Below are 41,593 nucleotides of genomic sequence, written 5' to 3'. Positions count from 1 at the left end.
GCGGCTGACCGCCCGCCGCCGGGATCAGCCGAACACGGTTTTCAGGTTCATGAATTCGTGGAGGCCGTAGGGACCGAGCTCCCGCCCGTGACCCGACCGTTTCACCCCGCCGAACGGCGCCTCCGGCGAAGAAGCGAGCATCCGGTTCACCGCCGTCATCCCCGCTTCGATATCGCGGACGAAGCGTGCCTGTTCGTCGGTGTCGTTGGTCCATACCGACGATCCCAGCCCGAACGGCACGTCGTTGGCCAGCGCGATCGCGGCGTCGATGTCGTCGGCGCGGAACACCATGGCGATCGGGCCGAACACCTCTTCCTGCGCGACCGGGTGGTCGACGGGGACGTCGACGACGACCCCGGCGGACATGAACGCGCCGCGCCCCGGCAGCGCCTCGCCGCCCAGCAGCAGGCGCCCGCCTGCGGCCTTCAGCTGCTCGATCTGGTCCAGCACGGTGTCGCGCTGCTCGATGCTGGACAGCGGCCCCATGTCGGTGGCGGGGTCCATCGGGTCGCCGGTGGTGACCGCGCGCATTGCCGCGCAGAAGCGGTCGAGGAAGGCGTCGTACACGTCGGCGTGGACGATCATCCGCTTGGCGCAGATGCACGACTGGCCCGTGTTCTGCACCCGCGCCTTTGCCGCAACCTGTGCGGCCTGGTCGAGGTCGGCGGACGGCATGACGATGAACGGGTCCGAGCCGCCCAGTTCCAGCACCACCTTCTTGAGCGCACGGCCAGCCGATTCGGCGACCTTCATCCCCGCCCCCTCGCTGCCGGTCAGCGTCACCGCGACGATGCGCGGGTCGGCGATCAGCGCATCGACCTTGTCGGCGCGGATCGGCAGGTTCTGGAACACGCCCGCGGGCGCGCCGGCGGCGATGATCGCCTCCTCGATCGCGGCGGCGCACCCTTGCGTCAGCGAGGCATGCTTGAGCAGCCCGACATTGCCCGCCAGCAATGTGGGTGCGACGAAGCGCACCACCTGCCAGTACGGGAAATTCCACGGCATCACCGCCAGCACCGGCCCCTGCGGCAGGTAATGGGTGGTGGCCGGGCCGGCGGCGGTCTGGATCGTCACCGGCTCCAGCATCGCCGGGCCATTCTGCGCATAATGGCGGAAGCCCGCGGCGCATTTCTCGACCTCGGCGATCGCGGAGGCGAGCGTCTTGCCCATTTCGCGCGTGGCGATTTCCGCCAGGCGGCGCTTGTCCGCCTCGAACCGTTCGGCGATCCGTTCGAGCAGCGCGGCGCGCTCGGTCAGGGGGACGCGCCGCCACTGGCGATAGGCATCGTGCGCGCGGGCGATGCGCGCCTCCAGCTCGTCGGTGGTCAGTTCGGCGAAGGTGGCGCCGGGCGTGCCGGTCGCGGGGTCGATGCTCTGGAACATGGTGGCGGTCAACGTATCACGCCGTGCGAGGTTCAGCGAGACGGCAACAGTTTCGCGCCGCCGTTCTTGACCCCCGGGGCGGCCCCGTCGCATAGCGGGGCGATGGAGCAGGACATCGAGACGCTGTCGTTCGAAGCGGGCTTGCGCGAACTCGAGGAGATCGTGGGGCGGCTGGAATCCGGCGATACTCCGCTGGAAGAGGCGATCCGCCTGTACGAGCGCGGCAGCGCGCTGCGCCAGCGGTGCGCCGACCGGCTGGACGCGGCGCAGGCGCGGATCGAGGCGATCCGCCTGGGCGCCGACGGCAAGCCCGCCGGCACGCAGCCGTTCGCCGCCGGATGACCGTCGTTACCACCGCCAACCCGGCGCTGCACGCCGCGCTGAAGGAAGTCGCGGCCGAAATGGATCGCCGCTTCGACGCGTTGCTGAAGGTGCCCGACGATCCGCGCGCGCCGCTGTACCGCGCGATGCGCCATGCGACGATCGGCGGGGGCAAGCGGTTGCGCCCGTTGCTGGTGTTCGCCACGGCGCGGCTGTTCGAGGTGTCGCGCGATGCCGCGGGCCGCGTGGCGACCGCGCTGGAGGCGATCCACGTCTATTCTCTGATCCATGACGACCTGCCTGCGATGGACGACGACGACCTGCGTCACGGCAAGCCGACGGTGCACAAGGTGTTCGACGAGGCGACCGCGATCCTGGCGGGCGATTGCCTCCACGCGCTGGCGTTCGAGGTGCTGGCCGATCCGGCGACCCATGCCGATCCGTTCGTCCGTGCCGAACTGATCGCCGATCTGGCGCGCGCCTCCGGCCCGTCGGGCATGGCCGGGGGGCAGGCGATGGACCTGGCCGCCGACGGCGCGCACTTCGACCTGGGCACCGTCACCCGGCTGCAGCAGATGAAGACCGGCGCGCTGATCGGCGCGGCGGTGGAGGCGGGCGCGATCCTGGGTCGCGTGGTGCCCGAGGGGCGCGTCCACCTGCGCGGCTATGCCCACGACCTGGGGTTGGCGTTCCAGATCGTCGACGACCTGATGGACGTCGAGGGCGACGAGAAGCTGGCGGGCAAGAAACTGCGTAAGGACGGCGAACAGGGCAAGGAGACGTTCGTCTCGTTGCTGGGGATCGAGCGCGCGCGCCAGCAGTCGCGGCTGCTGGTCGACCAGGCGATCGACCATCTGCGCTCCTATGGCACCGAAGCCGACCTCCTGCGCGCGATCGCCCGCTACGTCGTGGAGCGCGACCGGTGACCGACGCGGCCGTCGCACGTGCGGCACGCCGACCCATCCCCTCCTGCTGGTGACGAGCATCATGACCGCATCCCCCCGCATCGGCGTCTACCCCGGCACCTTCGACCCGATCACTTTGGGTCACATGGACATCATCCGGCGCGGCGCGAAGCTGGTCGACCGGCTGGTGATCGGGGTGACCACCAACCCCAGCAAGTCGCCGATGTTCTCGCTCGACGAACGCATGGCGATGGTCCGCCGCGAGGTGGAGGCGATCGGCGGGGAAATCCATGTCGTCAGTTTCGACGCGCTGCTGATGAACTTCGCCGAGCGCGAGGGGGCGAGCATGATCGTGCGAGGGCTGCGCGCGGTCGCCGACTTCGAATACGAATATCAGATGGCGGGTATGAACCAGCAGCTGAACGACCGGATCGAGACGGTCTTCCTGATGGCCGACGTGGGGTTGCAGCCGATCGCGTCGAAGCTGGTGAAGGAGATCGCGATGTTCGGCGGCGATATCGCCAAGTTCGTCAGCCCCGACGTGTGCCGCGATGTCGTAGCGCGCGTCGATAAGATCGGCCGACGCGGCAGCTGACCGCCGCCCCCTTAGACCGAGCGCGGGCGCCATCCATTCAGTTTGGCGCAAGCCGGCTTTTGCTTTAGGACCGCGCGGGTTCCCGCTTCTCGAACGAAAGTCACGATGCGTCCGTTCGCTATCCTCGCCGCCCTTGTGGCCGCGTTCGTCACTCTTCCCGCCATTGCGCAGACCACCGCCGCCGTGGCGCCGGTAGCCCCGCCCGCGATCACCGACAAGAGCAACATCTGGGTGCTGGACCTGTCCACCGGCGGGCGGGTGGAGATACTCCTGCGCCCCGACGTCGCACCCAAGATGGTCGAGCGGGTGAAGACGCTGACCCGCCAGCATTTCTATGACGGGCTGGTGTTCCATCGCGTCATCGACGGTTTCATGGCGCAGGGCGGCGATCCGCGCGGCGACGGCACCGGCGGCAGCCAGCTGCCCGACCTGCCGGCCGAGTTCAACTCGCTCCCGCATGTGCGCGGCGCGGTCGCCGCGGCGCGGTCGGAGAAGGAGGACAGCGCGAACAGCCAGTTCTACATCGTCTTCCAGCCGCGCTTCCAGCTCGACCGGAAATATACGGTGTTCGGCCGCGTGCTGACCGGCATGCCCTATGTCGACGCGATCGAACGGGGCGAGCCGCCGGCGAATCCGTCGCGGGTGCTCCACGCCTATATCGCCAGTGACAATCCCCCCGCCTACGCCCCGCCGCCGCCCGCGATCACCGCACCCGCGACGCTGCCGACGCTGCCGGGCACGACGCCGAAGAAGGCCAAGCCGCCGGTCCGGGCCAGCACCCGCCCGCGCTGAGGCGCGCGACGACGATGCTGGTCGACCTGTTCGATTTCGCGCTGCCGCCCGAGCGGATCGCGCTGCGCCCCGCCGCGCCGCGCGATGCCGCGCGGATGCTGGTGCTGACGCCCGACGCGCTGGCTGACCGCATCGTGCGCGACCTGCCCGCGCAGCTGCGGCGCGGCGATCTGCTGGTGTTCAACGACACGCGCGTGATCCCGGCGCAGCTGGAGGGGACGCGCGGCGAGGCGCGGATCGGTGCGACGCTGCACAAGCGTGAAGGCCCGCGGCGCTGGCGCGCGTTCGTGCGCAACGCGCGGCGGCTGCGTGACGGCGACGTGATCGATTTCGGCGCCGGGGTCGCGGCGGCGGCGCGCGACCGGGCGGACGATGGCAGCTGGGCGCTGGAGTTCGCGGGCGACGAGCCGGTCGAGCTGCTGCTGGAGCGTGCCGGTCGGATGCCGCTGCCCCCCTATATTGCGGGCAAGCGCGCCACCGACGCGCGTGACGCCGACGATTACCAGACGATGTTCGCGAGCGAACCCGGCGCGGTGGCCGCGCCCACCGCGGCGCTGCATTTCACGCCGGAGCTGATGGCGGCGCTGGCGGCGGCGGGGATCGAGCATGCGACGCTGACGCTGCACGTCGGCGCGGGGACGTTCCTGCCGGTCAAGGCGGACGATACCGCCGACCACCGGATGCATGCCGAATGGGGGCGGATCGACCCCGCCACCGCCGACCGCCTCAACGCGGTGCGTGCCGCCGGCGGGCGCGTGATCGCAGTGGGCACCACCTCGCTACGGTTGATCGAGAGCGCCGCGGGCGAGGACAGCGTGATCCGCCCGTTCGAGGGCGACACCGCGATCTTCATCACGCCCGGTTACCGCTTCCGCGGCATCGACGGGCTGATGACCAATTTCCATTTGCCGCGCTCGACGCTGTTCATGCTGGTCTCGGCATTGATGGGTTTGGAGACGATGCAGGCAGCCTATGCGCATGCGATCGCGCAGGGATATCGCTTCTACAGCTACGGCGACGCATCGCTGCTGCTGCCCTGATCGCGCCCGGTCAGGCGGCGCAGCATTTCTTGTGTTTGCGGCCCGACCCGCACGGGCAGGGATCGTTGCGGCCCGGCTTTGCAGTGGTGCGGCGCGCATCGCTTTCGTCGCGCCATTGCGCGATCGCGTCAGCCCAAACGGGGATCATCGCGGGAACTTCCGCGTCCAGAGCCTGATAATCGCCGTCGGTCAGCTCGCCCGGATCGGCGGCATGACCGATCAGTCGGCTGAACCCGGCGAAGGCCGCGACCGCGGCCGGGTCGGTGGCCCGGCGCAGGCGGTTCCAGCCGTCGGGCGCCAATGTCATGGCGAGATCGAAACCGGCGATCCACGTCTCCCACAATGTCTCCCCGGTCCGCTCGTCATGATCGAGGATCGGGGAGACGGCGCCGGGTTCCTGCACCGCCAGCCACACGTCCTGGTAGTGGCGCGTCACCAGCGCGACGGCGCGGGCACGCTGCGCGGGGTCATCCATCGGCGGCTCGCCGCTCCACACGCGCGGCATCCAGCGCGCGGTGGGGACGGGATCGGGGCTGAGCGCGATGCCGGTGAGGAAGCCGTCCAGCTCCGGCAACAGCATGACGCCGTCGTCGTCGAGCCGGAGCAGCAGTTCCTCCAGTGCGGCGCGATCGTTCGCGCCGCCCGCGCCGACAGGGCCGGCGATCAGCGTGCGATCCCACCGGCCGCGAGCACCGCCAGCGTCACCAGTTCGCTGGCGGTCGCGGTCATCGCAGCGATCTGCACCGGCTTTTCCATGCCGACCAGCATCGGGCCGATCATCTGGTCCCCGCCCAGCTCGCGCAGCAGCTTGGCGGAGATATTGGCCGATTGCAGGCCCGGCATCACCAGCACATTGGCCGGTCCCGACAGGCGCGCGAACGGGTAGTTCGCCAGCTGGCGCGGGTTGAGCGCGACGTCGGGCGCCATTTCGCCCTCATATTCGAAGCCGACCTGCCGCTTGTCGAGCGCGGTCACCGCCTCGCGGATGTTGTCCAGCCACTGGCCCGACGGATTGCCGAAGGTGGAGTAGCTGAGGAAGGCGACGCGCGGTTCGTGGCCCATGCGGCGCGCGACCGCGGCGGTCTGTTCCGCGATGTCGGCCAGTTCCTCCGCCGTCGGGCGTTCGTTGACGGTGGTGTCGGCGATGAACACAGTGTGCGACTGGCCGACCATCACATGGATGCCGAAGGCGGTGCGGCCGGGCACCGGATCGATCACGCGCCGCACCTCGCGCATCGACTGCGCCCAGGGGCGGGTGACGCCGGTGATCATCGCATCGGCCTCGCCCAGCTGGAGCAGGACGGAGCCGAAGATGTTACGGTCCTGGTTGATCATCCGCTCGACCTCGCGGCGCAGGAATCCGCGGCGCTGGAGGCGGGCGTAGAGGAAATCGACCATCCGCGGCACCAGTGGCGACACGCGGCTATTGTGCAGTTCGTATTCTTCCGGATTGGCGATTCCGAGTTCGCGCAGCCGGTCGTACACGTCGTCGCGCCCGACCAGCACCGGCGTGCCATAGCCGCCTTCCTTGAAGGCGATCGCGGCGCGCAGCACCACTTCTTCCTCGCCCTCCGCGAACAGCACACGCTTGGGGTGCGCCTTGGCGCCTTCATAGGCGAGGCTGAGGACCGCGGTGGTCGGATTGAGCCGCGCGCGCAGCGCATCGCGATAGGCGGCCATGTCGAGGATCGGCTTGGTCGCGACACCCGAATCCATCGCCGCCTTCGCCACCGCGATCGACACCAGTTCCATCAGCCGCGGATCGAAGGGCGCGGGGATGATATATTCGGGGCCGAACGAATGCCGGACGCCATAGGCGGCGGCGACCTCTTCAGGCACGCGCTCACGCGCCAGTTCGGCGATCGCATTGGCGGCGGCGATCTTCATCGCATCGTTGATCCCCGTGGCGCGCACGTCCAGCGCACCGCGGAAGATGAACGGGAAGCCCAGCACGTTATTGACCTGGTTTGGATAGTCCGAGCGGCCGGTGGCGACGATCGCGTCGGGGCGCGCGGCCTTCGCCAGTTCGGGGCGGATTTCCGGTTCCGGGTTGGCCATCGCGAAAATGATCGGCGCGGGCGCCATGTCCTTGACCATTTCCGGCTTGAGCGCGCCGGCGGCGGACAGGCCCAGGAACACGTCGGCGCCGTTCAGCGCCTCGGTCAGGGTGCGGCGGTCGGTGCCGGCGGCATGCGCGGACTGCCACTGGTTCACGCCGTCGCGGCCCTGGTAGATCACGCCGGTGCGATCGCAGATCAGGACGTTGTCGTGACGCACGCCCATCGCCTTGATGAGTTCGGTGCAGGCGATCGCCGCCGCGCCGGCACCGTTCACGACGACCTTCACGTCCTCCAGCTTGCGCCCCGTCAGCAAACAGGCATTGATGAGCCCGGCGGCGCAGATGATCGCGGTGCCGTGCTGGTCGTCGTGGAAGACCGGGATGTTCATCCGCTCGCGCAGCGTCTGCTCGATGATGAAACATTCGGGCGCCTTGATATCCTCAAGGTTGATACCCCCGAAGCTCGGTTCCAGCAGCGCGACCGCGTTGACGAAGGCGTCGACATCCTCGGTCGCGACCTCCAGGTCGATCGAATCGACGTCGGCAAACCGCTTGAACAGGACCGCCTTGCCCTCCATCACCGGCTTGGAGGCGAGCGCGCCCAGATTGCCCATGCCTAGGATCGCGGTGCCGTTAGAGATGACCGCGACGAGATTGCCCTTGGCCGTATAGTCATAGGCGGTCGCCGGATCGTCGGCGATCGCGCGTACCGGCACGGCGACGCCGGGCGAGTAGGCGAGCGCCAGATCGCGCTGCGTCGCCATCGGTTTGGACGCGACGATCTCGATCTTGCCCGGGCGCCCTTCCGAATGGAACAGCAGCGCCTCGCGCTCGGAAAACTGGATGTTGCGGTCCTCGGTGGCGGTGCGCTCGTCGGTCATGTCCTGCCCTTAGGGAAAGCGGCGGGAAATGGGAACGGTCGGGATGCAAGCCGATACGATCAGGCAACAAATTCTCGCGGTCCGGCGACCCTCCGCCGTCAGGCGTCGGCCAGTTCGTCCATCGCGACCATTTCGGCGATCGCCGGCGCCATCGGCGCCTGCCCCAGCCGGCGGATGTCGAGCGCGGTGACGCCGACCAACGCCACATCGCCGAAACGCCGGTCGCCGGTTTCGACGACGATCCCGTCATAGGTCTGGCGCAGCATCGGCCACGCGACCTCCCGCCCCGACACCCGTCGCCCGCGGGTGTGCACCAGCGCGATCCGCGCGTCCGACAGCAGCACCAGTGCGGCGCGTCCATCGGCGGAGATTACCGCATCGACCGCCTGCGTCCCCGGCAGCGCGTCCAGCGCGGCGTCCAGCGCCTCGTCGATCGTGCGCATCATGCGATCGGGTCGACCGATCCCCAGCAACGCCGCAAGCCCCATCGTCGCGCCCTCAGCCCTGCCGCTGCGCCACTGCGTCCATCAGCGGGCGCAGGCCGGAAATGTCATAGCCCGCGCCGGCCGCCTTGGCGGTCAGCGTGTCGGGATCCTCGCCCAGCCCGGCGCCGGCCAGCGCCCACAGGTTGCACGAGCGCGTCCCCGAGCGACAGTAGGCGAGCACCGGCCCCCCCGCATCCTCCAGCGCGGCGATCATCGCCTGTACCTGCGGAAAGGAGAAGCCCGCGTGCGTCACGGGGATCGCGGTGTACGACAGCCCGGCGGCCTCGGCCGCGGCGCGGATCGCGTCGCCGTCCGGCTGGCCCGCTTCCTCCCCGTCGGGGCGGTTGTTGACGATCGCGACATAACCCGCCGCAGCGATGGCGGGGAGGTCGTCAGGACGGATTTGCGGCGCGACCGCGATCATGGGGTCGATGGTTCGGAGCATGCGGCGACCGTAAACCAGCCGAATCGACATTACGAGTGGTCGGCGATCACTTTCAGGAAGGCATCGCCGTAGGCGTCCAGCTTACGCTGTCCCACGCCGGTAATCCGGCCCAGCGCAGCGGGCGTGGCGGGGCGCATCGCCGCCATGTCGCGCAGCACCGAATCATGGAAGATGACATAGGGCGGCACGCCCTGTTCCTTCGCCAGATCGCGGCGGCAGGCGCGCAACGCCTCGAACAGCGGATCGTCGACCGGATTGGCATCCGCACCGCCGCCCGCGCCGCGCCGCCGCCGCTCGCGCTTGGGCGGCTCGACCAGCGGCAGCGTCGCCTCGCCCTTCAGCAGCGCCCGCGCGGCAGGGCCGAATTCCAGACCACCGTGCGGATTGGTGCGCAGCGCGTCCTTCAGCAGCAGCGCGCGCGCCACCGGCTTGAGCAGCCGCAGCTCCTCCGCGGTGACGATGTTCCATACCGACAGCGCCTCATGCCCGTTCATCAGGCTGCGCTCGGTCGACTGGCCGGTCAGCACCTGCTCGATATAGCCCGCCCCGAACATCTGCCCGGTGCGGAACACCGCCGACAGATATTTCTGCGCCACCTGCGTCGCGTCGATCGCGGCGGGCGGGTTCAGGCAATTGTCGCAATTGCCGCAGGTTTCGGACGGATGCTCGCCGAAATGGCGCAGCAGGATCGCGCGGCGGCACCCCGCGGTCTCGACCAGCGCGCCCAGCGACGTCAGCCGCGCTCGCTCTCCCGGCTGGCGCGCGGGTTCCACCTCGGCGATCCGCTGGCGCGCGCGCGCAAAATCCTCCGCGCCCCAGAACAGATGCGCGACCGCCGGGTCGCCGTCGCGCCCCGCGCGGCCGGTTTCCTGGTAATAGGCCTCGATCGACTTGGGCAGGCCGGCGTGCGCGACGAAGCGGACGTCGGGCTTGTCGATCCCCATGCCGAACGCGATCGTGGCGCAGATCACCATATCCTCGGATTCGACGAAGGCGGCCTGGTTGGCGGCGCGCACCGATGCGTCGAGTCCGGCGTGATAGACGCGCACCGGGCGGCCGGTACGCGCGAGCGATTCGGCCATCTTCTCGGTTCCGGCGCGCGACTGGACATAGACGATGCCGGGGCCGGGGGTGCGTGCGATCAGGTCCGCGATCTGGCGCGGCGTATTGTCGCGCGCGGTGATCGTATAGCGGATGTTCGGCCGGTCGAATCCGGCGACGATCATCCCGTCATGCGGGATGCCGAGCTGTTCGAGGACGTCGGCACGGGTATGTTCGTCGGCGGTGGCGGTCAGTGCCAGCCGGGGGACGTCCGGGAACTGGTCCAGCAGCGGGCGGAGCAGGCGATAATCGGGGCGGAAATCATGCCCCCATTCGCTGACGCAATGCGCCTCGTCGATCGCGAACAGCGCGATGCGCCCGCGGTCCAGCAACTCGCGGAAGTCGCCGGTAGAGGCGCGTTCGGGCGCGACGTAGAGCAGATCCAGATCGCCGTCGAGGAAGCGCCCGCGCGTCTCGGCGCGATTCTCGTCCACGCTGGTCAGCGTCGCGGCGCGCAACCCCACCGCCTGCGCCGCGCGTAACTGGTCGTGCATCAGCGCGATCAGCGGGCTGACGACGACGCACGTGCCCTCCAACATCGCGGAGGGCAGCTGGTAGCATAGCGACTTGCCCGCGCCTGTCGGCATCACCGCCAGCGTCCGCTGCCCGGCGAGCACGCGCGCGACCACCTGCTCCTGCACGCCGCGAAACGCGGGGAAGCCGAAGATGCGGTGAAGCGCGGCGACGGGATCGCTGATGGCGGCCATCGCGGCGTCATCTAGGGCGGGGAGCGCCGGGGGACAACCGCCGTCGCCGATGACGTCGCCGATGACGTCGCCGATGACGTCGCCGATGAGATGGCGGGGAGGGGGGGTGGAACGCACGGGCGCGCGGCGCGTAGGGCGCTTCATATTCCCGTCAGGAGCAACGCATGTCCCCGCGTCCCAATCTGGCCCTGTTCACCTTCGGCGCTGCGGCCGCCCTGTCGGCGTGCGAACGCCGGGTGGAGGGCGATGGCGCGAACGCGGTCGCGCCGATGGTCGCCGCCCCCGCGGCCAAGGGGGTGGACGCGCCGGTGCCGGCCGAGGCAGGACCGAACTGATGACCCAGGTGCACGACAACCGTTCCGAACAGGAATTCGAGATCACCGTTGACGGCCACCGCGCCGTCGCCGCCTATCAGCTGGAGGGCGATACGATCGTCTTCACCCACACCTTGGTGCCCGCCGCGATCGAGGGGCGGGGCGTGGCATCGAAGCTGATCCGCAGCGCGCTGGACAGCGCCCGCGACCGCGGGCTGAAGGTGGTGCCGCAATGCCGCTTCGTGCGTGCCTATATCGACAAGCATCCCGAGGTTCAGGATCTGCTGGCGTAGGTTTGGTTTGCGTTCCGGCGAACGCCGGAACCCAGCGCGCCGCGCGACGACCGATGGCGGCGCGCGCAACACCGGGCTCCTGCGTTCGCACGAGCACAGAAGCGCCGGTTACGGGTTGATGCGATTCCCGTTGGCATCGAGGCCGAGCCCATTGAGCAGCGGCGCGACTTCCGGATCCTTGCCATAGAAGGCGCGGAACATCGTCGCATAATCCTCGGTATGGCCCTTCGACAGGATCATGTCGCGGAACCGCTGACCATTGGTGCGGGTAAGACCGCCGTTCTTCTCGAACCAGGAATAGGCGTTCTCGTCCAGCATCTTGGTCCATTGATAGGCGTAATAGCCGGCCGAATAGCCGTTGCCCCAGATGTGCAGGAAATAGCTGGAGCGGTAGCGCGGCGGTACGTCGTTGGTGTCGAGGCCGGACGCCGCCAGCGCCTTGGCCTCGAACGCATCGGCATCCTGCCGCGGGGCGTCGGCGGGCAGCGAATGCCAGCTCATGTCGAGTTGCGACGCGGCGAGCGCCTCGCCGAAGCTATAGCCCGAATTGAACGTGCCGGCGCGCTTGATCTTGTCGACCAGCGCCGCCGGGATCGGCTTGCCGGTGCGATAGTCGACCGCGTAGTGCGCCAGCACCTTCGGATCGAGCGCCCAATGCTCGTTGAACTGCGATGGGAATTCGACGAAATCCCGCGCGGTGTTGGTGCCCGATACGCTGGGATAGACCTGGTTCGCGAACAGGCCGTGCAGCGCGTGGCCGAATTCGTGGAACATCGTCGTCACGTCATCGAAGGTGATGAGCGCGGGCTGCCCCGCCGCCGGCTTGGTGAAATTGCCGACATTGTAGATGACGGGCTTCGTGCCCAGCAGCTTCGACTGGTTGACGAAGTTCGACATCCACGCGCCGCCGTTCTTGTTGTCGCGCTTCCAATAGTCGAAATACATCAGGCCGAGCGGTCGGCCGTCCTCCTCGAACACCTCGTACACCGATACGTCGGGGTGCCAGACGGGCAGGTCGGTGCGCTTCTTGAAGGTGAGGCCGTACAGCTGGTTGGCGGCATAGAAGACGCCGTCGTTCAGCACCTTGTCGATCTCGAAATAGGGCTTCAGTTCGTCCTGGTTGAGGTCGTACTTCGCCTTGCGCAGCTTCTCGGAATAGAAATCCCAGTCCCACGGCTTCAGCTCGAAATTGCCGCCCTCGGCCCTGATCTGCGCCTGCAGCTCTCCGGCTTCGCGCTTCTGCTCGACCGCCACCGGCGCGGCGATCTGGCGGATGAACGACAGCGCGGTCGCCGGATTCTTCGCCATCTGGTCGGCCAGCTTGTAGTCGGCCCAGCTGGCGAAGCCGAGCAGCTTGGCCTTTTGCGCGCGCAGTTGCGCGATCTGTGCGATCGTCTGGCGCGTGTCATTGGCGTCGCCCTTTTCGGCGCGGGTCCAGCTGGCGTTGAACAGCGCCTCGCGTGTCGCCCGGTCGGTCAGCGTCGCCAGCAGCGGCTGCTGCGTGGTGTTCTGCAGCGACAGAACGTATTTGCCCGGCAGCCCGCGCGCGGTCGCGTCGGTGGCCGCGGCGGCGATCTCCGCATCGGACAGGCCGGCCAGCTTCGCCTTGTCGTCCACCACCAGCGCGCCCGCCTTTGCCGCAGCGAGCAGCCGCTGCTTGAAGCTGGTTTCCAGCGTGGACAGCTGGCCGTTGATCGTGCGCAGCGTCTGCTGGTCGGGAGCCGACAGCTGCGCGCCCGCGCGGACCATGTCCTGATAGGTTTCGCTGAGCACCATCGCCTGTTCCGGCGTCAATCCCAGCGTGGCGCGCCGGTCGTACAGCGTCTTCACCCGCGCGAACAGCTTCGCGTCGAGGTTGATCGCGTCGCTGTGCGCCGCCATCAGCGGGGCCAGTTCCTCCTCGGCCTTCTGCAGGACGTCGTTGGTGTTGGCGCCGTTGACGCCGTCGAAGGCGTTGTTGGCGCGTTCCAGCAGCCGGCCCGACCGTTCCAGCGCGGCGATCGTATTGTCGAACGTTGGCGCTGCGGGATCGGCGGCGATGCGCGCGATCTCGGCTCGCTGCTCGGCCATGCCCGCCTTGATAGCGGGCAGATAGTCGGTGTCCTTGATCCGGTCGAACGGCGGCGCCTGGAACGGCAGCGTGCTGGGCGTGGCGAAGGGGTTGGTCGCGGGCAGCGTCTGCGCCGACACGGCGGTGGTGGTCATCAACGCCGCGGTGGCGGCGGCAAGCAGCGAGCGCATTCGAACTCCTCGTGATCGCGAATATATGTCAGGCAGATGCACCGACCCGAACGATGCGGCAAGGCTGCTGTCGTACCGCTGAACGAAGCGGCGCGGTGCCCGGTCATGCGGCCGCGCTTTCCTGCGCTGCTTCCTCGCTGCTTTCGGCGGCCTGGCGCGCCCACATCTCGGCATAGAGGCCGCCGTGCGCCAGCAGCTCGGCATGGCTACCGCGTTCGACGACGCGGCCGGCCTCCAGCACGACGATCTGGTCGGCGTGAACGATCGTCGACAGCCGGTGCGCGATCACCACGGTGGTGCGGCCGCGCTCGATCGCTTCCAGCGTTTCCATGATCTCGGCCTCGGTGCGGCTGTCGAGTGCGCTGGTCGCCTCGTCCAGGATCAGGATCGGCGGGTTCTTCAGCAACGTGCGCGCGATCGCGACGCGCTGCTTCTCGCCGCCCGACAGCTTCAGCCCACGCTCGCCGACGCGGGTGGCATAGCCCTCGGGCTGGCGCTCGATGAAGCCGGATATCGCCGCGCCACGCGCCGCCGCGGCGATATCGGCCTCGCTTGCGCCTTCACGGCCATAGGCGATGTTGTAGCCGATCGTGTCATTGAACAGCACTGTGTCCTGCGGGACGATACCGATCGCGGCGCGCAGCGAATCCTGCGTGACGGCGCGGATGTCCTGCCCGTCGATGGTGATCCGGCCCGAACCGATGTCGTAGAAACGGTACAGCAACCGCGCGAGCGTGGACTTGCCCGCGCCCGATGGGCCGACCACCGCCAGCGTCGTGCCCGGTGGCACGTCCAGGTCGATGCCCTTCAGGATCGGTTGCCCGGCATCGTAACCGAATTCGACCGCCTCGAACCGCACATGCCCGCGCGCCACCGCCAGCGGCGGCGCACCCGGCGCGTCGACCACCTCCGACGGCGTGTCGATCAGGTCGAACATCGCGCCCATGTCGATCACCCCCTGCCGCACAGTGCGATAGACCATGCCGAGCAGGTCGAGCGGGCGGAACAATTGAGCCAGCAATGTCGACACCAGCACGACATTGCCCGCGGTGAAGCGCCCCTGGTTCCACCCCCATGCGACCCACGCCATCCCGGCACCCAGCATCGCATTGGTGATCAGCGCCTGGCCGATGTTGAGCCACGCCAGGCTGTTCTCGCTCTTCACCGCGGCCTGCGCATAGGCGCGCATCGCACGGTCGTAGCGTTGCGCCTCGCGCTCCTCGGCGCCGAAATATTTCACCGTCTCGAAATTGAGCAGCGAATCAACCGCATGCGCGACCGCGCCGGTATCGAGGTCGTTCATCTTCTCGCGCAGGCTCGACCGCCAGTCGGTGACGACGCGCGTAAACCAGATGTAGACGACCACCATCACGATCGTCGCCGCGACCAGCGGCCAGCCGAACTTCACCTGGAAGATGCCCAGCACCAGTACCAGTTCCAGCACCGTCGGCGCGATGTTGAACAGCAGGAAGTACAGCATCGTGTCGATGCTCTTGGTGCCGCGCTCCACCACCTTGGTCACCGCGCCGGTGCGCCGTTCCAGATGGAAGCGCAGCGACAGCCGGTGCAGGTGGCGGAACACGCGCGCCGCCAGCCGCCGCGTCGCTTCCTGTCCGACGCGCTCGAACACGGTATTGCGCAGATTGTCGAACAGGGTGGTGCCGAACCGCGCGGCGGCATAGCCGACGACCAGCAGCACGATCAGCGACACCGGCGTCGTCGCCACCCCCATGCCGTCGACCGCGCCCTGCAACGCGAAGGGCGCGCCATAGACCTGCACCAGCTTCGACAGGACGACGAGCGCCATCGCGCCCACCACCCGCCGCCGCATCCCCGGCGCGTCGCTGGGCCACAGATCGGGAAGGAAACGGCGCAGCGTCGGCAGCAGGGGGCGCTCGGCGCCGGAACGGATCATCGTGTCGGGGGGCATCGCGGTGACATGTCGTCTTCGTGATGCGCTGCGTCAACCGCGCGGGCGACAGCGGGAACGGTGCGGCGAATCGAGCGTTTTCAGCGGTGTAGGGAGGCGGCGATGGAACCGGTATTCTTCGTTCTGGCGATCATGGGCTGCGGCGACGGGGTAACCGACTGCGCGCAGGCGCGAATCGAGCCGGCGCACTACGCCACCATCCAGCAATGCCAGGCGGCGATGCCCGCTGCATTGGCGCGCAACACCGACGTGGATTATCCGGTCGTCAGCGCCGCGTGTCGCCGCAACGGCCCGCAGATGGTCGATCGCGGCGTCGTGCGGAAACCCAGCTGAGCATCACGCGCGTCGCGCCGTGACGAAATAGTCGAGCGCCGTCGATCCGCCCAGCGCGAACCCCTTGGTCCCGAGCGTCAGGCCGGTGACGTCGGTGACCTCCAGCCCCGCATCGGCGATCATCGCGGTCAATTCGTCGGGGGTGAGGAACCTGTCCCAATCATGCGTGCCGCGCGGAATGTGGCCGAGCCGTTCGGCGGCCTCCACCAGCGCGACCCGGCTCAGCCATGTGCGGTTGGGCGTGCTCATCACCAGCAATCCGCCCGGCGCCACCGCCGCCGCCAGTGCCGCCACGAAGGCGTTCGGATCGGCGACATGCTCAACCACTTCCATCGAGGTGACGAGGTCGAACGCCTCCCCCGCCACCGCCTCGACCCCGCCGGCGCGATAGTCGATCGCCAGCCCGCGCCCTTCGGCGTGGAGCCGCGCCACCGCGATGCTTTCCGCGGCGGCATCGACCGCGGTCACCGCCGCGCCCATCCGCGCCAGCGGCTCCGCCAGCAGCCCCGCGCCGCACCCCATGTCGAGCGCGCGGCGCCCCGCCAGCGGGGTGAAGCCGGCGTCGTCCAGATCCCAATGCCGGTCGATCGCGCCGCGCAAATAGCGCAGCCGGACCGGGTTGAGCCGGTGGAGCATCGCCGACGATCCCTTGGGGTCCCACCATTCCTGCGCCAGCTGGCCGAAATGCGCCGCCTCCGCCGCGACGATCGACGAGTGCGGAGTGGTTACGGTTGTTACGCTTGCGTCGGTCATGCGTGCTTCCTATCAGGACGCCCCTTCTATCCCAAGGCGTTTGGACAGGCTGTGGCGCGCATCGTCATGAAATTCGGCGGCACCTCGATGGCGGGGATCGAGCGGATTCGCTCGGTCGCCGCGCGGGTGAAACGCGAGGTGGCGGCGGGCAACCAGGTGGCGGTGGTCGTCTCGGCGATGGCGGGTGAGACCGATCGGCTGGTCGGTTTCTGCCGCGAAGCCTCGCCGCTGTACGATCCGCGCGAATATGACGTCGTCGTCGCCTCCGGCGAGCAGGTGACCAGCGGGCTGCTGGCGATCGCGCTGCAGGCGATCGGCGTGCCGGCGCGGTCGTGGCTGGGGTGGCAATTGCCGATCCATACCGACGATGCCTTTGCCAAGGCGCGGATCGGTGAGATCGACACCGACGCGCTCGACGCAAGTCTGGCGGCGGGCGAGGTGGCGGTGATCCCGGGGTTCCAGGGCGTCACCGACGACGGCCGCATCACCACGCTGGGTCGCGGCGGATCGGACACGTCGGCGGTGGCGATGGCGGCGGCGATGAAGGCCGACCGCTGCGACATCTACACCGACGTCGATGGCGTCTATACCACCGACCCGCGCATCGTGCCGCGCGCGCGCAAGCTCGCCAAGGTGACCTATGAGGAGATGCTGGAACTGGCCAGCGTCGGGGCCAAGGTGCTCCAGACGCGCTCGGTCGGTCTGGCGATGAAGAAGCACGTCCGCGTGCAGGTGCTGTCGTCCTTCACGGGTGACGACGCACCGATGGCGGACACGCTGCCCGGAACGATGATCGTGGGCGAAGAGGAGATTACCGAAGTGGAACGCCAGCTGATCACCGGCATCGCGCACGACAAGAACGAGGCGAAGATCACGCTGACCGCGGTGCCCGACAAGCCCGGCTCGGTCGCGGCGATCTTCGAACCGCTCGCCGCGGCCAACATCAACGTCGACATGATCATCCAGAATATCGCGCACCAGAGCGCGGGATCGGCGAGCGCGACGGACGTGACCTTCACCGTCCCCGCCGCCGATCTGGCGCGATCGATCGAGGCGCTGAACCAGGCGCGCGGCGCGATCGGCTTCGCCGATCTGGTCCACGACACGCGCGTCGCGAAGGTCAGCGTCGTCGGCGTGGGGATGCGCAGCCATGCGGGCGTCGCCAGCACGATGTTCACGACGCTGGGCGCGCGTGGGATCAACATCCAGGCGATCTCCACCAGCGAGATCAAGGTCAGCGTGCTGATCCACGAGGACGAGACCGAACTGGCGGTGCGCGTGCTGCACACCGCCTATGGGCTGGATGCCGAGGAAGCGGCGTAAGGAACGCGCGTCATCCCGGCACAGGCCGGGATCTCGTGCGGCAGGCGTATCGCCGATCGATGAAGGCCCCAGCCTGCGCTGGTGCGCTACGCTGCAGGCGCTTCGCTCGCCACCTGCGCGTCGGGGATGCGCGTCGCCTCCGCCTGGAAGCCCAGCGTCGCGCGGCCGTGCGCGACGCCCGCGATATCGGCGACCAGATACAGCGGACGCCGCTTCGCCTCGATATACAGTCGCCCGAGATATTCGCCGATCATCCCCAGCACGAACATCTGGATCGCGCTGAGCACCACCACGACCAGCATCGTCGAGGTCCAGCCCTGTACCCGCCCGCCGCTGAAATAGCCGAAGCCGATGTAGAAGAGCAGCAGCAGCGAACAGCCCGCCAGGATCACCGACAGATGGCTGGCCCAGCGCAACGGCGCGGTGGAAAAGCCGGTGACCGCGTCGAGCGCGAGACGGATCATCTTGGCGAGCGGATAGTGAGTCTCGCCCGCGTGCCGTTCCGCGCGGTCATAGGGGAAGGGAACCTGGCGGAAACCGACCCATGCCACCATCCCGCGGATGAAGCGCGCCTGTTCGGGCAGCGCCAGCAGCGCGTCGAGCGCGCGGCGCGTCATCAGGCGGAAATCACCGGTGTCGAGCGGGATCGGCGTGTCGGTGACGCGGTCGAGCACACGGTAGAAGGCGGCGGCGGTTGCTTTCTTGAACCACGTCTCCCCGGCGCGCTGGCGGCGGACGGCATAGACGACGTCGGCGCCGTCGCGCGCCATCACTGCGCGCATCTCGGTCAGCAGTTCGGGCGGGTCCTGCAGATCGGCGTCGATGATGAGGATTTGCTGCCCGGAACACAGATCCAGCCCGGCGGTGAGCGCGAGCTGGTGGCCATGGTTGCGCGACAGGTTGATCGCCACGACGTGGCAGTCGGCGGTCGCCAGCGCCTGCATCACCGCCCAGCTGTCGTCGCGCGAGCCGTCGTTGACGAGCACGATCTCATGATCCGCGCCGACCGCCGCGAAGGCGGCGGCGGACACGCGGGCATGGAGAAGCGGCAACGTGGCTTCTTCGTTGTAGCAGGGAATGACGACCGAGAGCGCGGGGCGGTGCATGGTGGCGCCGCGCTTTAGCGGCGGATCAGCCCGACGTCACGACCTTTACCAACATTCCGGGACGAAGCGTGGCATCCGCGTCCAGCCCGTTGAGCGTCAGGAAGCGGTCGCGCTGGAGCGTCGGATAGGCCATCTGGCGCGAGAACGTGTCGATCGTATCGCCGTTCTTCACCGTCAGGATGCGGATTCGCTTGCCCTTTATCGCCGATGCGTCCGCGGTGGAGAGCGGCGCAATGCTGGCGACCAGCGGCTGCAACGCGCCCGTTCCGGCGCCCGCCGGCGTCACGATCGTCCAGTAATTGGTCGCATCGGGAAAGCGATAGGCGACGATCGTCGCGTCGACCGCGCGCCCATTTGCGGCGGCGCGCAGGGTGGACACGGCATAGGAAAGGCCGTTGGCGGAGCCGGTGCGCACATCATCGGGCACGGACGTCGCGCCGAGCGAGCGAAAACGCGACGCGATGAAGGCGGGCAGATCACCGGTCGCGGCAGCGGTGCGCAGCTGCGCCTGACCGCCATTGCCCGCGACGGTGACCGCCTGCGTCCCGTTCGCGATCGTATATCCGGGCGGCGCGGTGAAGCGCAGCCGCAGCCCCGGATGGCGGAACGTCTGCCCCTCGATCACGCCCTCGCGCGGGTCATCGTCATAGCGCAGCCCGTCAAGGCGGCGCAGGAACGCCACGTCCTGCAGCGGTTCGACGTCGGGGCGCCCGGTCGCCGCGGCCAGCCGCGCGGCGCGGCGGATGCGGTCGATGCTGTTGGGGTGGGTGGAGGCCCAGGTCGGCACCGCATTGGCATCGCGTCCCGCGACCCGCGCCTGGAGCGTGGTGGCGGCATTGAGCTGCGCCAGCATGTCGGCGGCGGCATAGGGATCGTAGCCCGCGGCGGTGATGTACTTCACCCCCAGCGAATCGGCGGCATATTCCTGATCGCGGCCGTATTTGAGGGTGTACAGCCCGGCCGCCTGCTGCGCCCCCGCGCCGACCAGCTGGCCGACCGCGCCATTGCCCGCCACCGCGCCGACGATGCCGGCCAGCACGCCCGCGATCGTCCCCGTCTTCTGCCGGCCGGCGGAATGGCGCGCGGCGACGTGCCCGACCTCATGCCCCATCACCGAGGCCAGTTCGGCCTCCGAATTCATCAGCGCGAGCAGCTGGCGCGTGACGTAGATATAGCCGCCGGGGATCGCGAAGGCGTTTTCGACCGGCGAGTTGAGCAATGCGACGGTGAAATCGCCTGCCGCGTTCGACAGCCCGGACTGCACCGCCACCCGTTTGCCGACCTGTTCGACATAGGCGGCCTGCGGCCCGTCATAGCGGCCGCCGAATTCGGCCAGCAGCTGCGGATTGGCTTGCGCGCCCTGCGCCTTGTCCGAGGCGGAGATGCTGCGCACCGCGTTCGACTGCGCAAGCGCGGGCGCCGCGGTAGCGGCGAGCGCGGCGGCGATGGTGACGTGGCGCAACATGGATCAGCGTCCTCCCGTTTTCCCGCACAATGCCCGATCCGGCACGCGGTTTCACCGCGACCGTTCGTTACCCGCGCGACCGGTTTGGTGAAACTTTTTTCATATGGCGGCGTGAGGGGGCGCCACAACCATGCGTCTTTCCCGATGAAGCCGCCCGCGAACGAGGCGGCCCATCCAGGGACTTATGCCATGCACCAGCGACTCGATCGCCGCTTCCTCCTTGCCGCCGGCACCTGCACGCTCGCGCTGATCGCCGCGCAGGCGCACGCGCAGACCGCGGTGCCCGAAAGCCCGCCGCCGTCGGTCGAGGAAGCGCGCGAGAGCGCCGCGCCATCGGCCGGCGAGGAGATCGTCATCACCGGATCGCGCATCGCGCGCCCCGATTACGTCGCCAATTCGCCGATCGTGTCGCTGTCGCAGGACACGCTGGAGAATACCGGGCGAGTCACCGTCGAAAGCGCGCTGACCCAGCTGCCGCAGTTCAGCGGCGCGTTCGGCGCGGCCAACGGCGGCAGCACGTCGACCGGGCTGAACGGCGGGCAGGCCTATGCCAGCCTGCGCGGGCTGGGATCGAAGCGCACGCTGCTGCTGCTCGACGGGCGGCGCATCCAGCCGTCGAACCCCGACGGGTCGGTCGACCTCAACATCCTGCCCGAGGCGCTGATCGAGAATATCGAGGTCATCACCGGCGGCGCATCGACCACCTATGGTTCGGACGCGACCGCGGGCGTCGTCAATTTCCGGCTGAAGCGCAATTTCAAGGGGCTGGAGCTGAACGGCCAGACCGGCGTCAGCGACTATGGCGACGGCAACTCCTATCGCCTGACCGCGACGATGGGGTCGAAGTTCGCCGACGACCGCGGCTCGGCGGTGCTGTCGATCGACTATACCAACCGCGAGCGCGCGTTGCAGCGGGGGCGCGATTATTACGTGTTCCGCCAGTCGACGCCGGGATTGGCGACGATTCCGCAGGGCACCGTGCTGTTCGGCGGCAACACGCCGACGCTGGCATCGGTCAATTCGGTGTTCCAGGGCCAGTACGGCACGCCCGCGCTCCCCGGTAACAGCGCGGGCCGCTACACCGGGCAGATCGGGTTCAACACCGACCAGACGCTGTTTTCGACGTCGGGCGTCCCCGTCTACAACTTCCGCGATCCGCAGACCGACGAGGCGTATATCGTCAATTCGGGCACCAACGCGCAGCAGATCAATTTCGGTTATAACGGCGCGTCACTGCAATCCGATCTCGACCGGTGGAGCGTGTTCGGCAAGGTCGATTACGACGTGTCGGACGATGTGAAGGCGTTCGTCCAGGCGACCTATACCACCTATACCTCACTGGGGGTCGCCAACCCGACGCTGGCGTCGAACGTCTATGGCCTGACCGTGCCGACCACCAATCCGTTCATCCCGCAGGCGTTCGGGACGATCCTGCAATCGCGCGCCAACCCCAATGCGCCGTTCACCTTCTACAAGGCGCTGAACATCCTGGGCCCGCGGTATCAGCAGTACGACTATGACGTGTGGCAGGTGACCGCCGGGCTGTCGGGCAAGCTGGGCATCCGCGACTGGACCTGGGACCTGTACGCATCGACCAGCCAGGCGAAGTTCCGCAACGAACAGCGCGGCGGCGCATCGGCCAGCGCGATCGCGCAGCTGCTCAATTCGCCGACCGGCGGGACCGAGCTGTGCGCGGGCGGGTTCAACCCGTTCGGCAACCTGACCCCGTCGCAGGCGTGCATCGACTACATCAGCCGCCGCACGCTCAACACCAACGACCTGAAGCAGCGCACGGTCGAGGGGACGATCCAGGGAGGGCTGTTCACGTTGCCCGCGGGCGAGGTGCGCTTCGCGATCGGTGGCGACTATCGCTACAATTCCTATGGCTTCCAGCCCGACAGCCAGCTGTCGCTTCCCAACGGGACCAGCGACATCCTGGGCTATTCGGTGCTGCGCGCGGCGGGCGGATCGGTGAGCACGGGCGAGGCGTTCGGCGAATTGCTGGTCCCGCTGCTGCATGACATCCCGCTGATCCAGCAGCTCGATCTGGACCTGGGCTATCGTTATTCGAACTATGATTCGGTCGGCGGCGTCCATGCGTACAAGGCCGACGTGACGTGGCGCGTGTTCGAGCCGCTGCGACTGCGCGGCGGGTATAACCGGTCGATCCGTGCGCCGAGCGTGGGCGAATTGTTCGCCCCGGTATCGACCGGATCGGTCACGATCGGCACCGCCAGCAGCACGACGACGAACGGCGACCCGTGCGACACGCGCTCCTCCTATCGCCGCGGCGCCAATGCCAGCGCGGTGCGCAACCTGTGCCTGGCGCAGGGCATCCCGACGAGCGTCATCGACAGCTACCAGCTGGGCACCGCGCAGGTCTTTGCGTTGACCGGCGGCAATCCGCAGCTGCGCGAGGAGACCGCCGATACCTTCTCCGCCGGCGGCGTGCTGCAATCGCCGTTCGCGGGCGTGTTCCGCAACCTGTCGCTGTCGGTCGATTTCTATTCGATCAAGATCAAGGATGCGGTGGGGCCGCTGTCGATCGCGCAGGCGTTCCAGTTCTGCTTCAATTCGGGCGGCAACAACCCGTCCTATGCGGCGAACAATTACTATTGCTCGCTCATCACCCGCAACACCGACACCGGCGTGCCGGTCAACCCGCTCCAGCCGCTGTTGAACCTGGGCACTTATGAGGTGCGCGGGGTGGATATCCAGTTCGACTGGCGCTTCCCGGTCGGCCCCGGGAATTTGGCGATCAACTCGGCGGTCAGCTACCTCGACCGGTTCCGTATCCAGGCGCTGCCGGGGGCGCCCAATTACGATTACGCCGGGTCGATCGGCGTTGGCGTGGAAACCACCGCGGGTACCGCGCATCCGCGGTGGAAGGCGATCACGTCGTTCAACTACACGCTGGGACAGGCCAGCCTGGGGCTGCGCTGGCGCTATATCGACAGCATGATCAATTCGGCCAAGGTGGTGTCGCCCGCCAGCACGACGCGCGGGGTGCGCGCGTACAACGTCTTCGACCTGAACGCCCGGTTCGACGTCGACGACAATACCCAGTTCCGCATGGGCGCGACCAACCTGTTCAATCGCGCGCCGCCGCAGGTGGGCGATCAGGAGGGCAATTACGACCCGCAGAATTACGACGTGATCGGCCGCTATTTCTTCATCGGCGCGACGAAGAAGTTCTGATCGTGATACGACGGCACGAGGGAGGATCGATGATGACCAAGATGATGACCGCCGCCGTTGCGCTTGCCGCCGGCGCCGTGCTGGCGGCGGCCCCCGCCGCGGCCGATCTGGCGCCCGCCGACAGCAGCCAGATCCTGGCGAATGCCGCCGCGGGCGAGAAGGCGATGGCGGATGCCGCGTTGCAGATCTGGAAGTTCGCCGAGGTCGGCTATCAGGAGACGCAAAGCTCCGGGCTGTTGCAGGCGCGGCTGAAGGCGGCGGGCTTCACCGTGACGCCGGGCGTCGCGGGTGAGCCGACCGCGTTCGTCGCCAGCTTCAAGAACGGCGCCGGGCCGGTGATCGGCGTGCTGGCGGAATTCGACGCGCTGCCCGGCCTGTCGCAGGCCGCCGCGCCGGTGCGCCAGCCGCTGGGCGGCCCGGCGGGGCATGGCTGCGGCCACAATCTGTTCGGGGCCGCCAGCACCTATGCCGCGATCGCGGTCAAGGAATGGATGGTCAAGAACAACGTCAAGGGCGAGATCCGCGTCTATGGCACCCCGGCCGAGGAAGGCGGATCGGGCAAGGTGTACATGGTGCGCGAGGGGTTGTTCCGCGACGTCGACACCGTGCTGCACTGGCACCCCGGTAACGCCAACAGCGCGGCGCAGGGGCCGAGCATGGCCAACATCTCCGGCAAGTTCCGCTTCCACGGCATTTCCGCGCATGCCGCGGGCAATCCCGACAAGGGCCGCTCCGCGCTCGACGGGGTCGAGGCGATGGACGCGATGGTCAATATGATGCGCGAGCATATCCCCGACCGCACGCGCATCCATTATGTCATCACCAACGGCGGCAAGGCGCCCAACGTCGTGCCCGACGAGGCCGAGGTCTATTATTACGTCCGCCACACCGACCCCAAGGTGGTGCAGGCGGTGTGGGAATGGGTGAAGCAGGCCGCCAGCGGCGCGGCGATGGGCACCCAGACCAAGGTCGACGTGGAGGTGACCGGCGGCGTCTATTCGCTGCTGCCCAATGCCGCGCTGATGAAGGTCATGGACCGGTCGCTGCGCGGCGCGGGCACGATCACCTGGACGCCCGAGGAAATGGCGTTCGGGCAGAAGATCCAGCGGACGTTCGCCGGCGGCGGGGCCGGCGCGCCCGCGCTGTCGAGCGTGGGCGAGGTGCAGCCCGCGGTGATGGTCGACGATGCGATGGGCGGATCGACCGACGTTGCCGACGTCAGTTGGGTGGTGCCGACGGTGGGGCTGTCGACCGCCACCTTCGTCCCCGGATCGGCCGGGCACAGCTGGCAGAACGTCGCCGCGGCCGGCAGCAGCATCGGCATCAAGGGCGCGGCGCTGGCGACCAAGACGCTGGCGCTGGCCGCCGCCGACCTGTTCCGGTCGCCCGACGCGATCGCCGCGGCCAAGCAGGAATTCGCCGCCAAGCGGGGCGCGAATTTCCAGTACAAGGCGCTGCTGGGCGATCGCCAGCCGCCGCTCGACTATCGCAAGACCGCCAGCGAGTGAGGGGAAGCGCCCCCGGTTCGGGCCGGGGGCGCTACGCCTTGAACGCGAGCCCGGCGAGCACCGCCAGCGCGATCAGTGCGGCCATCTGCACCGTCGTCCAGTCGACCCAGCCGACCGCATCGAGGTGGCGGCGCCGCGCGCGCCGCGCCTGCCGCCACGCGGCGAACAGCGCCACCAGCGCGCAGCCGGCGGCCAGCGCCGCCAGCAGGGCTTGTGTATCGCTCATCGCTGCGCCAGCTTCGCGCGCATCATCACCGGGAGAATGAGATGCCGTACCGCCGTTCGTCCGTGCCGATCGCCGTCATCGCGATCGCCGGCACCGCCGCCATGCTCCACGCCGCGCCGGCACCGCGCATCGACCCGGCGGTGGCGCGCGCCGTCGCCGCGCCCGAACGCAGCGCCGAGGACCGCGCGCGCGACGCCGCGCGCCATCCGGCGGCAACGCTCACCTTCTTCGGCGTGACGCCCGCGTCCAAGGTGGTCGAATTCTCGCCCGGCGGCGGCTGGTACACCCAGATCCTGGCGCGCATCCCGGCGGGCAAGGGCAGCTACACCGCGCTGACCACCCCGGGGAAGAGCGCCGACGCCGCCCGCGCGATGCTGGCGGCGAAGGGGCTGAAGGGGACGGTCGCCACGATCGACCCGGCGACGGGGGCCACCGACGTGCCCGCGAGCAGCCAGGACGTGGTGCTGACGTTCCGCAACGTCCACAACCTGACCATGGCGGGCGGCGACGTGCCGGCGAACGCCTTCAAGGCGTGGTTCGCGATGCTGCGCCCGGGCGGCACGCTGGGCGTCGTCGACCACCGCCTGCCCGAGGAAGCAGATGCCGCGCGCGAGCGCGACAGCGGCTATGTCAAGCGGTCCAGCGTGATCCGGCTGGCCGAGGCGGCAGGATTCCGGCTGGCGGGCGAAAGCGCCGTCAATGCCAATCCGAAGGATACGCACGATCATCCCCAGGGCGTGTGGACGCTGCCGCCGACCCTCGCGCTGAAGGACGTCGACCGCGCCAAATATACCGCAATCGGCGAAAGCGACCGCATGACGTTGAAGTTCGTCAAGCCGCGCTGACCGCGCGCGCGGGCGGCTCATTCGCCGAGCTTGTCGACCTTCTCGCGGAGGCTGGCGAGCTCGGCCTTGAGCGCGGCGATTTCACTGTCCTTGGTGCCGCCCGCGGGGGAGGCGGCGGGCGCGGCGGTGCCGGGGGCGACCGCGCCCGATTTGAACGCATTGGCCGCCGCCTCGAACATCGCCATGTTGTGCTTGGCGATCTCCGCGAAGGGAGAACCGGCGAAGGCGCCCTCCACCGCGGACTTGAACTGCGACTGGTTGCGGCGGAAACTGTCCATCGACGCATCGAGATAGCCGGGCACCATCGCCTGCATCGAATCGCCGTACAGCGCGATCAGCTGGCGCAGGAAATTGACCGGCAGCATCGTCTGCCCGCGGCTTTCCTCCTCCATGATGATCTGGGTCAGGACATTGTGGGTGATATCCTCGTCGGTCTTGGCGTCCACCACACGGAATTCACGCCCCTCGCGCGTCATCGCGGCGAGATGTTCGAGCGTGATGTAGGAGGAGCTTTCGGTATTGTAGAGCCGGCGATTGGCGTATTTCTTGATGACCACGGCCCCGTCGGCGTTCGACTGCTTCTTCATCGTGAAAGCTCCCCATGACCGTTTTTCCATGCGGTACCGCACAAAATACCGCGCCGCAACACGGGCCCCGGCCTTTGCCGCTGTTCATCGACATGCTGCGCGGCGAGACCGCAGCATCGCCGGAGCGCCGCGCCGCCGCGCTGGCGGGGCTGCGCCGCTATCAGGAGGCACCGCGCACGGTGCGGCGGATGAAGCCCGCGCGGTTCCGCAAGGGCGCGGCGCGGCTGCGCGGTGACGGCCGGGGGCGCGGCGACCTGCCGCCGGTGGTGTTCGTCCCCTCGCTCATCAACCCGCCGTTCGTGCTGGACCTGGCGCCGGGGCGCTCGCTGATCGGGCATGTCGCGGCGGCGGGGTTTCCGGCGTGGCTGGTCGACTGGGGCAGTCCGCGCGCGCAGGACGCCGCGCTGGACCTGGCGGGGCATGTCACCGACCGGCTGCTGCCGCTGGTCGCGAAGCTGGAGCGGCCGCCGGTGCTGGTGGGTTACTGCCTGGGCGGCACGCTGGCGCTGGCGGCGGCGCAGCTGCTGGGGGACCGGGTCGCGGGCGTCGTGACGATCGCCGCGCCGTGGCGCTTCTCCGGATATGGCGAGGCGGCGCGCACGGCGCTGGCGGCGTTGTGGCGGGAAGCGGCCCCCGCGTCACGCGCGCTGGGGGTGTTGCCGATGGAGGTGCTGCAGACCGCGTTCTGGCGTCTCGACCCGGCGCGCACCATCGCCAAATACGAGGCGTTCGCGACGATGGACGCGGCGCGCGCGGCGACGTTCGTGCTGCTGGAGGATTGGGCCAATGGCGGCGCGCCGCTGACCCATGCCGCGGGCGCCGACCTGTTCGACACGCTGATGGCGCAGGACCGGCCCGGGCGGGACGAATGGCGGGTCGGCGGCGCCGTCATCGACCCGTCCGCGCTGCGCTGTCCCGCGGCCGAGTTCGTCTCGCTCAGCGACCGCATCGTCCCCGCCGCCACCGCTGCCGGCCTTGCCGACCGCCGCGACCTGACGGTGGGGCATGTCGGGATGGTGGTGGGCAGCGGCGCGCGCGCGGCGGTGTGGGAGCCGCTGGCAGAGTGGTTGAGTGATACAATACGCTGATGCACAAATGTAACGAAGCATTTCCATTTCTGTCGCAAATCTGCAACACGCATGAAAAAACAGTGATGGGTCGTTACCGGTATCTTGCCAACAGCGACGCAAAACCTGTCTGTTAGATGAACGAACTCACCGTTCATCGAGGGTCAGATGAAAGTAAAAGCTTTTCTGGGCGCGACTGCGCTCATGGGCACGCTTGTGCTCGCTCCGTCCGTGTCTGCGCAGACGTCGTCAAGGGACGACACCGGTCAGCAACTCGCCGAGGAGCAGGTTGCCGAGGCCGAGGCCGGTGCCGAGATCGTCGTCACCGGTTCGCGCATTAACCGTCCCAATCTGGCCTCGACGATCCCGATCACGTCGGTCGGACCGCAGGACATCCTGGCGACAGGCACGATCTCGGTCGGCGATCAGCTGAACGAACTGCCCCAGCTTCGCGCGACCTACAGCCAGGCGAACTCGACCCGCTTCATCGGCACCGCCGGTTCGAACTTCCTCGATCTACGCGGCCTTGGCATCGACCGCACGCTGGTGCTCATCAACGGTCGTCGCCACGTGTCGACCTCGCCCGGCGGGTTCCAGTGGGACGTGAACAACGTCAACGCCGACCTGCTGGAGCGCGTCGACGTCGTCACCGGCGGCAACTCTGCGATCTACGGGTCGGACGCGGTCGCGGGCGTGGTCAACTTCATCCTGAAGCGCGACTATGACGGCCTGCAGCTGCGCGGCCAGGGCGGCATTTCCGGCGAGGGTGACCGCGGATCCTATTCGCTGAGCGGCATTGCCGGCAAGAACTTCGCCGAAGGGCGGGGAAACATCACCGTTGCCCTGGAATATGCGAAGGCAAATCCGCTATTCTACAATCAGCGCGAACAGGGGCGCGACCGTCGTCAGTTCCAGCTGGTGCAGAACACTTCGTCCCAGAACAATCCGTCGAACGGGCCGATCCGCGGCGCGGAGCCATCGACGGGCGACGGCATCCCCGATACCGCGTTCATCGGCGGGCTGCGCCGCACGGAAACGTCGGAATACGGCCTGTTCGTCGCGACCTGCCCGGTCGCGCCGGCAGCGGGTGAATCGACAGCCGCCTTCAACGCACGTCGCGGCCTCGCCTGCTCGGGCCTGTTCAACCCGAACAGCTCGAACGCGCTGGCGCAGTTCGGCAACGGTTTCGTCTTCCAGAACGACGGCACGCTGATCCGCAACCCGTGCGGCACCGATTTCCGCCCGTTCCAGTCGGGCAATTGCATCGGCGGGCTCGGCTCCACGCTGCGTGGCAATGGCCAGTTCCAGCCCGGGCTGGAGCGGTTCAACGCCAACATCAACGCCGCGTTCGAGGTGTCCCCGGCGTTCCGTCCGTTCGTCGAGGCGTCCTACACCCGCGTGAATGCGCTGCAGGAATCATCCCCCACCTTCGGCACCTACACGCTCAGCACCGCCAACCCGTTCCTGACCGATCAGGCGCGAGCGCTGTTGCAGAGCGTGCTGGCACCGGGCGTGACGACGTTCACGATCGGCCGCAACAACCAGGACTTCGGCCCGCGTGGCGAGCGCCACAAGCGCGAGACGTTCCGCATCGTCGGCGGTGTCGGTGGCTCGTTCGCCGATAACTTCCGCTACGAAGTCTCCGCAAACTACGGCCGCTACGACGGCTATTACGAAACCGGCGGCAACATCCTGTCCTCGGGGAGTGGATTTAACCTGAACAGCCCGTTCGGCAAGGCGGTCAACGCGGTTGCCGCACCGGCGGGTTACACCGGCACCAACTTCGTTACCGGCCCCAACGGTGTGCGTGCGATCTGCGCCGTGAACGGCGACGCCAGCACCGCCAACGATGATCCGAACTGCGTGCCCGCCAACCTTTTCGGCATCGGCAACGTCGATCCGCGATCGCTGGCGTATTTCGGCTACACCTCGTGGCGCAAGCAGCGCAACGAACAGTTCGTCCTGTCGGGTTTCCTTTCGGGCGACACCGCGAGCTTCTTTAACCTGCCGGGCGGCCCCGTGGGCTTCGCGGTGGGCGGCGAATACCGCACCGAGAAGCAGTTCGCGACCTATGATCCGCGCACCGCGGCGGGCGAGACCTTCCTAAACATCATCCCGGCGTTCACGCCGCCGACCTACAAGATCAAGGAAGCCTATGCCGAGGTGCGCTTCCCGCTCCTCGCCAACACGCCCTTCTTCCACGAGTTGACGGTCGAGGGGGCGGCACGCGTCTCCGACTATAACCTCGGCCAGACGGGCACGGTGTGGGCCTGGAACGGCGGCGTCACCTGGGCGCCGGTGCGCGATCTGCGCTTCCGCGGCAGCTATCAGCAGTCGGTACGCGCACCGACGCTGGGCAACCTGTTCAATGCGGCGAGTCAGACCTTCAACAACGCATTTGCTGACCCGTGCAGCACGATCAACATCAACAACAACCCGAACCGTGTGCGAAATTGCGCGGCGGCGGGTGTGCCGACGACGCAAACCTTCACGGTCGGCGGTGTCACCACGACGGAGCCGTTCACCAACCGTCCGAACGGCGGCGTGGCGGCGGCCAATACGGGGAACCCGCTGCTTCGGGAAGAGCGTGGACGCAGCTTCACGCTGGGTGGCGTGTTCCAGCCCAGCGCGCTGCCGGGCTTCAACCTGTCGGTCGATTATTGGAACATCGAGGTGAAGAACGTCATCTTCACGCTCGCGCCGCAGACGGTTCTCGAGCAATGCTACGACAATCCGTCGGGCATCGACAATCCGTTCTGCGCCTCCGTCAACCGCCTGCCCAACGGCACGTTCGCCGGCCAGACGACGGTCATTCAGGGCGGTTCGGTCGTCACCATCAACAACCCCGGCTTTTCCACCTTTGGTCGCCCGTTCAACTACGCCCGGCAGAAGACGAGCGGGATCGACGTCGACGCTGGCTATCGTCACGACTTCGGGGACGGGGTGACGTTCAACATCCGCGGTCTGGCGAGCTACCTCATCAAGCGCGACAACTACACCGACATCAGCCAGCCAGACTTCATCAACCAGCAGAAGTTCGAACTGGGTGATCCGGAATGGCGTTTCCAGGTGACCAACATCCTGGATACGGGCGCCGTGTCGTTTAACTACCAGGTGCAGTATATCGGGAAGCAGATCCTGAACGGTTTCGAATATGAAACCTTCTTCCCGCTGCAGGGCCGCGCGCCCTATAATCCCGATGCGACGCCGTTCCCCTATTACCCGGCGCAATGGTATCATAACATCCGCGCCGAATTCGACCTTCAGCAGGGGTCGCAGTTCTACGTCGGTGTCGACAATTTCACCAATACGCGCCCGCCGTACGACCTGCTCGGCAACGAGGCTGGATCGTTGTACGATCCGACGGGCCGGTTCTTCTATGCCGGTTTCCGCGCGAAGTTCTGATCCGGTCGTCGCTACGTGACCGACGGGCCGCTTCCCCCACGGGAAGCGGCCCTTTTTCTATGCCCAGACGCGGTCGAACCTTTTGCCCAGCCCGGTGAGCAGTTCGTACTGGCTGCGGCCCGAGGCGGCGGCGGCGCGGGGCAGGTCGGGGTCGAACGCGATCCAGTCGCCCTCCGCCAGCGTGGTGCCGGTGAGGTCGAGCGCGACCAGATCCATCGAAACGCGGCCGATCACCGGCAGCCATGGCCCGTCGCCGGCCACCGCCTGCGCGCGGCCGCGATCGGAAAAGCCGCGGCCGTAGCCGTCGGCATAGCCCAGGTTGGCGGTCCCGACCGGCGTGTCGGCGGGGGCAACCCAGGTGGCGTTGTACCCGACCACCTCGCCCGCGCGCACGATGCGGCGCTGGAGCAACTGCGCCTCGATCGTCACGACCGGGCGGATCGTGTCGGCCAGCGCGGGGCAGGGGACGCCGCCGTACAGCGACAGCCCCGGCCGGGTGAGGTCGAAGGCATAATCGGCGCCCAGCGCGATCCCGGCGGAATTGGCCAGGCTCATCCGCCGCGCGCGCGTCGCCCCGCGCAACGCGGCGAAGCGATGCAACTGGTCGCGGTTCATCGCCGCAGCGGGTTCGTCGGCGCAGGCCAGATGGCTCATCAGCGTGTCGATGACGAGGCCGTCGAGCAGCCCGCCGGCGATGTCCGCCGGCGCGATGCCCAGCCGGTTCATGCCGGTGTCGACCATCACGTCGCACGCCCGGCCCCCGCCGGCATCGCGCCAGCGCGCGACCTGCTGCGCGGTGTTGAGCACCGGGCGGACATGCGGCAGCGCGGCGGCGAGCGGCATGTCCTCGGCGCGGACGCCGTGCAGGACGGACAAGCCGAGCGGCGCCGCGACGGGCAGCGCCGCCGCCTCCGCCCAGCTCGACACGAACAGGTCGCGGCATCCCGCCGCCGCCAGCCGCTGCACCACCGCCGCCGCGCCCAGGCCGTAGCCGTCGGCCTTCACCGCCGCGCCGCACGCCGCGCGCGCGCCGCTCATCCGCGCCAGCGCGCGCCAGTTGGCGACCAGCGCATCGGCGGACAGGCGCAGGCGGTGGGGGGCGGCGTGCGGAACGGCAGTCATGCCCGCGCAGGTAGCGCGCGCGGCGCGATCACGCCACCGCGGCGGCGCCGCCGCGATCCTCCTTCAGCCCGAACAGGGTTACCAGCAGCGCCATCACCACGACCGCGAACGTGTACCACAGCCCGGCATAGGGATCGCCGGTCTTCGCGACGATATATTGGCTGATGAACGGCAGGAACCCACCGAAATAGCCGGTGCCCAGATGATAGGGGATCGACAGCGAGGAATAGCGGATCGCGGGCGGGAACATCTCCGCCAGCAGCGCGGCGACCGGGCCATAGGTGATCCCCGACAGCATCGACATGGCAAGGATCGCGACCAGGATCAGCGCGATATTGCCCGGGGACGGGCGCACCGGCGTCAGATCATAGCCGGCCCGCGTCAGCGCGGCGTCCAGTTCCTGCGGCGTCGTCACCGTCACGTCGCCCGACCCGACCGCGACATAGGTGTCGGGTGCGGCCGTCACCGAATAGGGCACCCCCTTTTTCGACAGATGGTCGAGCAGCTTGCCGCACGGCGTCGCCTGCACCTTGTCGAACGGGCTGTAGCTGCACGTCGGGCCATGGACGACCACCGGCTGCGTATCCGCCGCGCGCGCCAGTCCCGGATTGGCGGCCGCGCCCATCAGCCAGAAGATCGGGAACAGCAGCACCAAGGTCAGCACATAGCCCGCGACGATCGGCTTCTTGCGCCCGATCCGGTCGGAGACATGCCCGAACAGCAGGAACCAGCCCACCCCCGCCGCCACGCCGACGCCGGTGATGACCTGCGCGGTGGTTTCCTCCACGCGCATCGTCGTCTGGAGGAACGACAGGACGGTGAACATCGCGGTGTACCAGATCACCGTCAGCCCGGCGGCGATGCCGAACAGCGCGACGATCATCCGCTTCAGGTTGCCGGGATAGGTGAAGCTTTCCTTGATCGGGTTGGCGACCTGTTCCCCGGCGGCGCGCATCTTCTGGAAGACGGGGCTTTCCGACAGTTTGAGGCGCATCCACAGCGAGATGGCGAGCAGCACGACCGAGAACAGGAACGGGATGCGCCAGCCCCAGGTGCTCCACGTCGCGGCGGGCAGCGCCGCCTTGACGATCAGGATCACCGCCAGGCTGAGCAGGAAGCCGCCGACGACCCCGGCCTGGATGAAGCTGGTGTAGAAGCCCGAACGGCCGCGCGGCGAATGTTCGGCGACATAGATCGCCGCGCCGCCATACTCGCCGCCCAGCGCCAGCCCCTGCGCCACGCGCAGCAAGAGGATGATGACCGGCGCGGCTATGCCGATCGCCGATGCCTCCGGCGTCAGGCCGACCCCGGCGGTGGCGATCCCCATCAGCGCGATGGTGGCAAGGAAGGTGTATTTGCGCCCCAGCCGGTCGCCCAGATAGCCGAACACCACCGCGCCGAGCGGGCGGAAGCCGAAACCGACCGCGAAGCCGGCCCAGGCCAGCAGCGTCTGCACGGTTTCGTTGCCGGCGGGGAAGAAGGCCCGGCCGATGATCCCCGATGCCGCCAGCGTGCCGTAGATGAAGAAGTCATACCATTCGAACACGGTGCCGAGCGCGGAGGCGGAAATGACCAGCCGGATGTCGGCGCTGCCAGGTGCGCCCGCGGTTCCCGCCGTGCCGTCGCCCGTCGCCTGATGCGGTGCCATCGCGCCACTCTCTCCCAATTACCGGCGACCGGTTTACCGGCCCCGTTGCGCGCGGCAAGGTGGGGGCATGAACATCCTGATCCTCTATGGTTCGTATCGCGCCGATCGTGCCGGCATCCGGCTGGCGCGCTTCCTTGTCGAGCGTTTCGGCAGCGACGGACACGACGCGCAACTGGTCGACGCGCAGGAGGTCGGGCTGCCGATGCTGGACCGCATGTACAAGGAACATCCGAAGGGCGAGGCGCCGGCGGCGATGGAAGCGCTGGCGGCGCGTATCCGTGCGGCGGATGCGTTCGTATTCGTCACGGGCGAGTATAATTGGGGGCCACAGCCCGGGCTGAAGAACCTGACCGACCATTTCCTGGAGGAATGGTTCTGGCGCCCCGCGGCGATCGCCAGCTATTCGGCGGGGCGGCTGGCGGGGGCGCGCGCCAATTCGATCTGGCATGCGATCCTTCCAGAAATGGGGATGCCGGTGATCCCGAGCACGCTAACCGCCGGGCCGATCGCGGCGACGCTGGATGCGGACGGGCGGCCGATCGGCGATGCCGGCGCGTCGCTGGAACGTGCGTTCGGGCGCTTCGCACGCGACCTGATCTGGTGGGCGCAGGCGGCGCGTGCGCAGCGCGAACGGGCGCCGCCGCCCTATTGATGCGGCGCGCGCGCTGGTGCATCGGCGAGGCGACAAGCTGGGGAGAGCGCAATGAGGCAGTTCGATATCGTCATCGTCGGTGCCGGTCATGCGGGCGCGCAGGCGGCGATCGCGCTGCGCCAGCGCAAGTTCGAGGGCACGATTGCGCTGATCGGCGACGAGCCGGAACTGCCCTATGAACGGCCGCCGCTGTCGAAGGAATATCTCGCGCAGGACAAGCCGTTCGAGCGCATCCTGCTGCGCCCGGCCGCCTTCTGGGACGAGAAGCAGGTGGCGATGATCCCCGGCAGGCGGATCGTGTCGGTCGACCCCTCGGCGCACCGGGTGACGAGCGAGGACGGCGAGGCGATCGGTTACGGCACGCTGATCTGGGCGACCGGCGGCAGCCCGCGGCGGCTGACCTGCGCCGGCCACGACCTGACCGGGGTCCATGCGGTGCGCACCCGAGCGGATGTTGACCGCCTGATGGGCGAATTGCCCGCGACGCGCCGCGTGGTGGTGATCGGCGGCGGCTATATCGGGCTGGAGGCGGCGGCGGTCCTGACCAAGCTGGGCAAGCAGGTGGTGTTGCTGGAGGCGTTGCCGCGCGTGCTGGCGCGGGTGGCGGGCGAACCGCTGTCGCGCTTCTATGAGGCGGAGCATCGCGCGCATGGCGTCGAGGTGCGGCTGGACGCGCGCGTCGATTGCATCGTCGGCGACGGTGCGCGCGTCACCGGGGTGCGGATGGCCGATGGCGAGACGCTGTCGTGCGAGATGGTGATCGTCGGCATCGGCATCATCCCCGCGGTCGAGCCGTTGCTGGCGGCGGGGGCCGAGGGGGGCAACGGCGTGGCGGTGGACGCGCAGTGCCGCACCTCGCTGCCCGACGTGCTGGCGATCGGCGACTGCGCGCTGCACGCCAACCGCTTTGCCGAGGGCGCGTCGATCCGGCTGGAATCGGTGCAGAACGCCAACGACCAGGCGATGATCGTCGCCAAGCTGTTGACCGGCGCGGCGGAGGAATATGACGCCGTCCCGTGGTTCTGGTCGAACCAGTACGACCTGAAGCTGCAGACCGTCGGCCTGTCGACCGGTCATGACGCGGCGGTGCTGCGCGGCGATCCGGCGACGCGCAGTTTCTCGCTGGTGTATCTGAAGCAGGGGCGGGTGATCGCGCTCGACTGCGTCAACGCGATCAAGGATTATGTGCAGGGACGCGCGCTGGTCGTGGCGGGCGCGGCGATTCCGGCGGAGCGGCTGGCGGACGCGTCGGTGCCGCTCAAGGAACTGGCCGCGGGCTGAGGCGCCGCGGCGTCAGTCGTTCCACGTCGCCTCCGCCTGCATCGCCACCGGGCCGCCGGGGCGCGCGGTCCACAGCCGCATCGTCGCGCCGTCGCGCGCGCCGGCGTGGCAGCGCAGCGTGTCGGTGTCGAAGATCGTCGACAGGCTGCGGAACGTGAAGCGATCCGGCGCGCGTCCGCCGCGGCGCGTCGCCAGGTCGATCAGCAGCGTCGCCTGCAACGGGCCGTGCACGACCAACCCCGGATAACCCTCCACCTGCGTGGCATAGGGCTGGTCGTAATGGATGCGGTGCGCGTTGAAGGTGAGCGCGGAATAGCGGAACAGCAGCGTCGGCGATGGCGTCATCGTCTCGACCATCGCGCCCTCCGGCGCGGGTGCCGGCGCGGCGGGCGGCTGCGCGATGGCGGCGTCGCGATAGACGATCGTCTGGCGATCGCGGACCGCGCAGCTCCCGTCGGCGCGATCGATCGCATGATCGACGGTGACGAAGCACAAGGTGCCGCTACGCCCGTCCTTCACCACCACATCCGCCACGCGCGAGCGTCGGGTGACCGCCTCTCCGACGCGCAGGTCGCCGGAAAATTCGATGTCGCCGCCCGCCCACATGCGTCGCGGCAGCGGCACCGGGGGCAGGAACCCGCCGCGCCGCGGGTGCCCGTCCGGTCCCAGCGCCGCGGCTTCCGCCGCGGGCTGGCAAAGGCAGAAGTGAATCAGCCGCGGCGCGATCCCGGGTTCGTCGACCAGCCCCAGCGTGGCCCGGAATTTTTCGACCAGTGACGGGGTGACGATGTCATGCGCGGTCTCTTCCGAGCCGATCCAGGCGCGCAGCTGTTCCATCGCTTATCCCCCCTCGATCCGCGCGACCCTATGGCGCGGGCCGGATGGCGTCCACCCATCGTCAGGTCCGACAATATCCTTCTCCGGGCTTCACCGTCAGACAATTCTTTTTTCCTGCCAGCCATTTAAGGCCGGTGGCGTCGCCGTTACCCGGCACCGCGACCTCATCCACGCCGTTGCGGGTGAAGCGCAGCCCCTGCGCGGTCACCGTTCCGGGGAAGGTGCCGTGGTGGTCGAGATCCCATTGCATATCCAGCGTGACGCCGCCGCCCGCACGCTTCGTGACATTGAGGACCATTCCCTCCACCCCGACCCAGCGGCCGAGATACTCTGCCTCCGGCTTCGCGACCGCATCGGCCGCGGGCGCGACCGAGGGGGTGACCGCCTCGTTCGACGGCGTCGCGGTCGGCATCACCGCATTGCCGGGGGTGGTATCGGTCGCAGCGGGCTGGCCGCAGGCGGCGAGCGGGAGCGCGCACAGCGCGAGGGAAAGGGCTCGGGTCATCCCCGACCAACCCATGGCGATCCGCGCGTGTTCCGGGTGGCGTTCGCGCGCGGGCGCGGCTACAGGCTCGCGGACGTTCCACCGCCATGGGAGTCGCCCCCCTTGCGTATCGCGATCGCCTGCGATCATGCCGCCGTCCCGCTCAAGAACGACCTGCGCGACTGGCTGTCCGCCGAGGGGCATGAGATGCTCGACCTCGGCACCCATGACGACGCCAGCGTCCATTACCCCGATTATGGCCGCAAGCTGGCCGATGCGATCGCAACGGGCGCGGCGGAGCGCGGGATCGCGCTGTGCGGATCGGGGATCGGCATCATGATCGCCGCCAACCGCAACCCGGCGGTGCGCTGCGCGCTGGTCGCCGAGCCGCTGTCCGCCGAACTGGCGCGCAGCCACAACGATGCCAATGCCATCGCGATGGGCGCGCGGCTGATCGGGCCAGAAATGGCCCGCGCCTGCGTCCGCGCGTTTTTGTCCACCGATTTCCTCGGCGGGCGCCATGCCGCGCGCGTCGACATGCTCAAGGAGTCCGTATGAGCACGAACCCCGCCGCCCTTCATGACGTCCAGCCGGACGGTTTCTTCACCCGCGCGCTGGCCGATGCCGATCCGGCGGTGTTCGCCGGCGTCACGCACGAGCTGACCCGCGAGCAGACGCAGATCGAGCTGATCGCGTCGGAGAATATCGTCAGCCGCGCGGTGCTGGAGGCGCAGGGCAGCGTCTTCACCAACAAGTACGCCGAGGGCTATCCGGGCAAGCGTTACTATCAGGGCTGCCATCCGTCGGACGAGGTCGAGACGCTGGCGATCGAGCGTGCCAAGCAGCTGTTCGGGTGCGGCTATGCCAACGTCCAGCCGCATTCGGGCGCGCAGGCGAACGGCGCGGTGATGCTGGCGTTGGCCAAGCCGGGCGACACGGTGATGGGCCTCAGCCTGGATGCCGGCGGGCACCTGACGCATGGCGCGCGCGCGGCGCAGAGCGGCAAGTGGTTCAACGCGGTGCAGTACGGCGTCACCGCCGACACCCACCTGATCGACTATGACGCGGTCGAGGCGCTGGCGAAGGAACATCGGCCGCGGATCATCATCGCGGGCGGTTCGGCCTATCCGCGGCACATCGACTTCGCGCGCTTCCGTGCGATCGCGGACCAGGTCGGCGCGACCTTCATGGTCGACATGGCGCATTTCGCGGGGCTGGTCGCGGCCGGCGTCCATCCGACGCCGTTCGGCCATGCGCATGTCGTCACCACCACCACGCACAAGACGCTGCGCGGCCCGCGCGGCGGCATGATCCTGACCGATGACGAGGCGATCGCGAAGAAGATCAACTCGGCGGTGTTCCCCGGCCTGCAGGGCGGGCCGCTCATGCACGTCATCGCCGCCAAGGCGGTGGCGTTCGGCGAGGCGCTGCGGCCCGAGTTCAAGAGCTATGCCGCCAGCGTCGTCGAAAACGCCAAGGTGCTGGCCGCGACGCTGAAGGAGCGCGGCGCGGACCTGGTGTCCGGGGGCACCGACACGCATCTGGCGCTGGTCGACCTGACCCCGCTGGGCGTCACCGGCAAGGACGCGGACGAAGCGCTGGAGCGCGCCGGCATCACCTGCAACAAGAACGGCATTCCCAACGACCCGCTGCCGCCGGTGAAGACCAGCGGCATCCGCGTCGGCAGCCCGGCGGGCACCACCCGCGGGTTCGGCACCGCCGAATTCCGCGAGATCGGCAACATGGTCGCCGATGTGCTGGACGGGCTGGCCAAGCAGGGCGAGGCGGGCGACGCGGCGGTCGAGGCGAACGTGCGGGAACGTGTCCGCGCGTTGTGCGCTCGGTTCCCGATCTACCAGTAAGGAGGCCGATGGTGGCGAAGTTCGACGAGAAGATCGGTGAGGTGCAGTCGACCGTGAAGGGTACGCCGGGGCTGGGCAAGAGCATGGCCAAATGGGGTGCGCTGGGCGCGGTGGTGGCGATCCCCGTGCCGTTCGTCGGCCCCGTGTTCGGCGCGCTGGCGGGCGCCGCCTGGGCGTATCACAAGGGCACCAAGAACAAGGGGCTGTGACCCCTTACGATGCGCTGCCCCTTTTGCGGACATGAGGCCAGCCAGGTAAAGGACAGCCGCCCCACCGACGACGGGGCGGCGATCCGTCGCCGGCGCCAGTGCGAGGGGTGCGGCGCGCGCTTCACCACGTTCGAGCGCATCCAGCTGCGCGAGCTGACCGTGGTGAAGAGCGAGCATCGCCGCGAACCGTTCGAACGCGACAAGCTGCTGCGTTCGGTGTCGATCGCGGCGCGCAAGCGCCCGGTCGAGGCGATCCAGCTGGAAAAGCTGGTGAGCGGCATCCAGCGCCAGCTGGAGACGAGCGGTGAGGCCGAGGTGTCGTCCAAGCGAATCGGCGAGATGGTGATGGACGGGCTGAAGGGGCTGGATTCGGTCGCCTATATCCGCTTCGCCAGCGTGTATCGCGAGTTCAGCGAGGCGCGCGATTTCGAGGAATTCGCGGGCAGCGTGGAGGAAGCGGGGCGGGGATAGCCGTCCCCCGTGTCGCGCGATCCTTCGCTTTCGCACCGCCTTCCGTTCGTCCCGAGCAGCCATCGAGCTTGTCGAGAGGGCGTGTCGAGGGATAGGCGCTCTCGGATGAGCTTCTGGGTCTATATCCTGCGCTGTGCCGATGGCAGCTATTACACCGGTCATACCGACGACCTCGAACGCCGCGTTGCGCAGCATCAGGAGGGGACGATCCCCGGCTATACCCACGACCGCCGACCGACCGCGTTGATGTGGGCGCAGGATTTCCCGACCCGGATCGAGGCGCTGGAGCGCGAGCGCCAGGTCAAGGATTGGTCGCGGAAAAAGAAGGAAGCGCTGTTTGCGGGCGATTGGGCCGGTGTCTCCGCGGCGGCGCGTTCTCGACCGCGCGTCTCGGCTTCGCTCGACGCTGGCTCGAACCGAACGGATGGGGCAGTTTCGGCTTCGCTCGACGCTGGCTCGAACCGAACGAAGGAGGCAGCTACGGGTTCGCTCGACGCCGACGAGAACCTAACGGATGGCCGTAGCGCCGCCCCGCCCCCCGTGATCGTCCTGGTCCGCCCGCAACTGGGCGAGAATATCGGCAAGGCGGCGCGGGCGATGCTCAATTTCGGGCTGACCGAGCTGCGGCTGGTCGCGCCGCGCGACGGCTGGCCCAATCCGCAGGCGGGGCCTGCCGCATCCGGGGCCGATGTGGTGCTGGAGCAGGCGCGGGTGTTCGACAGCGTGGCGGAGGCGGTGGCGGATTGTGCGCACGTCTATGCCACCACGGTGCGCAAGCGCGGGGTGACCAAGCCGGTGGTAACGCCCGAGGCCGCCGCCGCGGCGATCCACCGCAATACGGCGCGCGCCGCGATCCTGTTCGGGCCGGAGCGGTCGGGGCTGGAAACCGACGACGTCGCGCTGGCGCGCACGATCGTGACGGTGCCGATCAATCCCGAGTTCGGCAGCCTGAACCTGGCGCAGGCGGTGATCCTGGTCGCCTATGAATGGTCGAAGGGGGTGGCGCTGGCCAGTCCGCCGGAGGTCGAGCTGAACCCGCCCGCATCGCAATTTGAGCTGGACGGGATGATCGCGCAGCTGGACGCGATGCTGGACGAAGCGGGCTATTTCTTCCCGCCCGACCGTACCGTTGCGACTCGCCGGATGCTGCGCACGCTGCTGACCAAGCCGGCATGGTCGAGCCAGGAGGTGCGCACCGTGCGCGGCGTCCTGTCGGCGCTGGCGCCGAAGAAGCGGCGGGGATGAGCGCGCGCGACGCGGTATCGGCGCACAACCTGGCCGCGCGGCTGGGCGATGCGGGCGATGCCGCGGGCGCGGTGGCGGCGTGCGCGCGCGCCTTTGCCGCGGGGGGCGACGCGCCGGAGACGCATCTGGTCCATGCCCGCGCGCTGCAGACGCTGGGCCGGTGGGACGAGGCGGATCGCGCGTTCGCCGCGGCGGTCGCGCGGCGCCCGGATTATGCGGTGGCGCACCGTGATTGGGCGCAATTGCGCTGGATGCGCAGCGGCGATGCGGCGGCGGCGCTGCGCGCGCTGGAGGCGGCGCCCGACACGGTCGAACTGGCGCTGGTGCGCGGCGCGGTGCTGAACGGCGTCGGCCAGCCCGAACGCGCCGCGGCGGTGCTGGACCGCGCGGCGGCGCGCGCGCCCGGCGCGGTGGGGGTGCGGCTGGCGGCGGCGGGCGTCGCGGGGCAGCTGGGTCGGGCGCAGCGCCAGTTGG

General features: G+C 68.6%; 38 protein-coding genes and 1 pseudogene. 22 read left to right on the top strand and 17 right to left on the bottom strand.

Features of this window, described 5'->3' with window-relative positions; genetic code table 11:
- Nucleotides 1-24 precede the first annotated feature (24 nt).
- Nucleotides 25-1,383: an NAD-dependent succinate-semialdehyde dehydrogenase gene (locus AX685_RS10910; RefSeq protein WP_066488538.1), complete on the bottom strand. Its 1,359-nt coding sequence runs from the start codon at nucleotides 1,381-1,383 to the stop codon at nucleotides 25-27.
- Between the two features lie 102 nt (nucleotides 1,384-1,485).
- Here AX685_RS10910 and AX685_RS10905 point away from each other — a divergent pair, with 102 nt between their 5' ends.
- From AX685_RS10905 to queA, 5 genes are all read left to right on the top strand, one after another.
- Nucleotides 1,486-1,725, top strand: a complete 240-nt coding sequence (locus AX685_RS10905) for an exodeoxyribonuclease VII small subunit (RefSeq protein ID WP_066488537.1) — start codon at nucleotides 1,486-1,488, stop codon at nucleotides 1,723-1,725.
- Nucleotides 1,722-2,630 carry a polyprenyl synthetase family protein gene (locus AX685_RS10900; protein ID WP_066488535.1) on the top strand — a complete coding sequence of 303 codons (909 nt, stop codon included), beginning with the start codon at nucleotides 1,722-1,724 and terminating at the stop codon, nucleotides 2,628-2,630. Before AX685_RS10905 ends, AX685_RS10900 begins: the two co-directional genes overlap by 4 nt.
- 61 nt (nucleotides 2,631-2,691) lie before the next feature.
- A complete protein-coding gene (gene coaD, locus AX685_RS10895) occupies nucleotides 2,692-3,204 on the top strand; it encodes a pantetheine-phosphate adenylyltransferase (protein WP_066488533.1) in 513 nt (170 codons plus the stop codon).
- 105 nt (nucleotides 3,205-3,309) lie between these two features.
- Nucleotides 3,310-3,996, top strand: coding sequence for a peptidylprolyl isomerase (locus AX685_RS10890; protein WP_066488530.1), 687 nt, complete (start codon nucleotides 3,310-3,312; stop codon nucleotides 3,994-3,996).
- Nucleotides 3,997-4,010: 14 nt separating this feature from the next.
- The gene (queA, locus tag AX685_RS10885) at nucleotides 4,011-5,036 is read left to right on the top strand and encodes a tRNA preQ1(34) S-adenosylmethionine ribosyltransferase-isomerase QueA (RefSeq protein WP_066488528.1); all 1,026 of its coding nucleotides are present in this window, start codon (nucleotides 4,011-4,013) and stop codon (nucleotides 5,034-5,036) included.
- A gap of 10 nt (nucleotides 5,037-5,046) precedes the next feature.
- On the opposite strand, the gene AX685_RS10880 is transcribed toward queA, so the two are convergent.
- The 5 genes from AX685_RS10880 to recQ all read right to left on the bottom strand — a co-directional run bounded on the left by AX685_RS10880 (nucleotide 5,047) and on the right by recQ (nucleotide 10,714).
- Nucleotides 5,047-5,646 carry a UPF0149 family protein gene (locus AX685_RS10880; RefSeq protein WP_269450483.1) on the bottom strand — a complete coding sequence of 200 codons (600 nt, stop codon included), beginning with the start codon at nucleotides 5,644-5,646 and terminating at the stop codon, nucleotides 5,047-5,049.
- Nucleotides 5,647-5,699: 53 nt separating this feature from the next.
- Entirely contained in the window at nucleotides 5,700-7,976 is a 2,277-nt protein-coding gene (locus AX685_RS10875; protein WP_066488524.1) for an NADP-dependent malic enzyme, read from the bottom strand.
- 98 nt (nucleotides 7,977-8,074) lie between these two features.
- Complete coding sequence (locus tag AX685_RS10870) at nucleotides 8,075-8,464, bottom strand: hypothetical protein (RefSeq protein WP_156445769.1); 390 nt, start codon at nucleotides 8,462-8,464, stop codon at nucleotides 8,075-8,077.
- A gap of 10 nt (nucleotides 8,465-8,474) precedes the next feature.
- Entirely contained in the window at nucleotides 8,475-8,906 is a 432-nt protein-coding gene (locus AX685_RS10865) for a TIGR01244 family sulfur transferase (protein WP_066488545.1), read from the bottom strand.
- Nucleotides 8,907-8,935: 29 nt separating this feature from the next.
- The gene (gene recQ, locus AX685_RS10860; protein WP_066488542.1) at nucleotides 8,936-10,714 is read right to left on the bottom strand and encodes a DNA helicase RecQ; all 1,779 of its coding nucleotides are present in this window, start codon (nucleotides 10,712-10,714) and stop codon (nucleotides 8,936-8,938) included.
- Nucleotides 10,715-10,878: 164 nt separating this feature from the next.
- Here recQ and AX685_RS21610 point away from each other — a divergent pair, with 164 nt between their 5' ends.
- Nucleotides 10,879-11,049: a hypothetical protein gene (locus AX685_RS21610; protein ID WP_156445768.1), complete on the top strand. Its 171-nt coding sequence runs from the start codon at nucleotides 10,879-10,881 to the stop codon at nucleotides 11,047-11,049.
- Nucleotides 11,049-11,321 carry a GNAT family N-acetyltransferase gene (locus tag AX685_RS10855; protein WP_066488514.1) on the top strand — a complete coding sequence of 91 codons (273 nt, stop codon included), beginning with the start codon at nucleotides 11,049-11,051 and terminating at the stop codon, nucleotides 11,319-11,321. The genes AX685_RS21610 and AX685_RS10855 overlap by 1 nt, the downstream gene beginning before the upstream one ends.
- A 108-nt stretch (nucleotides 11,322-11,429) precedes the next feature.
- Here AX685_RS10855 and AX685_RS10850 read toward each other — a convergent pair whose 3' ends face one another.
- Nucleotides 11,430-13,562, bottom strand: coding sequence for a M3 family metallopeptidase (locus tag AX685_RS10850; RefSeq protein ID WP_066488512.1), 2,133 nt, complete (start codon nucleotides 13,560-13,562; stop codon nucleotides 11,430-11,432).
- A gap of 103 nt (nucleotides 13,563-13,665) precedes the next feature.
- Nucleotides 13,666-15,492 (bottom strand): ABCB family ABC transporter ATP-binding protein/permease, encoded by a 1,827-nt coding sequence (locus tag AX685_RS10845; RefSeq protein ID WP_066488510.1) that lies wholly within the window; start codon nucleotides 15,490-15,492, stop codon nucleotides 13,666-13,668.
- Nucleotides 15,493-15,594: 102 nt separating this feature from the next.
- On the opposite strand from AX685_RS10845, the gene AX685_RS10840 reads away from it, so the two are divergent.
- Nucleotides 15,595-15,825 carry a hypothetical protein gene (locus tag AX685_RS10840; protein ID WP_066488503.1) on the top strand — a complete coding sequence of 77 codons (231 nt, stop codon included), beginning with the start codon at nucleotides 15,595-15,597 and terminating at the stop codon, nucleotides 15,823-15,825.
- A gap of 3 nt (nucleotides 15,826-15,828) precedes the next feature.
- Here AX685_RS10840 and ubiG read toward each other — a convergent pair whose 3' ends face one another.
- Nucleotides 15,829-16,578: a bifunctional 2-polyprenyl-6-hydroxyphenol methylase/3-demethylubiquinol 3-O-methyltransferase UbiG gene (gene ubiG / locus AX685_RS10835; RefSeq protein WP_066488501.1), complete on the bottom strand. Its 750-nt coding sequence runs from the start codon at nucleotides 16,576-16,578 to the stop codon at nucleotides 15,829-15,831.
- Between the two features lie 51 nt (nucleotides 16,579-16,629).
- Here ubiG and AX685_RS10830 point away from each other — a divergent pair, with 51 nt between their 5' ends.
- Nucleotides 16,630-17,901 carry an aspartate kinase gene (locus AX685_RS10830; protein ID WP_066488494.1) on the top strand — a complete coding sequence of 424 codons (1,272 nt, stop codon included), beginning with the start codon at nucleotides 16,630-16,632 and terminating at the stop codon, nucleotides 17,899-17,901.
- Between the two features lie 86 nt (nucleotides 17,902-17,987).
- On the opposite strand, the gene AX685_RS10825 is transcribed toward AX685_RS10830, so the two are convergent.
- Together AX685_RS10825 and AX685_RS10820 are read right to left on the bottom strand one after the other, a co-directional pair.
- Nucleotides 17,988-19,007, bottom strand: a complete 1,020-nt coding sequence (locus AX685_RS10825; protein ID WP_066488491.1) for a glycosyltransferase family 2 protein — start codon at nucleotides 19,005-19,007, stop codon at nucleotides 17,988-17,990.
- Between the two features lie 25 nt (nucleotides 19,008-19,032).
- A complete protein-coding gene (locus AX685_RS10820) occupies nucleotides 19,033-20,472 on the bottom strand; it encodes a M48 family metalloprotease (protein WP_066488490.1) in 1,440 nt (479 codons plus the stop codon).
- Nucleotides 20,473-20,661: 189 nt separating this feature from the next.
- Between AX685_RS10820 and AX685_RS10815 the strand changes: the two genes are divergently transcribed.
- Nucleotides 20,662-23,670, top strand: a complete 3,009-nt coding sequence (locus AX685_RS10815) for a TonB-dependent receptor domain-containing protein (protein ID WP_141397038.1) — start codon at nucleotides 20,662-20,664, stop codon at nucleotides 23,668-23,670.
- Nucleotides 23,671-23,702: 32 nt separating this feature from the next.
- On the top strand, nucleotides 23,703-25,178 hold the full coding sequence (locus AX685_RS10810) for an amidohydrolase (protein ID WP_066488540.1): 1,476 nt from the start codon (nucleotides 23,703-23,705) through the stop codon (nucleotides 25,176-25,178).
- A gap of 31 nt (nucleotides 25,179-25,209) precedes the next feature.
- Here AX685_RS10810 and AX685_RS10805 read toward each other — a convergent pair whose 3' ends face one another.
- On the bottom strand, nucleotides 25,210-25,404 hold the full coding sequence (locus AX685_RS10805; protein WP_066488485.1) for a hypothetical protein: 195 nt from the start codon (nucleotides 25,402-25,404) through the stop codon (nucleotides 25,210-25,212).
- Nucleotides 25,405-25,445: 41 nt separating this feature from the next.
- Between AX685_RS10805 and AX685_RS10800 the strand changes: the two genes are divergently transcribed.
- Nucleotides 25,446-26,249, top strand: coding sequence for a class I SAM-dependent methyltransferase (locus AX685_RS10800; RefSeq protein ID WP_066488483.1), 804 nt, complete (start codon nucleotides 25,446-25,448; stop codon nucleotides 26,247-26,249).
- A 17-nt stretch (nucleotides 26,250-26,266) separates the two neighbouring features.
- On the opposite strand, the gene phaR is transcribed toward AX685_RS10800, so the two are convergent.
- A complete protein-coding gene (gene phaR, locus AX685_RS10795) occupies nucleotides 26,267-26,836 on the bottom strand; it encodes a polyhydroxyalkanoate synthesis repressor PhaR (protein ID WP_066488481.1) in 570 nt (189 codons plus the stop codon).
- Between the two features lie 74 nt (nucleotides 26,837-26,910).
- Between phaR and AX685_RS10790 the strand changes: the two genes are divergently transcribed.
- Both AX685_RS10790 and AX685_RS10785 read left to right on the top strand, forming a co-directional pair.
- Nucleotides 26,911-27,924, top strand: coding sequence for an alpha/beta fold hydrolase (locus AX685_RS10790; protein WP_066488479.1), 1,014 nt, complete (start codon nucleotides 26,911-26,913; stop codon nucleotides 27,922-27,924).
- A gap of 210 nt (nucleotides 27,925-28,134) precedes the next feature.
- Complete coding sequence (locus tag AX685_RS10785; protein WP_231738790.1) at nucleotides 28,135-31,308, top strand: TonB-dependent receptor domain-containing protein; 3,174 nt, start codon at nucleotides 28,135-28,137, stop codon at nucleotides 31,306-31,308.
- Nucleotides 31,309-31,365: 57 nt separating this feature from the next.
- On the opposite strand, the gene AX685_RS10780 is transcribed toward AX685_RS10785, so the two are convergent.
- Nucleotides 31,366-32,430 (bottom strand): alanine racemase, encoded by a 1,065-nt coding sequence (locus tag AX685_RS10780; protein WP_066488473.1) that lies wholly within the window; start codon nucleotides 32,428-32,430, stop codon nucleotides 31,366-31,368.
- A 28-nt stretch (nucleotides 32,431-32,458) separates the two neighbouring features.
- Nucleotides 32,459-34,078 (bottom strand): MFS transporter, encoded by a 1,620-nt coding sequence (locus AX685_RS10775; RefSeq protein WP_066488470.1) that lies wholly within the window; start codon nucleotides 34,076-34,078, stop codon nucleotides 32,459-32,461.
- Nucleotides 34,079-34,145: 67 nt separating this feature from the next.
- Here AX685_RS10775 and AX685_RS10770 point away from each other — a divergent pair, with 67 nt between their 5' ends.
- Nucleotides 34,146-34,730, top strand: coding sequence for an NADPH-dependent FMN reductase (locus AX685_RS10770; RefSeq protein ID WP_066488469.1), 585 nt, complete (start codon nucleotides 34,146-34,148; stop codon nucleotides 34,728-34,730).
- Between the two features lie 51 nt (nucleotides 34,731-34,781).
- The gene (locus tag AX685_RS10765; protein WP_066488468.1) at nucleotides 34,782-36,011 is read left to right on the top strand and encodes an NAD(P)/FAD-dependent oxidoreductase; all 1,230 of its coding nucleotides are present in this window, start codon (nucleotides 34,782-34,784) and stop codon (nucleotides 36,009-36,011) included.
- Between the two features lie 12 nt (nucleotides 36,012-36,023).
- Here AX685_RS10765 and AX685_RS10760 read toward each other — a convergent pair whose 3' ends face one another.
- Together AX685_RS10760 and AX685_RS10755 are read right to left on the bottom strand one after the other, a co-directional pair.
- Nucleotides 36,024-36,848, bottom strand: a complete 825-nt coding sequence (locus tag AX685_RS10760) for an FAS1-like dehydratase domain-containing protein (RefSeq protein ID WP_066488466.1) — start codon at nucleotides 36,846-36,848, stop codon at nucleotides 36,024-36,026.
- Between the two features lie 61 nt (nucleotides 36,849-36,909).
- The gene (locus AX685_RS10755; RefSeq protein WP_066488465.1) at nucleotides 36,910-37,353 is read right to left on the bottom strand and encodes a hypothetical protein; all 444 of its coding nucleotides are present in this window, start codon (nucleotides 37,351-37,353) and stop codon (nucleotides 36,910-36,912) included.
- 102 nt (nucleotides 37,354-37,455) lie between these two features.
- On the opposite strand from AX685_RS10755, the gene rpiB reads away from it, so the two are divergent.
- The 6 genes and pseudogenes from rpiB to AX685_RS10725 all read left to right on the top strand — a co-directional run.
- Nucleotides 37,456-37,890 carry a ribose 5-phosphate isomerase B gene (gene rpiB / locus AX685_RS10750; protein WP_066488453.1) on the top strand — a complete coding sequence of 145 codons (435 nt, stop codon included), beginning with the start codon at nucleotides 37,456-37,458 and terminating at the stop codon, nucleotides 37,888-37,890.
- A complete protein-coding gene (gene glyA, locus AX685_RS10745) occupies nucleotides 37,887-39,194 on the top strand; it encodes a serine hydroxymethyltransferase (RefSeq protein WP_066488448.1) in 1,308 nt (435 codons plus the stop codon). The genes rpiB and glyA overlap by 4 nt, the downstream gene beginning before the upstream one ends.
- Before the next feature lie 11 nt (nucleotides 39,195-39,205).
- Nucleotides 39,206-39,403 carry a hypothetical protein gene (locus AX685_RS10740; protein ID WP_231738787.1) on the top strand — a complete coding sequence of 66 codons (198 nt, stop codon included), beginning with the start codon at nucleotides 39,206-39,208 and terminating at the stop codon, nucleotides 39,401-39,403.
- 9 nt (nucleotides 39,404-39,412) lie between these two features.
- Nucleotides 39,413-39,874 (top strand): transcriptional regulator NrdR, encoded by a 462-nt coding sequence (gene nrdR / locus AX685_RS10735; protein ID WP_066488444.1) that lies wholly within the window; start codon nucleotides 39,413-39,415, stop codon nucleotides 39,872-39,874.
- Nucleotides 39,875-39,979: 105 nt separating this feature from the next.
- Nucleotides 39,980-41,119, top strand: coding sequence for a TrmH family RNA methyltransferase (locus tag AX685_RS21010; RefSeq protein ID WP_082740799.1), 1,140 nt, complete (start codon nucleotides 39,980-39,982; stop codon nucleotides 41,117-41,119).
- A pseudogene (locus AX685_RS10725) lies at nucleotides 41,116-41,593 on the top strand (tetratricopeptide repeat protein); the annotation flags it as partial. The gene AX685_RS21010 and the pseudogene AX685_RS10725, both read left to right, overlap by 4 nt.

The organism is Sphingomonas sp. CCH9-F2 (genome assembly GCF_001556735.1).
GTDB lineage: Bacteria > Pseudomonadota > Alphaproteobacteria > Sphingomonadales > Sphingomonadaceae > Sphingomonas > Sphingomonas ginsenosidimutans.
This window is presented reverse-complemented; position numbering and strand designations above follow the sequence as displayed.

What these genes read in the sequence shown, in the direction of transcription:
- AX685_RS10875 (WP_066488524.1), bottom strand. Translation starts at nt 7,976, where the DNA reads ATGACCGACGAGCGCACCGCCACCGAGGACCGCAACATCCAGTTTTCC.
- AX685_RS10845 (WP_066488510.1), bottom strand. Translation starts at nt 15,492, where the DNA reads ATGCCCCCCGACACGATGATCCGTTCCGGCGCCGAGCGCCCCCTGCTG.
- AX685_RS10765 (WP_066488468.1), top strand. Translation starts at nt 34,782, where the DNA reads ATGAGGCAGTTCGATATCGTCATCGTCGGTGCCGGTCATGCGGGCGCG.
- AX685_RS10890 (WP_066488530.1), top strand. Translation starts at nt 3,310, where the DNA reads ATGCGTCCGTTCGCTATCCTCGCCGCCCTTGTGGCCGCGTTCGTCACT.
- AX685_RS10800 (WP_066488483.1), top strand. Translation starts at nt 25,446, where the DNA reads ATGCCGTACCGCCGTTCGTCCGTGCCGATCGCCGTCATCGCGATCGCC.
- AX685_RS10900 (WP_066488535.1), top strand. Translation starts at nt 1,722, where the DNA reads ATGACCGTCGTTACCACCGCCAACCCGGCGCTGCACGCCGCGCTGAAG.
- AX685_RS10855 (WP_066488514.1), top strand. Translation starts at nt 11,049, where the DNA reads ATGACCCAGGTGCACGACAACCGTTCCGAACAGGAATTCGAGATCACC.
- AX685_RS10825 (WP_066488491.1), bottom strand. Translation starts at nt 19,007, where the DNA reads ATGCACCGCCCCGCGCTCTCGGTCGTCATTCCCTGCTACAACGAAGAA.
- queA (WP_066488528.1), top strand. Translation starts at nt 4,011, where the DNA reads ATGCTGGTCGACCTGTTCGATTTCGCGCTGCCGCCCGAGCGGATCGCG.
- AX685_RS10815 (WP_141397038.1), top strand. Translation starts at nt 20,662, where the DNA reads ATGCACCAGCGACTCGATCGCCGCTTCCTCCTTGCCGCCGGCACCTGC.
- nrdR (WP_066488444.1), top strand. Translation starts at nt 39,413, where the DNA reads ATGCGCTGCCCCTTTTGCGGACATGAGGCCAGCCAGGTAAAGGACAGC.
- glyA (WP_066488448.1), top strand. Translation starts at nt 37,887, where the DNA reads ATGAGCACGAACCCCGCCGCCCTTCATGACGTCCAGCCGGACGGTTTC.
- AX685_RS21610 (WP_156445768.1), top strand. Translation starts at nt 10,879, where the DNA reads ATGTCCCCGCGTCCCAATCTGGCCCTGTTCACCTTCGGCGCTGCGGCC.
- AX685_RS10820 (WP_066488490.1), bottom strand. Translation starts at nt 20,472, where the DNA reads ATGTTGCGCCACGTCACCATCGCCGCCGCGCTCGCCGCTACCGCGGCG.
- AX685_RS10805 (WP_066488485.1), bottom strand. Translation starts at nt 25,404, where the DNA reads ATGAGCGATACACAAGCCCTGCTGGCGGCGCTGGCCGCCGGCTGCGCG.
- ubiG (WP_066488501.1), bottom strand. Translation starts at nt 16,578, where the DNA reads ATGACCGACGCAAGCGTAACAACCGTAACCACTCCGCACTCGTCGATC.
- AX685_RS10755 (WP_066488465.1), bottom strand. Translation starts at nt 37,353, where the DNA reads ATGACCCGAGCCCTTTCCCTCGCGCTGTGCGCGCTCCCGCTCGCCGCC.
- recQ (WP_066488542.1), bottom strand. Translation starts at nt 10,714, where the DNA reads ATGGCCGCCATCAGCGATCCCGTCGCCGCGCTTCACCGCATCTTCGGC.
- AX685_RS10775 (WP_066488470.1), bottom strand. Translation starts at nt 34,078, where the DNA reads ATGGCACCGCATCAGGCGACGGGCGACGGCACGGCGGGAACCGCGGGC.
- AX685_RS10905 (WP_066488537.1), top strand. Translation starts at nt 1,486, where the DNA reads ATGGAGCAGGACATCGAGACGCTGTCGTTCGAAGCGGGCTTGCGCGAA.
- AX685_RS10910 (WP_066488538.1), bottom strand. Translation starts at nt 1,383, where the DNA reads ATGTTCCAGAGCATCGACCCCGCGACCGGCACGCCCGGCGCCACCTTC.
- AX685_RS10840 (WP_066488503.1), top strand. Translation starts at nt 15,595, where the DNA reads ATGGAACCGGTATTCTTCGTTCTGGCGATCATGGGCTGCGGCGACGGG.
- AX685_RS10865 (WP_066488545.1), bottom strand. Translation starts at nt 8,906, where the DNA reads ATGCTCCGAACCATCGACCCCATGATCGCGGTCGCGCCGCAAATCCGT.
- AX685_RS10850 (WP_066488512.1), bottom strand. Translation starts at nt 13,562, where the DNA reads ATGCGCTCGCTGCTTGCCGCCGCCACCGCGGCGTTGATGACCACCACC.
- AX685_RS10780 (WP_066488473.1), bottom strand. Translation starts at nt 32,430, where the DNA reads ATGACTGCCGTTCCGCACGCCGCCCCCCACCGCCTGCGCCTGTCCGCC.
- AX685_RS21010 (WP_082740799.1), top strand. Translation starts at nt 39,980, where the DNA reads ATGAGCTTCTGGGTCTATATCCTGCGCTGTGCCGATGGCAGCTATTAC.
- AX685_RS10770 (WP_066488469.1), top strand. Translation starts at nt 34,146, where the DNA reads ATGAACATCCTGATCCTCTATGGTTCGTATCGCGCCGATCGTGCCGGC.
- coaD (WP_066488533.1), top strand. Translation starts at nt 2,692, where the DNA reads ATGACCGCATCCCCCCGCATCGGCGTCTACCCCGGCACCTTCGACCCG.
- AX685_RS10810 (WP_066488540.1), top strand. Translation starts at nt 23,703, where the DNA reads ATGACCAAGATGATGACCGCCGCCGTTGCGCTTGCCGCCGGCGCCGTG.
- AX685_RS10760 (WP_066488466.1), bottom strand. Translation starts at nt 36,848, where the DNA reads ATGGAACAGCTGCGCGCCTGGATCGGCTCGGAAGAGACCGCGCATGAC.
- AX685_RS10870 (WP_156445769.1), bottom strand. Translation starts at nt 8,464, where the DNA reads ATGGGGCTTGCGGCGTTGCTGGGGATCGGTCGACCCGATCGCATGATG.
- phaR (WP_066488481.1), bottom strand. Translation starts at nt 26,836, where the DNA reads ATGAAGAAGCAGTCGAACGCCGACGGGGCCGTGGTCATCAAGAAATAC.